We start from the raw sequence: 40486 nt of genomic DNA, 5'->3' as shown, positions 1-40486 counted from the left end.
GGCGGAGGGTCAGGCGGGGGTGAGTGCCGTGAGGCAGACCACGGCGGCAGCAGCCGACCACGCCTGCGGGCGGCACGCCGCCGGATACGGGGTGGGCACCGAGGATGCCGAGCGGGGGTCGCCCGAATGCAGCTCGGGCACCCGGTACGCGAAGCCCTCGGCGGCGTCGAGCAGCTCACCCACGACCGCCCGCGCGTCATCCACGAGGCCGGACCGCTGCATCCCATGGACGGCGATCGCGGTGTCGTGGACCCACACGCTCCCGCCGTGGTACGACAGCGGCCAGTACCCGGCGGCGCCGGTCGACATCGTGCGGATGCCGTACCCGCTCGACATCGACTCGTGGCGCAGCAGGCTCGCGACGTGCGCCTCGTCGTCGGCATCCAGGATCCCGGTTCCCAGGAGATGTCCGATGTTGCTGGTGAGCGTGTCGACGGGACGCTTGTCGCGATCCAGTGCGACGGCGGGGTAGCGGCCCTCGGGGGTCTCGATCCAGTACGCGTCGGCGAACCGGGCCTTGAGGTCGGAGGCCCAGGCGCGCCAGAACACCGCGTCCGCGGCATCCGTCTCGTCGCCGAACTCCTCCAGCAGCGCCGCGCCCGCGAGAGCGGCCTCGTACGCGTACGCCTGCACCTCGCACAGCGCGATCGGACCCTCGGCGAGGCTGCCGTCGCGCCACTGGATCGAGTCGCCCGAGTCCTTCCACCCCTGGTTGGCCAGGCCCGTGCCCAGCCGGTCGATGTAGTCGAGGAACCCGTCGCCGTCGCTGTCACCGCTGTCGCGGATCCAGCCGAGCGCCGCGCGCAGTGCGGGCATCAGGGCGCGCACCTCGTCCGCGGGCAGGCCGGCGCGGTGCGCGTCGGCGAGAAGACACACCCATAGCGGCGTCGAGTCGACACTGCCGTAGTAGCGCGGCGGCAACGAGATCCCCTCGCTGGGGATCTCGAGGTCGGACGAGCGCAGCTCGTGCAGGATCTTGCCCGGCTCCTGAGCGGTGCGCGGGTCGTCGTCGGTGCCCTGCAGGCGCGCCAGCACGCGCAGCGTGGATGCCGCGATGTCACGGTCGAGGGGGAGGGCCAGGCGGGCCGCCCAGATCGAGTCCCGCCCGAAGAGGGTGAAGAACCACGGCGCGCCCGCGGCGAAGAACTCGTCCTCCGGCGCGTCGGGCAGGACCAACCGGAGGGCGTCCAGGTCGCCGAGCGCCGTGGTCAGCCACCGCGCCAGACGCGGATCCGCCGCCCCGGACGCGACGGCGGCGACATCCCATCGCGCCGGCGCATCGGCGCCGCCCACGACGAGGGAGTCGTCCCGCAGCGCGAGCTCCCAGGTCACCGCGGACTCGCCGAACGCCGGCACATCGACGTCCCACGACACCTCGACGCCGTCGGTTCCGGATGCCACCTCGCCCGTCGCTGCGGTGAGCGAAAGCCCCTGAGGCCCGGCCGAGACGCGCGCCGAACCGGCGCCGATCTCGACGTCGACCTGCCGCGGGCGGGCGTGGCCGGACTTGACCTCGTGCAACAGCGCGAACTCCGGCTGGAAGCGCAGCCGCAGCGTCGTACGGACCGGGAAGTCCACGCGAGAGCGGAGCGTCCACGTTTCGGTCACCCGCCCGTCGGTGACGATGCGCTCGCGCAGCAGGCGCACCTTCGGGTCGGGGGTGGTGTCGTCGAGCCCGCGCAGGACTCCGCCGAACACGATCCGCGACGGTCCGTCGGGAGCCGTCGAGATCCACTCGATCGCGGAGTCGTCGCACGACATCGTCAGCGCACGGACATGACGCACGTCACCGTGGTAGATGCCGTGCACGGGAGCCGTGCCCACCGTGCCGGAGCGGTCGGACCACACCTGGGTCGGGGCCCGGAGCACGATGACGGCGTCGCTGAGCAGGGGCTGCAGCGGCGCGGCGTCGTCGGCGGAGGGCGCGGCGGCGGAGAGCGCCTCGGTCGAGGCGGCTGCGGTGGTCATTCTTTGACGGCTCCTTCACTGGCGTTCATGATGCGGCGCTGGAACACGAAGAACACCACGGCGACCGGAATCGTCATGATGGCCGCGGCCGCGAGTTTGAGGGGGAACTGGCTGCCCTGACTGAGCTGTCCGCTCGCGAGGGAGGCGACGCCCTTGGTCAGGGTGGTCAGTTCGGGGGACTGGGTGGAGATGACGAAGTGGCTCAGCTCGTTCCACGATCCCTGGAACGACAGGATCACGATCGTGATGAGCGCCGGGCGCGCCATCGGCAGGACGACCGACCAGAAGATGCGGAACGTGCTCGCGCCGTCGATCCGCGCCTGCTCCTCGACGGACGGGGGGATCGACTCGAAGAAGTTCTTCATGATGAACACGCCCGCGGCATCCACCAGCAGCGGCAGGATCATGCCCGCGTACGAGTCGTAGATGCCGAGCTGGTTGATCACGAGGAACTTCGGGATCAGCAGCACCACGGCCGGAACGGCCATGACCGCCACGAGCGCCGCGAACACGATGCCGCGCCCCCGGAACTGCAGCCGGGCGAGGGCATAGCCCGCGAGGGAGTTGAAGAACACTCGGCCCAGGGTCACGAACACGGTGACGACGGCGGAGTTGGCGAACCAGACGGGGAAGTCCGAACGGAGGAAGAGGCGTTCGTACGCGGCCCACGTGAAGGGCTGGGGAACGAGCGAGATCGGATCGGCGGCGGCCGAGGCATCCGTCTTGAACGAGGTCGCGACCTGCACCAGGAACGGATAGATGTAGATCAGCGCCAGCACCGCCAGCAGCACGTACAGCCCGATCTGCCAGCGCAGGGTCTTGGCCGACATGCGGTGCTTCTGCTTCGGCCGGCGAGGGCCGTCGACGACCTGCTCGGCCAGAACGATGGTCTGCGGGGATGCCGTGGCGGTCATCGCGCGTCTCCTCTCGGTGCGCGCACTTCGTACTGCCGTGCGCGACGGCGCGACACGGGGCGCTCGCGCAGCACCCAGCGCTGGAGAATCGTCAAGACGACGATGATCACGAACAGCACGAACGCGATCGCCGCGCCCTGACCCCACTCCTGCGACAGGAACGCCGACGAGTAGCTGAGGTAGGCGGGGGTCAGCGTCGTCTTGCCGGGACCGCCCTGCGTGCCGGTGTAGATCTGGTCGAACACCTGCCAGGTGCCGATGAGCCCGAGCGTCAGCACCGTGAACAGCACGGGACGCAGCTGCGGGAGGGTGACACGCCAGAAGCGCTGCCAGCCGTTGGCGCCGTCCATCATGGCCGCTTCCTGAACGTCGCCACCGATGTTCTGCAGGCCCGCGATGAACAGGAGCATGAAGGTGCCGGAGGTCGTGAACACGGCCATCAGGATGAAGGCCGACATCGCCACCGAGGGGCCGGCGAGCCAGTCCCACCAGGTGACCCCGAGGAACGTGCCGCCGGTGAGAGCGGCCGGTCCGCTCGTGATACCGACCGCGGCGAGGGCGTTGTGGACGATCCCGGAGGGATCGCTGAACCAGTTGGGCCCGTTGACGCCGAGCCACGACAGCACCTCGTTGATCGCGCCGGAGGTCGAGAAGAGGAACAGCCACAGCACGGTGATCGCGACGGAGCTGGTGACCGAGGGGAAGTAGAACGCCGTCCGGAAGAATCCACGTCCGCGCAGCACCGCGCGGTTGACGAGCACGGCGAGGAACAGCGAGAGCGCCGTCTGCAGCGGCACGACCAGGAGCACGTACCAGGCGTTGTTGCGCAAGGCGGTGCCGAAGTCCCGCTCGGCGAGGCCGCCGCCCGTTGTGACGGCGGCGTAGTTGTCGAGGCCGACGAAGCTCACGCTCGACGAGAACGGGCTGCCCCGCCCCGACCAGTCCGAGAAGCTCACCCACAGCGCCATGAGCACGGGGACGAGGAGGAACACGCCGAGGATGATCAGCACCGGGGCGGTGAAGAGCCAGCCGGCGGCGGCCTCGCCGCGCCGAATCCCCGAGGTGGAGGAGCCGGCGCGGCGAGGCGCGGTGGTGAGAGCGGTCATGAGGTTCGCGCCTACTCGGCGATGGCCTCGAGGTTGCTCTGCACCGTGGCGAGGATGGCCTGCGGGTCACCGGTCTTGAGCGACTCCAGCTGAGCGTTGAAGTCGGTGATGACGTCCGCGGCACCGGCGATGTTCGGCGGGAACTGCGCGTACTCGGCACCGGCGAGGAACGCCGTCAGGTCGGGGTTGGCGCTGGACCACGCGTCGGCGGCCGACTCGATCGACGGCATGGGGCCGAACGCCTCCGAGAAGGCCAGCTGCTGGTCGGTGCCGGTGAGGAACTCGGCCAGGGCGCGGGCGTTCTCCTGGTTCGGGCTGTCGGCGGCCATGCCCCAGCAGTTGGTGAACTGCAGCGTGCCCTTGCCGCCGGGACCCGCGGGCAGCTCGGCGACCGTGTAGTTCACGTCGGGGTAGTCGGCGCTGAGGGCGCCGGTGATCCAGTTGCCCTCGATGGTCATGGCGGCCTTCTGCGTGCCGAAGGCCTCACCGCCCCACCCGGCGCCGATGTCGGCGGCGAAGGCGAAGCTGCCGTCTTCGAGATGCGTCTTGACGTACTGCAGCGCCTCGACGTTGGCGGGGCTGTCGGCCGTGGCCGCGCCGTCGGTGAGAAGCCCGCCGCCGGCCTGTGCCATGAAGGCACCCAGGCGCTGGTACTCGGCCCCGAAGGCGAGCCCGACACGACCGTCCGCGGTGAGCGTCTGGGCGACGGATGCCAGCTCGTCCCACGTCTGCGGGATATCGGCATCCGTGAGTCCGGCCGCCGACCACACGTCGGTGTTGATCACGAGTGCGAGCGTCGAGAAGTCCTTGGGGGCGCAGTAGAACGAGCCGTCGACGGTGAAGTTCTCGACGAGCGACGGGTAGAAGTCGTCCTTGTTGGCCAGGTCGTCGCCGTAGGCGGCGATCGATCCGTTCGCGGCGTAGCCTGCCAGCGCCTCGGGGGCGAGGTAGAACAAGTCGGCCGGCGATCCCGCCGCGAAGCCCTGCGACAGCTGCTGCGGGAGGTCGTTGGCGACCTGCACCTGCGCCTCGACGCCCGATTCCTCGGACCACGCGGCGACGGCGTCTTCGACGGCCTGCGTCTCGGCGTCGCCCGACGAGCCGATCAAGACCGTCAGGGATCCGCCGGAGGTCTGCTCCGCGTCGCCGGAGTCGTCGAAGCCGGATCCGCATGCGGTGAGGGTCAGGGCTCCGGTGGCCAGGAGCGCTCCGGCTCCGAGCCAGGTGCGGGGGTAGTGCCGTGTCATGTGTCTCTCTCCTTCGATGAGGCATGCGACCCCTCCGCGGTGCCCGGAGGGCCAGAGTTTTGAACGTTCAAACTCCGGTGGGACTAAGGTACGGAGCGGCGGGCCGCGCTGTCAAGCCACGGGGCTCGCCCTACGATGACCGTCTGCCTATCGAGAGGGATGCGATGACGAAAGCCCCCACCGTCGAAGACGTCGCCCGTGTGGCAGGAGTGTCTCGACAGACCGTGTCGAACGTCGTGAACACCCCCTCGATCGTGCGCGAGGCGACACGCCTCCGCGTCGAAGCGGCCATCGCCGAGCTGGGCTACCGCCCGCACGCGGCGGCGCGGCGCCTTCGCACCCGGCGCAGCTCGACTATCGGCATCCATCTCGATCCGTACGCGGGGGGCATCGCGGGAGTCGTCCTCGACCGCTTCGTGCACGCGTTGACCGAACGGGCGAGCGAAAGGGACATGCGTGTTCTCCTCTACGCCGCCCGCACGGCGGAGGAGGAGATCGAACGCCTGGGGGATCTGCTCGAAGGGGGAGAGGTGGATGCCGTCGTGGTCACCGGCACCTTCCACGGTGACCCGCGCACGGGGTGGCTCAACGAGCGGGGGCTGCCGTTCGTGTCGTTCGGGCGCCCGTGGGGCGAGGACGACGTCGCCGCGCCCGCCCACCTGTGGGTCGACGTCGATGGCGCGGCCGGAACCCGCGCGGCCACCGCGCACCTTCGCGCGGCCGGAGCGGACCGCATCGCCTTCCTCGGGTGGCCCACCGGCTCAGGGACGGGCGACGAACGCGAGCGCGGGTGGCGGGAGGACGTCGGCGCCGCGGCGGGACCCCGGTGGGTCGTGGAAGACAGCGTCGGTCTCGCGCGTGATGTCGTCGCCGACGGCCTTGCCGCAGACCCGCGCGTGAGCGGGATCGTCTGTGCGAGTGATTCGCTCGCGATCGGCGCTCATCTCGCCACGACGCTCGCGGGGCGCGCCGACATCCCCGTCGTGGGCTTCGACAACACCCCCGCCGCCGAGGCGCTCGGGCTCTCCAGCGTCGAGCAGTTGCCCGAGCGTGTGGCATCCGGGGCTCTGGACCTCCTGATGGGGGAGGGTGGAACGGTCGTCGCTCCGCGGCCCGCCACCGCCGGCGCGGCCCACGTGCTCGTGGAGCCGCGGCTCGTGGTGCGCTGACCCCGGCTTTCCCTCCGTCGTCCATCCGGTGTCCAGGACACGCCGATGCGCGAGGCGCCGAACGGCGTGTCTTGGACACTCAACCCGGGGCGGGGCCCGGGGGCCGGTGGGTCAGCGGCTGAGGCCGTACGTCACCCCCGGCGCCCGCTGCGGCGGGCGAGCTCTGCCGCGCACGCGCGAGCCGCGGCGGCCAGGGCTGCTTCGTCGCGCGGCGCATCGTCCGGCCACGTCACCGCCACCGCGGCGAGCGGCCACCCGGTGTGGTCGAGCACCGCCGCAGCGACGGAGCGGAACCCCGAGGTCACCTCCCCGTTCTCGCGAGCGAACCCCGTCGCGCGCACCGTGCGCAGTGCATCGCGCAGCTCCGCTCGCGTGCGCGGGCCCCGCCCGGTGCGCTGCGTGAGCGCGGTGGCATCCGGATAGAGGGCGCGCACCTGCGCCGCGGGGAGCGCCGCGAGCATCGCCTGACCGCTCGCGGCGAGGTGCGCCGGTAACCGGACCCCGACGTCGGTGACGAGCACCGGGCGGCGTGGCGCGCGCTCCTCGACGATGTACAGCACGTCGCGGCCGGCGAGCACCGCAAGATGCGTGCTCTCGCCCCATCGGTCGGTGAGCGCTGCCAAGAGGGGCCGGCCGAGGCGTGCCAGCGGCTGCTGTCGGGCGTACCCGCCGCCGAGCTCGAACGCGGCCGTTCCCAGTCCCCAGCGGCGCTCCTCCTCGAGGTGCACGACGTAGCCGTGCTGCGCGAGCGTTGCAAGCAGGTGATACGTGGTCGACCGGGGGAGCTGCAGGGTGTTCGCGATCACCTGCGCCGCCAGAGGTGCGGGCTGCCGGGCGAGCAGCGAGAGTATTCGCAGCGTCTGATCCGCGGCCGGCACCTGGGGTGCCGCGCCGTCTGTGATCACAGACACAGGATGCCAGAACGGCCCCGCCCGTGACGGTGCGAGGCGGTGCAATCGGGTCATGAGTACCGCCGTGATGGTCGGAGACGACCGCCTCACCCTCAACGATGTCGTCCGGGTCGCGCGCCACGGGGCCGTGGTTCGGATCGCCCCCGATGCCGTCGCCCGCGTCGCCGCAACCCGCGAACTCATCGACGGGCTCGCGGACGATCCGCAGCCGCACTACGGCATCTCCACCGGTTTCGGTGCCCTCGCCACGACGTTCATCGCGTCCGACCGGCGCGCGCAGCTGCAGGCGAGTCTCGTCCGCTCCCATGCCGCGGGCACGGGGGGCGAGGTCGAGAGGGAGGTGGTCCGTGCGCTCATGCTGCTGCGTCTGCAGACCCTCACCACGGCGCGGACGGGGGTGCGACCGGTCGTGGTGGAGACCTACGCGGCCCTGCTCAACGCGGGCATCACGCCGGTCCTGCGCGAATACGGTTCGCTCGGCTGCTCGGGTGACCTCGCCCCGCTCTCGCATGTCGCCCTGGCGGTGATGGGCGAGGGGGACGTGCGCGACCAGCACGGTCGTTCCGTGCCCGCCGCGGAGGCGCTCGCCGCTGCGGGGATCGCGCCTCTCGTGCTCCGTGAGAAGGAAGGCCTCGCGCTCATCAACGGCACCGACGGCATGCTCGGCATGTTGGTGCTGGCCCTGCACGACCTCGAGACGCTGTGGACGACCGCGGACGTCGCGGCCGCGATCTCGGTCGAGTCGCAAATGGGCAGCGACGCGGTGTTCGCCGCCGATCTCATGGCCCTCCGCCCGCAGGTCGGACAGGCCACCTCGGCCGCCCACCTGCGCGCGTTCCTCGCCGGCTCTCCGATCGTCGCGAGCCACCGTGGTCCGGAGTGCACCCGCGTGCAGGATGCGTACTCGTTGCGCTGTGCTCCGCAGGTGCACGGTGCCGCGCGGGACACCGCGACCCACGCCCGGATGGTCGCCGAGCGTGAACTCGCCGCTGCCGTGGACAATCCCGTGGTCACCCCCGACGGCCGGGTGGAATCCAACGGCAACTTCCACGGTGCGCCCGTGGCGTACGTGCTCGATTTCCTCGCCATCGCCGTCGCCGACGTGGCCTCCATGTCGGAACGACGCACCGACCGTGCACTGGACGTCGCGCGCAGCCACGGGCTGCCGCCTTTTCTCGCCGACGAGGCGGGCGTCGATTCGGGTCTCATGATCGCCCAGTACGCGGCCGCGGGAATCGTGTCGGAGATGAAAAGACTCGCCGCGCCCGCGTCGGTGGACTCCATCCCGTCGAGCGCGATGCAGGAGGATCACGTGTCGATGGGATGGGCTGCCGGTCGGAAGCTGCGTCGCGCCGTCGACGGCCTGGCCCGCGTACTGGCGATCGAGGTGCTGACCGGATGCCGAGCACTCGACCTGCGTGCGCCGCTTCTGCCCGCGGATCCCACCGCAGCCGTGCGGGATCTGGTGCGCACGCGCGTGGCGGGCCCGGGCCGTGATCGCTTCGTATCGCCGGAGATCGAGGCCGTGACCGATCTCGTGGTCTCCGGGGCGATCGCCCGTGCCGCCGTGGAGAGGGCGGCGCTCAGGGCGTGAGCAGCTCGAACTCGTCGGGAGGAGCGGATCCGACGGTGGCCCACTCATGGTCGTGCCAGGTGCAGATCGCCACGGCCGAGGTGACCATGCGTACATCGTGACCGGCGAGGCGCGAGACGAGGTCGCTCATACCCGGGTCGTGCGCCACGACCATGACCTCCGCGACCCCAGTGCTGTGCGCGGCATCCCACAGGGCGTCGGCATCCGCGAGGTAGAGCTCGGCCCGTTCGGTCACGTCGACCTCGAACTCGGCGGCGAACGCCTCCGCCGTGGCCTTCGCGCGCGCGGCGGTGCTCGACAGGAGCAGCTCGGGTCGCACACCACGACGCAGCACGGAACGCGCCATCGCGGGAGCGTCGCGACGACCCCGGTCGTTGAGCGGCCGCTCGTGATCGTCGAGACCTTCATCGGCCCAGTCGGATTTGGCGTGCCGGGCCAGGATCAGTTGGATCATCGTCTCTCCGCATCGTCGCCGCCGAGCAATCGGACGCGGAGCGCGCGGGGCGCGTCTCGATCCGGCATCCGAGACGAGGATATCGGCGCGGGGGAGCGTGCGGGGCGGCCGCTCGTGCGGCGTGTCCTCTGCCCGGACGAGGGCTGGGGCCGGCCGGGCGCGACGCTCACCGCCCGACGTACACCCACGCCTGCCGGCCGCTGGACAGCGACACCGAGACCCGGCGGTAGAGCGACACCTCGTACTCGTCGGCGGCGTCCAGCTCCTCCGCGGTGAGAAACAGGACCCGCCCGAAGACGCGGTCGCGAGGATCGCCCGTGAATCGCACGATGGGATGCGCGTCCATGCCGGACAGGTTCGTCACGCGGTCGTCGTCGATCGGCGTCCATTCCCGTCGATAGCCGGGCAGGACGTCTTCGTCACCTTCGACGACGCGGCCGAAGGTGTCGAGTTGGACCTGCGGAAGCTGCAGCGTCCCGTAGGTGAAGAGGGGTTCCACCCCCGAACCGGAGCTCACGGGTTCAGGCTACCCATCGCCGCGCCCGGCGTCTCGGGATCACGACCCCCAGGCGAGGTGTGCGACGGTGAAGATGGCCAGCCCCGCGAGAGCGCCGACGATCGTGCCGTTCAAGCGGATGTACTGCAGGTCGCGCCCCACCATGAGTTCGATCTTCTCGGTCGTCTCATCGGCATCCCATCGCTCGACGGTGTCGGTGATGATCGAGGCGATGTCGTGCCGATACCGCTCCACGAGGAAGACGGCGGCGTCGATGACCCACCCGTCGACGCGGCGTTGCAGCGATTCGTCGGTCTGCAGGCGGCGCCCGATGTCTGCCAGGGCGGCCGACGCGCGGCGGCGCAACGCGCTGTCGGGATCGGCGAGCGAAGTCAGCAGGCCCGCCTTGGCGGTGTTCCACGCCTCGGCGGCGAGCCCGCGCACGCGCGGGCTGTCGAAGACGGATGCCTTCGCCTCTTCCAGCCGCATCCGGGTGGCGGGGTCGTGCTGCAGGTTGTCGGACAGGCGGGTGAGGTACTGGTCGATGGCGGCGCGTGCCTGATGGCGGGGATCGGCGCGGACCGCATCGACGAATCCCATCGCCTCGCGGTAGACCGTGTCGTCCACGAGACGCTGGGCGATGCCCGGCACCCACGAGGGGAGCCGTCGCGACACCAGGCCCTGGAACATCTCGCGGTTGTTGCCCAGCCACACCGCGATGTTGTCCAGCGCGAGGTCAACCGCGCCGTGGTGCGCGCCCGCGTCGACGACGCGCTCCAGCCACCCGCCCACCGACGGCCCCCAGTCGGGCTCGAGCAGGTGTTCGCGGGCGAGGTCTTCGATCAGGCCTTGCACGTCGTCGTCGCTGAGCGCGCGCAGAACGCTCGACGCGAGCGTCGCCCCCTCGGCGGCGATCCGATCCGCGTGCGCGGGCTCGGCCAGCCACGCCCCGGCCCGCGCCGACAGCGGGGTCGCCTCGAGCTTGGTGCGCACGACGTGTCCCTCGAGGAAGTTCGTCTCGACGAACTCCCCGAGCTGCTGCCCGATCTCGTCTTTCCGGCGCGGGATGATCGCCGTGTGCGGGATGGGGAGCCCCAGGGGGTGCCGGAAGAGCGCCGTCACGGCGAACCAGTCGGCGAGAGCGCCGACCATTCCGCCTTCTGCGGCGGCTCGCACATACTGCAGCCACTCCACCTCGCGCTGTAGCGCGAAGGCGACCGCGAACACGACCGCCATCCCGAGCAGGGCGCCCAGGGCCACGCCCTTCATGCGGCGGAGCGCGCGGCGGCGCTCCTGGTCGGCGGGGCTCAGGAGAGCGATCGGTGTGCGGGCCATCAGGCGTCGACCGGTCCGAGCCAGGCCCCGGCGACGGCGGAGTGGGCGGACTCGGGGTCGGAGGGGTGGAACTGCCCCGCCAGCACGTCGCGATACAGGCGGCTCAGCTCGGTGTGCGCGAAGTAGGACGACCCGCCGCCGACGAGCGTAGCCTCGTCGACGATCGCCTTGGCGGCGGTGACCGCGCGATGCTTCAGCCCCGCGAGCAGCGAGAACCACCGTCCGCCGTGGTCGACCTGGCCGTCGACGTCGGCGCTGAGGGCGGCGATCTGCGGGGGAAGGGCGTCGTAGGCCAGGGCCATGTCGGCGATGCGCCAGCGGATGTCGGGGTCGGCCGCGTAGCTCGCTCCCGTCTTCTTCGAGCGCCGCGACTTCGCGGCATCGACGGCGAGGTCGAGGGCACGCCGGGCGATCCCGGTGTACACGGAGGCCAGCAGGATCTCGAACACGGCGAAGATGCCGAACACGAGCGGGTCGGGCTGCGGACCGGGGTCGAGCCGCCGGACGACGCGTGTCGCGGGGGCGTGCGCACCCCGCAGTTCGGTCGTGCGGCTCTGCGTGCCCCGCATGCCGAGCGTGTCCCAGTCGTCGCGGGCGACGATGTCGTCGCTGCGATCGAGGAAGGCGAACACCATCTTGGGGGCGTCCGGCGACGTGGTGTCGAGGCCGTGAACGCCCAGGTGATCCCACACCGGGGAGAGGGAGGTGAAGATTTTCGTCCCGGTGAATCGGTAGCCGCCATCCCCGTCCGGAGTGGCCGCGGTGTCGCTGCCGAAGAGCACGAGGTCGTTGCCGGCCTCGCTGATGCCGAAGGCGAAGACCTCCCCGGCCGCGGCGCCGCGCAGCACGGAGTCGAGGTCGTCGAGGCCACGGTCGTGCAGCACCTTCGCCACACCCGTCCACACCAGATGCATGTTGATCGCCAGCGCGGTCGCCGGTGCCGCGCCGGCAAGGCGCTGCTGCAGTTCGGCCGCCTGGGCGAGCGTGAGGCCCGCGCCCCCGAACGCGGTCGGCACCAGGATGCCGAGATACCCCGCCGCGCGGAGATCATCGAGGTCGTCGTTAGGGAACGTGTTCTCGCGGTCGTGCACGGGCGCGCGCTCCCGCAGCCGCGCGAGCAGATCGTCGGGGAGGAACCGAGCGGTATCGAACACGGGGGCCATGGCATCCATTCTGGTCCTCCGCTCGGACATCCTGGCCGTCGGCGGCCCCGCTTCTTAGTCCAGGGCGGACAGCAGGGCGGCGACGGTGTCGTGGGGGCGGTCGCGGTGCGGCGAGTGCCCCGCGCCGGAGACCACCGACATCGTGATCGCGGGGTTCGTCAGCACCTCCGCGGCCAGCGCGCCCGAGAAGATCGAGTGCACCGCGGGGTCGGCGCCGATGACGTGCGTCGGTACCCGCAGCGCGGCGGCGTCGGCGCGGACGTCCCACACCGCGTTCTGCAGGCTGGTCTGCTCGATGGCCCAGCGGCTCGCCCGCTGGGTGGCACGCGCCTTCAGCTCGACGTCGACGGGATGCCAGTCGGGGTGCGCGGACCGCACGGCGGCGACGGTCGGATCGGCGAACGCCTGCTCCTGGCTCTGTCGGACGATCTCCCGGTCGCCGTCCGCAAGGTGGATCGCGGGGTCGACGAGCACGAGACGCCGGGTCCACGTGGGATCGCCGGCGGCGGCGACGGTCGCCGCCGCGCCCCCGAGCGAGTGGCCGACGACCGCATCCCATGCTCCGCCGGACTCCGGGTGCGTGTGCGCGACATCGGCCGCGTACGCGGCGAGGGAGTAGTCGAGGGCTCGAGGGGCGTCTCCGTGTCCGCGGAGGTCGACGGCGACCGCGTGCCAGCCGGCGTCGGCGAGTGCGGCGCCGAAGCGCCACATGAGCGCCCCGTCCGAACCGAGGCCGTGCACCAGGAGCACGGACGGACGGCCGGCATCGCCCCAGGTGAGGCGGGGGAGTGTCACGGGAGCGCGCATGCCCCCATTCTGTCGGGTGCACGCGGGCGGCCCCGCGTCGTTCGCTCGCCCCCAGAATGGATGCCATGATCTCGACCGAGATGGCTCTCGCCCTTCGTGAGGCGGGGCTGGTGTGGCATCCGCGCTCGGGCGACCGGTTCCAGTTGAACGAACCGGAGTTCGAAGCCGACGTCTTCACCGTCAGCGAAATGACCGTCGAGCCGCGCGAGTACCCGACCGGACGGATCCTCGCCTTCAACGGAACGACCGAGTGGGCGCTGGATTCCGTCGCCACCGAGGACGCGCTGTGGCTGCCGTCCGAGGCGCAGTTGCGCGAGATGCTGCGGTCCGCGTTCCGGTCGCTGCGCCGACTCTCCGACACGCACGAGGTCGAGATCTCGGTCGGCGGCACGACGCTCGTCTTCGATCACCCCGAGCCCGCCGACGCGTACGCGCTCGCCGTGCTGGAGCTGCTGCGTCGCCTGCGCTGAGACTCGGCTCCGACCTGCTCGGCGAATCAGGTGATGGTGTGCACCGGTTCGGTGTCGGGGATCGGGCTCGCGTCGCGGTGACGCAGGTCGGGGAACCCGCGCACGAACAGCACCGAGACGACCAGGCCCGCGGCGGCGAACGCGGCGGCGGCGATGTAGGCGCCCTGCGGGCCCACGCCGTCGACGAGGAAGCCGGCGACAGCGGAACCCGCGGCGGCGCCGATGAGCTGACCCGTGCCGATCCAGCCGTACGCCTCGGCGGTCTCGCTGAAGCGCACGCTCGCGGAGGTCATGGCGAACATGACGGCGAGCGCAGGCGCAATACCGGCGCCGGCCACCAGCAGCGTCGCCCCGAGCCACCACGCGTTGAGCGAGACGATCGTGAGGCTGAGGCCGACCGTGACGATCGCGAAGCGGCGCGCCATGGCCCACGGGCCGATCGGGATGTGACCGAAGGCCAGGCCTCCTGCGAGGCTGCCGACGGCGAACACCGCCAGGACCAGGCCCGCCTCGAGGCCGCCGTGGTCGAAGGTCGCCACGACACCGGCCTCGACGGCCGCGCACGCGCCGATCAGGAGGAAGCCCGTGGCGGTGGCCAGGATCACCGGCGGCTTGCGCAGCACGGTGCCCAGGGCCCGTCGACTCCGGGGGATGCGGACCCGACCCACCTCGGGGCTGAGGATGAACCACGCGCCCCCGCCGAGAAGGATGACCACGATCAGGAGGAGCGCCGGGACCGTGCCCGCTTGGGTGCCGACCAGGGTGATGATCACCGGCGCGAGCACCCAGATAATCTCCTGCAGTGAGGCGTCCAGAGAGTACAGCGGCGTCAGCTGCGACGAGTTGACCATCTTGGGGTAGATGGTGCGGACGGCCGACTGCACCGGGGGAGTCGAGAGGCCGCCGATGAGTCCCAGCGCCATGTAGACCGGGAGCGGCACCTCGAGCAGGGCGATCGCGGTAATCGCGGCGGCACAGATGAGGAGCGTGGTCGTGAGGACGCGCCGCATGCCCCATCGGCCCATCCACCGGCTGGTCACGGGGCCCGCGACGGCCTGCCCCACGCTCGTGGCCGCCAGCACCAGACCGGCCGCGCCATACGACCCGGTGACGTGCTCGATGTGCAGCAGCACGGCGAGGCTGATCATGCCGTTGGGGAAGCGTGCCGTCAGCTGAGCGGCGATGATGCGCCCTACGCCCGGGGTTCTGAGGAGTACGCGGTAGCCGGCCACCGCACCACGCTACCCGGTGCCCTGGGCGCTCGGCTGCCCCTCCGCCGTCCACCAGCGAGCGACACGCCGCGACACGCCGGAGGGCGTTATCCACCCCCTGTGCGATGTCGGAACCCCCGTCTAGCGTCCGAGCTGTGGACGGATGCCGGGAGGAGGCGCAAGATCCGCGGAACGGCGGGCCTCGACGAGGTCGGAAAAGGTCTGCCGCCTGTGGATGAAATCGTGGACAACCTGTGTTGTACATGGGGAGAGTGGTGGAAAATCACACTCATGTAACTACTACCCCTTGTGGTTCCCCCCGATGTCCGTCCCCATATGTAGTATTGAGCTCCCGGCCCGCCCCGAGCGACCGGATGACGATCTTCCAGGGGAGAGAGAGAACGAAATGGCGATCACGGTCTACACCAAGCCGTCCTGCGTCCAGTGCACCGCGACGTACCGCGCACTCGACTCGAAGGGCATCGAGTACCAGGTGCTCGACCTCACGGAGGACCCGTCGGCTCTCGAGCAGGTCAAGTCGCTCGGTTATCTCCAGGCCCCCGTCGTCATCACCGACGAGGACCACTGGTCGGGTTTCCGTCCCGACAAGATCGACGAGCTGGCCTCGCGCCTGGCGTGATCCCCGGCGGGCTCAGAGGGTTCTCGTGAGCGCTGTCATGTCGGAGACGGAAGCTCCGCTGCTGGTCTACTTCTCGAGCGTGTCCGGAAACACCGCACGTTTCATCGAGAAGCTCGGCAAGCGGGCTGTGCGCATCCCCCTGCGACCGACCGATCCGCCGCTCCACGTCGACGAACCCTTCGTGCTGGTCACCCCCACATACGGCGGAGGTGTCGGCCGAGGCGTCGAGAAGGGCGCCGTCCCCAAGCAAGTCATCCGCTTCCTCAACGAGGAGCGCAACCGACGCCACATCCGTGGGGTCATCTCCGCGGGAAACACCAACTTCGGCGACGCTTTCTGCCTCGCCGGAGACATCATCAGCCGCAAGTGCTCCGTGCCGCACTTGTATCGCATCGAAGTATTCGGCACACCAGAAGACGTCGAGCACGTCACCGAAGGATTGGAACAGTGGTGGAAGTAGGGCTGAGTGACGTGGACTTCAAGACCGAGGCGCGTTTCGAGGGGCTGGATTATCACGCCCTGAACGCGATGCTGAACCTGTACGACGCCGACGGCAAGATCCAGTTCGACGCCGACAAGCGGGCCGCGCGGGAGTACTTCCTGCAGCACGTCAACCAGAACACCGTGTTCTTCCACTCCCTCAAGGAGCGTCTCGACTACCTCGTCGAGAAGGAGTACTACGAGCCCAAGGTGCTCGAGAAGTACTCGCTGGAGTTCATCCAGGAGCTCAACGATCGGGCCTACGGCAAGAAGTTCCGCTTCGAGACCTTCCTCGGCGCCTTCAAGTACTACACGAGCTACACGCTGAAGACGTTCGACGGCAAGCGCTATCTCGAGCGCTTCGAAGACCGCGTGGTCATGACCGCCCTCGCCCTCGCCGACGGCGACCAGCGCCTGGCCGTCCAGCTGGTCGACGAGATCATCTCGGGCCGCTTCCAGCCCGCGACCCCGACGTTCCTCAACGCCGGCAAGGCGCAGCGCGGCGAGCTCGTCTCGTGCTTCCTCCTCCGCATCGAAGACAACATGGAGTCGATCGCCCGCGGCATCAACTCGGCCCTCCAGCTGTCCAAGCGCGGCGGTGGCGTGGCCCTCCTGCTGTCGAACATCCGCGAGTCGGGTGCTCCGATCAAGCAGATCGAGAACCAGTCTTCGGGCATCATCCCCGTGATGAAGCTCCTCGAAGACAGCTTCAGCTACGCCAACCAGCTCGGAGCCCGTCAGGGCGCGGGTGCCGTGTACCTCAACGCGCACCACCCCGACATCCTGCGCTTCCTCGACACCAAGCGCGAGAACGCCGACGAGAAGATCCGCATCAAGACGCTGTCGCTCGGTGTCGTCATCCCCGACGTCACGTTCGAGCTGGCCAAGAACGGCGAAGACATGTACCTCTTCTCGCCGTACGACGTCGAGCGCGTCTACGGCAAGCCGTTCGGCGACATCTCGGTCACCGAGAAGTACCGCGAGATGGTGGACGACCCGCGCATCAAGAAGACGAAGATCAATGCGCGCGAATTCTTCCAGACCCTCGCCGAGATCCAGTTCGAGTCGGGCTACCCGTACATCATGTTCGAGGACACGGTGAACAAGGCCAACCCGATCAAGGGTCGGATCAACATGTCCAACCTGTGCTCGGAGATCCTGCAGGTCAACACCCCGACGACGTACAACGAAGACCTCTCGTACGCCGAGATCGGCAAGGACATCTCCTGCAACCTCGGGTCGATGAACATCGCGCTGGCGATGGACGGCCGCGACCTGGGCCTCACGGTCGAGACCGCGATCCGCGCCCTCACCGCCGTGAGCGACCAGAGCCACATCGCTTCGGTCCGCTCGATCGAGGACGGCAACGACCGCTCGCACGCGATCGGCCTCGGCCAGATGAACCTGCACGGCTACCTCGCTCGCGAGCACGTGCACTACGGCTCCGAAGAGGGCATCGACTTCACGAACATCTACTTCTACACGGTGCTGTTCCACGCGCTTCGCGCGTCGAACCGTCTCTCGATCGAGCGCGGCACGTCCTTCGACGGCTTCGCTGACTCGACCTACGCGTCGGGGGAGTTCTTCGACAAGTACACCGACCAGGTGTGGGAGCCGCAGACCGCCAAGGTGAAGGAGCTGTTCGCCGGCATCCCGATCCCCACGCAGGACGACTGGCGCGAGCTGAAGGCATCCGTCCAGCAGTACGGCATCTACAACCAGAACCTGCAGGCCGTCCCGCCGACCGGGTCGATCTCGTACATCAACAACTCGACGAGCTCGATCCACCCGATCGCGTCGAAGATCGAGATCCGCAAGGAAGGCAAGCTCGGTCGCGTCTACTACCCGGCGCCGTTCATGACGAACGACAACCTGGAGTACTACCAGGACGCGTACGAGATCGGCTACGAGAAGGTCATCGACACGTACGCCGCCGCCACGCAGCACGTGGACCAGGGTCTGTCGCTCACGCTGTTCTTCAAGGACACCGTCACCACCCGCGACATCAACAAGGCCCAGATCTACGCGTGGAAGAAGGGCATCAAGACGATCTACTACATCCGCCTGCGTCAGCTGGCACTCGAGGGTACCGACATGACCGAGTGCGTCTCGTGCATGCTCTGATCCGCTGATCACGATTTGTTATTGAGGACACCATGGCTGAGAAGCTGCAGCTGCTGAACCACGTTCAGGCCATCAACTGGAACCGCATCCAGGACGACAAAGACCTCGAGGTCTGGAACCGTCTCGTCAACAACTTCTGGCTGCCCGAGAAGGTGCCGCTGTCCAACGACATCCAGTCGTGGAACACGCTGACCCCCGAAGAGCAGACGCTGACGATGCGTGTGTTCACGGGTCTGACGCTGCTCGACACGATCCAGGGCACCGTGGGCGCGGTCTCGCTCATCCCCGACGCGATCACCCCGCACGAGGAGGCGGTGTACACCAACATCGCGTTCATGGAGTCGGTGCACGCCAAGAGCTACTCGTCGATCTTCTCGACGCTGTGCTCGACGAAGGAGATCGACGAGGCGTTCCGCTGGTCGACCGAGAACGAGTTCCTTCAGAAGAAGGCGCACATCGTCATGGACTACTACCGTGGCGACGACCCGCTCAAGCGCAAGGTCGCCTCGACCCTGCTGGAGTCGTTCCTGTTCTACTCGGGCTTCTACCTGCCGATGCACTGGTCGAGCCGGGCCAAGCTCACCAACACCGCCGACCTGATCCGCCTCATCATCCGTGACGAGGCCGTGCACGGCTACTACATCGGCTACAAGTTCCAGCGCGGTCTGGAGCAGGTCGACCAGGCCCGCCGCGACGAGATCAAGGACTACACGTTCTCGCTGCTGTACGAGCTGTACGACAACGAGACGCACTACACGCAGAGCCTCTACGACTCGGTGGGTCTCAGCGAGGACGTGAAGAAGTTCCTGCACTACAACGCTAACAAGGCACTGATGAACCTCGGCTACGAGGCGATGTTCCCGGCATCAGTGACGAACGTGAACCCGGCGATCCTGTCGGCGCTGTCGCCCAACGCCGACGAGAACCATGACTTCTTCTCGGGGTCGGGTTCGTCGTACGTCATCGGCAAGGCCGAGGCGACGGAAGACGACGACTGGGACTTCTGATCCGGTAACGACGAGGGCCCCGCGCGAGTGATCGCACGGGGCCCTCGTTCTTTTGCGATGCGGCGACTGCACCGGTGGGTCGACACAACCCGGATATCTCCACCTCGTAGGCGGTCGTCAGCCACCGCTAAGCCGGAAGCCGTCCTGCGAGAGTCCCGACGGGTGCGACGTCAGGCCGCGTCCACCCGCTTCAGCAGTGCGGCTAGCTGGGTGAGCTCTCCGTCGGAGAGCGCGTCGAACCACGGTGCGGTGCGGTCGATCGTCGCGGCCTCGAACGCGGCGACCTGCGCGGACGCGGAGGCGGTCAGCCGCCACACGCGGGCCCGTCCGTCGCTGTCTGAGGAGAACTGCTCCACCAGTGCGTGCGTGCGGAGCTGATCCATCGCCTGGGTGATCGCGCCCGGGGTGACCTTCAGCGTCCGCGCGAGACGACCAGGAGTCATCGGCTCCGCGTCGTGAGCGAGAAGAAAGAGGATGTCCCACTGTGTGCGCGTGAGCACGAGATCCCCGAACGGGGTGGATCGGGGGCCGGCGAGCCCCCGCGACAGGGTCACGACCGCTTCGAGCACATCACCGATCGCGGTCGTCCGCTCCACGCGCTGTGTCATCGCCCGGGGTCACGCACTCACGAACGGCAACTGGCCGACGAAGGTGCGGTCGTCCACCTGGGTCAGGAGGAAGTCGCTCAGATCATCCCTGCTGATCTGCGTGCTGGCGTTCACCCCGACCCAGCCGACCCGGTACGTGCCGGTTCCCGGCTTCTCGGTCAGCCGCGGTCCCCGTACGACCGTCCAGTCGAGCCCCGAGCCCTGCAACACGGTCAGGTGGCCTCGCGCGTCGGCCAGGACGTGCCCCGACAGCGTCTTCAGGAGAAAGCGGATGATCTTGTCGGCGACCTTGGGGCGGTCCGGCTCTGCGGGAAGGCCCCCTCCGGACAGCGTCACGATCCGCCGAACACCGTGCTTCTTCATGGCCTGGACGATCAACGCGGTCCCGTCGGTCTGCAGGCTCGCCGGTGAGCCCTTCACCTGGCCGAACACGCTCAGCACGACATCCGCCGCCGCCACTGTCTCGGACACCTTCGCCGCGTCGAGGACGTCGCCCTCGATCACCGTGAGCCGAGGGGAGGACATCGTGAGTTTTTCGCGATCCCGGACGAGCACGCGTACATCGTCTCCGCGATCGATCGCGCGCCGGAGCACGCGTCGCCCGGTCTTGCCCGTCGCACCGAAAAGAGCAATCGTCACCATGCCGTTTACTTTAGCCGCTAAACGATATGCGAGGTCCGTTTTCGGCGGGGCGGAGGTTCTACGGCGGAAAGCGCTGCGTGCGAAGCCTCTCGGACATCGTGAGTTTGGGCCCGAGCGATCGCCGGATCACACCCCGTACGTGTCGAGCGGCCCGAGCGCGGGTTGAGACGCGTCGTCCGCGACGGCCGCGGCCCCCACGGCGCACGCGCGCGCGAGCGCGTCGGTCTCGGCGTCGCCGCGCAGCAGACCGACGACCAGCGCCGCGCAGAACGCGTCGCCCGCGCCCACGGTGTTGCGGACCGTCGTGGGCACGCCGGGGGCGGAGGCGACGAGCTCGCCGTGCCGATACAACCGTGCGCCCTCCCCGCCGAGCGTCACGCACAGCAGGGGCGCGTCATGAACCTCGGGGAGCTGCGCGTACTCGGTCTCGTTCACGATGACGAGGTCGGCGCGCTCGAGCACCCCCGCGGGGAGCGGACGCGCGGGCGCGGCGTTGAGGGCGAAGAACCCCGCGGCTTCCGCGGCGGCTGAGATCACGGCATCCGACACCTCCAGCTGCGCGAGCACGGCCGACCGGGGCGCGATTCCGAGCGCGTCGGCGTCGATCGCGGCGTTCGCGCCCGCACACACGACGATGGAGTTCTCTCCGGTCGCGTCGACCACGATGAGGGCGGTGCCGGTAGCCGCATCGGCGGTTTGGACGCCCGACGCGTCGACACCGACGGATGCCAGCTGCTCGCGCATGCCTCTTCCGTCGAGGTCGTCGCCCACGGCGCCGACCAGGCGCACCCGGCCCCCCAGGCGGGCGGCGGCGACGGCCTGGTTCGCGCCCTTGCCGCCGGGACCGCGCTGCAGGACACCGTCGGCGACGGTCTCGCCGGGGCCGGGCGCGCGCTCGACGCGCGCCGTGAGGTCGACGTTGATCGCGCCGACGACGGTCAGGGCGACGGGGGTCGGGTTCGGCATCCGGGTCTCCCTCGATTCAGGCGGTGGGACGACGCCGCAACGTCGCGGACACGATCGCCACGGCGGTTCCCACGGCCACACCGATCACGGTCTCGAGCACGCGGTCGCGCAGCAGCAGCTCCGGGGTCGCGGGGGAGGCGAGGGAGACCATGAGCAGCGCGAGCGGGGTGATGAACACCATCGCGATGCCGTAGTTCCGGCCGACGAACAGCTCCGCTCCGGCCTGCAGTGCCACCGCGATGACAAGCACCGCCCACGGCGGCAGCGCGAGCGCCAGCAGTCCCGCGGCGATCAGCACCCCGACGAGCGTTCCGACCAGGCGCTGCACGCCGCGGACGAGACGCGCCGTGACGTGCGCCCCGCCGACGGCCGCGACCGCTCCCACCATGGCCCAGTACCAGTGGGTGCCGACGAGGAGGACGCCGGCGACTCCGGCGAGGAGCGCGGCGACCCCGACCGTCGCGGTCATCTCCCACGCGACCGTTCCGATCTGCGGTCGATTCCGCGGGGGCAGGTGCCATGAACCGCGGCGGGCCAGCGCGAACAGCGTCGTGACGGTGAGGCTCCACAGCACGCTGCTGACACCGACGAACAGCACCAGACCGAAGGTCGCGGGGGTCGCGGGGAAGCTCGCGCAGGCCCCCGCGGCGAACACCGTGAACAGCGCGCCGGGCGGATGCCACTGCGTCCGGTAAGCGAACAGCGTCACCGCCGCGGCGAGGGCCGCCACGACGACGACGGTGACGACGGGAGGGGTCGCCGCCGCGGAGAGCGCGGTGCCCAGAAGCATCGACAGCACCAGGATCCCACCCGCCGTGGCCTGCATCCGTACACGCGTGCGCGGCGGGTCGAGGCGTCCGTAGAGCGCGGCGAACGCGCCGAACGACGCGTAGACGCTGAGGTCCAACCGGTCGATGAGCAGCAGCACGAGGAGGGGCACACCCACGCTGAGGGCGGCTCGAGCCGCGACGCGGTGGTCTCCGCGATGGGGGCCGATGCGGATGATCCCGGTCCACACGCGCCCCCGGGAATCCGCCACCGGTCCAGCCTACGCCGGGGGTCGACGCGCGCCGCCGTGCCGGGGGACGGAGGCGTCAGCGGTGGCCCGTGTGATGGAGTGGAGTCATGGATGCCGACCGCGAGAAGCCGCCCATCGACCCCGGCCCCGAGCCGGACACGTCCACCGCAGCGGAGGGAGAGCTCTCCGACCCGACGCTCGACCGCGAGGACGATCCGGTCGAGTGAGTGAAGGGCTCCCTCGATGTCGAAGGACGCAGCGCGCAACGACGAGGCCGCTTCCGTAGGGTGGGAAGCCCTGCACCGAGGAGGAGAGACGTGTTCCGCACGCCCCTGACCCTGTTCCGTACGCTCGCGATCGCCGAGGCGATCTCGTGGACCCTCCTCATCGCGGGTCTCATCCTCCGGGCCACGGCCGACCTGTCCATCGCCGTGACGATCGGCGGCGGCATCCACGGCTTCGTCTTCCTCGCCTACGGGGCGACCGCGGTGCTCGTGGCGTTAAATCAGCGCTGGGGCTTCGGGCCGGCCGCGGTCGCCATTGTCAGCGCGATCATCCCGTACGCGACCGTCCCGACGGAGCTGTGGCTGCATCGCACCGGCCGGCTGCGCGGCGCGTGGCGACTCGAAGCGGGCGACGACCCGCGCGACGCGCGGCCCCTCGACCGGCTGCTGCGGTTCTTCCTGCGTCGGCCGTGGGTGCTCGGCATCCTGATCGTGCTCGCCGTCGCGCTCATCTTCGTGGTGCTGCTCGTCGTCGGGCCGCCGGGCGGCAAGGACTGAGGCTCAGCGCCGGGTCGACGCGGTGACGGTGAACTTGCGGTCGCGCGCGACCTGACGCGTCGGGCCCACCAGGCGCTCGAGCGCGGGTCGGTACTGCAGCGCCGAGTTCCACACCGTCCACAGCTCGCCCCCGGGCCGCAGCACCCGCGCGGCGTCGGCGAACATGCGCGGCGCGATGCCCTCGGTGATCGCGCCCGCCGTGTGGAACGGCGGGTTCAGAGCGATCAGGGAGGCGCTGGCATCCGGGCGTGAGCCCAGCAGATCGTCGCGGAAGACCTCGACCCGATCGGCCACCCCGTTGGCCTCGACCGTCGCGCGGGCGGACGCCACCGCGACCGCGGACCGATCCGTCGCGACCACACGGACGGACGGATGCCGCGTCGCCCACGCCGCCGCCACGACCCCGGTGCCGCACGCGAAGTCGATCGCGCCGTCCGCGGGCTCGGGGAGGTGGGCGAGGAGCAGCCGCGTGCCGATGTCGATCGACGCACCCGCGAACACTCCGCCGAACGCGCGTACCTCCAGGCCGTCGACGGTCGCCGCCTCGGGTCGCGGGTCGGCGCCGTCGTGGGGACCGCGGGCGATGAGCACACGCGACTTCTGGCGGGCGTGGGTGACGTCGACGCGCGCGAAGCGTCCGCGGAGGACGTCGTTCATCGCGGGGGTCATGTGCTTGATCCGTCCACCGGCGTAGACCACGACGTCGGGGTGGGCGTACGCGGCGATGAGTCCGGCGATGTCGTCGAGGGCGCGCAGGGCGCGGGGGAGACGCAGCAGGATCACGCGCGCGTCGCGCACGAGGTCGGCATCCCGTTCGTGCGACGTGAACGTGGTGTCGAGGCCGGCCCGCAGGGCATTCGCGGTGAGCGCGCGTTCGCCGGACAGGGCGTCCTGGTGGACGCGGATGCCGCGCATGCCGGCCGCGGCCGAGCCGAGGGTGAGTGCGCCATAGGCGTCGTCGATGACCACGAGGGAGCCGTCCGCGAGCGCGGCGCGGGCGCCGGCGGATTCGTCTAGGAGCAACCGGTCTGCGGCATCCACCGCGACGAGGTCCGGGCCCTCGATGTCGGGCCACCGGCTCAGATCGTCGAGGGCGATGTTCACGCCATCACGCTCCCCAGGGGTCGGGGCCGTCGGTGAGGGGGATCAGCGTGTACCGAAGTGGAAGGGCAGCGCGAGCGAAGCCGCGACCAGCAGGATGCCGAGGGCGAAGAACAGCGCGGGCGCGGCGAGCGAGAACGACAGGCCGGTCAGCAGCATGCCGCCGACGAACAGGATGAGCGAGACGATGAACATGGGGATCCCTTCGGTCGCTTCAGGTTATCGTGCCGCATCGGTGGGCCGGTCCTCGGCCCGAGCCGTCTCGCGCAGGGCGGCGTGCGTCCACAGGGTGCTCCCGGCCACGGCGGCGGGCATCACGGCCACGGCCCCGAGCGGCACGAGGAAGCACAGCTGCGTCGCGACCCCGAACCCCAGCGCTCGGGCGCGATTGCCGCGCAGGACCGCGCGCCTCGCGCGACGATCCAGCCCGCGGGCGGAGAGGGAGCGCGAGGTGAGCTCGTCGGCCAGCAGCCATCCCGTGAGGACGAGCCCCACGAGGAAGCCCAGGATGCCGCCGACGAAGGGGATCAGCCCCACGAGCCACGCCGCGACCGCCGCCATTGCTCCGCGGGCGATGAGGCGGACGGCGTCTCCTGCCGCGCGCCAGAAGCCGTAATCGGCGTCGGGGACCCGACCGGTCGCGGTGCGCTCGGTCGCCCGCCAGATGCGGTCGTAGAACGGTTCCCCGACGGTGAGGGTGACCGCGGTGAACGACACGATCGCCAGGAAGGCCACCGCGCCGAACGAGGCCACGCCGATCGCCGTGCGTACGACGGTGGCCCAGAGGGGCGTCCAATCGTCGGCGAAGGGAGTCCAGTCGTCGACCACGTTCGTCAGCAACACCGCCCACCCGACGAGTGCCGCCGTGAAGACCAGACCCACGACGAAGCCGGGGATGAGGCCGAGGGCCATCGCGCCCGGGGAGCGACGCCACTGCCCGAGGCCGCGGAGCAGCATGCGGGCGCCCTGGAGAAACTCGTGCATTCGGGAATTCTCGCAGAGCGCCGCCCAGCCGCGTCGGGGGTCGCTGACAAGATGTGCGCATGCGCATCCGCACCACGTCTACGCAGCGCACCTACCGGTACGTGCGGGTGACGATCCTCGCCGCGACCCTGCTCCTCATCGTCGCGGTGGCCGTGCAGTCGGTCACCGGGGGAGTGCCGGCGTCACTGAGCGCGGCGTACTACACGCCGGCAGGGCCGATGTTCGTCTCGGCGCTGTTCGTGGTCGCAGCCGCGTTCCTCGCCCTGTCCGGCCGCAGCATCGAGCAAGGGCTGCTCGATGTCGCTGCGGTGCTGGCGCTCGCGGTGGCGGTGGTGCCCACCACCGTCGAGAGCGAGGTCTGCGGTCCGGCCGGGCGGTGCGTGCCGTCCGCGGTGGTCCCGACGGTGGTGAACAACGGGATCGCGGTGGCATCCGTCGTGTACGTCGGTGTGCTCGCGGCGCTCGTGCTCGCGCGGGTGCAGGGCACTGTGTCGCGCGGAGTCCTTCTGACCGCCGGCTCCGTCGGGGTGGTCGCGACGGGCTTCCTCCTGTGGGCTCTCGTCGCTCCCGATGCCTTCCTCGCTCTCGCGCACAACGCGGCGGCGGTGGCGTTCTTCCTGCTCATCGGGGCCGTCGCGGCGCTCGCCGCGTGGCGACCGCAGCGCGCGCCGCAGCGATTCCGCCCCGCCTACGCCGCGGTGGCCGTCGGCATCCTGTTCGCCCTGGCTGGGCTCGGGGCGACGCTGGTCGCCGCCGCGCTGGGAGCGGATACGACCGTCCCGGTGCCGTGGGTGTTCCTCGGTGAGGCGGTGGCGCTCGGGCTGTTCGCGGTGTTCTGGGTGCTGCAGACCGTGGAGCTGTGGGACGAGCCGGATCCGCGTCTTCGCGCTGGGACCTGATCGCCGGGAATATCCTCGGAGCCTCACCGTTGAACTTGATACGCAGCCACTCAAGTCGCAAACTTGAGTCGACTCCACTCACGTATCACAGGAGACGGAATTGCCTGAAGATGTCACCCCCGGCGCCGGGGACAACGGCGCCCAGTCGTTCGACGAGTTCCTCGCGCGCTACCTCGCGGGAGAGCGGGCACGCGCCGAGCGTTCGATCGACCTCAGCAGGTTCCTGAGCGCCCGCACGCAGGAAGCCCTGCAGGAGGCCGGCCGTTACGCCCTGGGCCGCGGCCAGCGCGAGCTCGACGCGCTGCACGTCCTGCACGTGCTCGTCGGTAAGGCGCCCGCGCGTGACGCCGTCGCGCGCCTGGGCGCCGACCCCGCCGCGATCGCCCGCGCCGCCGAGAGCCGTCTGCCGGCCGCCGGTCCCGCCGCCGACGTCGACGGTGCCGTCGTGGCGGGATCGGTCCAGCGCGCGCTGTTCCACGCTTTCCAGGTCGCCCGTGCAGCGGGATCCACCTACGTCGACCCCGACCACCTGTTCTTCGCCCTCGTCCTCGCGCAGGACGCCCCCGCGGGGCAGATCCTGGCCCAGGCCGGTGTCACCGCCGAGGCCCTGACGCAGGGTGTGCGCGAGACCGTCGTCGGCGCCGAGCAGACCGCGGCGCAGGAGGAGGCGGCATCCCCCACCCCGAACCTCGATCGTTTCGGCACCGACCTGACCGCTCTCGCCCGCGAGGGGCGCCTCGACCCGGTCATCGGTCGCGCCGACGAGATCGAGCAGACCATCGAGATCCTCAGCCGCCGCACGAAGAACAATCCCGTGCTCATCGGCGAGGCGGGCGTCGGCAAGACCGCCGTCGTCGAGGGCCTGGCCCGCGCGATCGTCGACGGCAGCGTGCCCGAGCAGCTGCGCGAGACGCGCGTCGTCTCGATCGACCTGGCCGCGATGCTCTCCGGAGCCCGCTACCGCGGCGACTTCGAGGAGCGCCTCACCCAGACGATGGACGAGATCGCCGCACAGTCCGGAAAGCTCGTCGTCTTCATCGACGAAGTCCACACGATCGTCGGCGCCGGAGCCGGAGGCGAAGGGGCGATGGATGCCGGGAACATCCTGAAGCCGCGCCTGGCCCGCGGTGAGCTGCACCTCATCGGTGCCACGACGCTCAAGGAGTACCGCACGATCGAGAAGGACCCCGCCCTCGAGCGGCGCCTGCAGCCCGTGCGCGTCGGCGAGCCGTCGATCACAGACGCCGTCGAGATCCTGCGGGGTCTGCGTTCGGCCTACGAGGAGCACCACGCCGTGACCTACACCGACGACGCGCTGCGCGCCGCGGTGGAGCTCGGCGACCGGTACCTGCCGGACCGCGTCCTGCCCGACAAGGCGATCGACCTCATCGACCAGGCGGGCGCCCGCTTGCGCCTGCGTCTGGGTGCCAAGGTCGACGTGTCCGCCCTCGTGGAGCGCCTGGCGACGCTCGAAGCCGACAAGAACGCGGCGGTCTCGGCCGAGCACTACGAGGAGGCCTCGCGCATCCGCGACGAGATCACGGCGGTGCAGGAGCAGCTGGCATCCGCGACGTCCGCCCCGCGCCCTGACGCGGTGGTCGACGAGCCCGAGATCGCCGCCGTGATCAGTCGAGCCACCGGCATCCCCGTGTCTCGGCTGACCGCTACCGAGCGCGGACGGCTGGCGCACCTCGAGGACGACCTGCACGCGCGGGTCATCGGACAGGATGCCGCGGTCACCGCGGTCGCGAAGGCCGTGCGCCGCAACCGCACCGGTCTCGGCGACGAGCACCGGCCGGTCGGGTCGTTCCTGTTCCCCGGCCCCACCGGTGTCGGCAAGACGGAGCTCGCCAAGGCCCTCGCGGGATCGCTGTTCGACGACGACGCCGCCGTGATCCGCTTCGACATGAGCGAGTTCGGCGAGCGGCACACCGTGTCGCGCCTCATCGGTGCCCCTCCGGGATACGTCGGCTACGACGAGGCCGGCCAGCTCACCGAGCGCGTGCGCCGGAACCCCTACTCGGTCGTACTGTTCGACGAGATCGAGAAGGCCCACCCGGATGTCTTCACGCTGCTGCTGCAGGTGCTCGACGACGGGCGCCTGACCGACGGTCAGGGGCGTACGGTCGACTTCCGCAACGCCGTCATCGTGATGACGTCGAACCTCGGCAGCGAGTACCTGGCATCCCGTTCCGGAGCCATCGGCTTCACCACGACCGGCCGGGAGTTCGACGACGCCGACCTGCGCGACCGCGTCATGGGCAAGCTCCGCGAGGCGATGCGACCCGAGTTCCTCAACCGCATCGACGACATCGTGATGTTCCGCAAGCTCGAGAAGGAGCAGCTGCGCGACATCGTCCGGCTGCTGCTGGAGCGGACGTCCCGGCGCCTCGCCGCGCGGGAGGTCACGCTCGAGGTGACGGATGCCGCCATCGACCGCCTCGCGGAGGTCGGGTACGAGCCCGAGTACGGCGCGCGCCCGCTGCGCCGTGTCATCCAGCGCGAGATCGACGATCGCATCGCCGACCTGTTCGTCGCCGGGGAGTTGACCGACGGGGGAGCGGTGACGGTGGATGCCACGGCATCCGGGTTCGTCGTCCGCGCCGCGGCGACCGCGCTCGCCGCGTAACGCTCGTGAGGCCCTCGGAACCTTCGGGTTCCGGGGGCCTTTGTCATGTGGGGCGTGCCCTCGGCCGCGCACAACTCCTGCGAGGGCCGCTACATCTGAAGCCGTTCGACGGGTCGGGCGCCGGGTCTGCAGGAGTTGTGATGGATGCCGTGTCTGTCTTGCCGCGATGTCGGTGGGGCACGGCAGAGTAGGGGCATGAGTCGTATCGGCACGATCTTCAGCCCCTACCCGCACCCGCCCGAGGAATTGCGCGAGGCCGCGCGGGTTGCAGAGGGCGAGGGGGTGCCCGAGCTGTGGCTGTGGGAGGACTGCTTCCGGTCGTCCGCGTGGGCGGCGGCGGCGGGTGCTCTCGCGGCGACCGACCACTTGCGCGTCGGCGTCGGCATCTCGCCCTTCCCGCTGCGCAACGTGGCTGCGTCGGCGATGGAGGTCGCCACGATCGAGCGGATGTTCCCGGGGCGGCTGCTCCCCGGCTTCGGGCACGGCGTGCAGGACTGGATGCGGCAGGTGGGGGCGAAGGCGGCTTCGCCGCTCACCCTGATGCGCGAGCAGGTGCCCGCGTTGCGCGCGCTTCTGGCGGGCGAGGCCGTGACCACCGAGGGGCGGTATGTGCGGCTGCGCGACGTGTCGCTCGACTGGCCCCCGGCGACCGCGCCGCGAGTGTACGCAGCCGCCGAAGGACCCCGCACGCTGCAGCTCGCGGGCGAGGTCGCCGACGGCGTCATTCTCGACAGCCGACACACCGTCAACGAGATCCGCGTCGCCGTCGACACCGTGCGCGCGGGCTGGGCCGAAGCCGCACGCGAGGGCCGCCCCGATGTCGTGGCCTACGTCCTCACCGCGTTCGGTCCGAGCGCCTCCGACCGGGTTGCCGCCGCGCTGAGCGACTACCCGGATGCGGCCGATCGCGCACTCGCGGGCTCCGTGGGAGAGGTCGCCGAGGGTGTCGCGCGCTTCCAGGCGGCCGGCGTCGACGACGTGGTGCTCCTACCCACCGACGACGTCGATCTCTCCGTGTTCTTCGCGGCGGTGGGCCAAGTCGCCGTCGCCCTGCCCGCTGCCGGAGGGGTGTCGTGAGCCGCGGAGTCGTCTCCATCGGTTTCGCCGGTTCGCTCGGTCCTGACGCCGTTGCCCGGATCGCCCCCTCCGTCGAAGCGGCGGGCTTCCACACGCTCTGGATCAACGACACCCCCGACGGCGATGCCCTCGCCGCGCTCGCGGCCGCGGCGCGCGTGACCACGACGCTGCGGCTGGCGACCGGTGTCGTTCCCGTCGACCGCCGTCCCCCTTCTCGGATCGCCGCCGAGGTGGCATCCCTCGCTCTCCCGCTCGACCGGCTGACCATCGGGATCGGTTCCGGCGTCGCGAAAGAGGGGGCGCTCGCGCGCGTGGGTGAGGCGATCGCGGTGCTGCACGACGCGGGCCTTCCGCGTGTCCTCGTCGGGGCGCTCGGGCCGAGAATGCGCCGGCTCGGAGCCGAGCGTGCCGAGGGCGTGCTGCTGAACTGGGTGCCGCCGGCCGAGGCGTCCGTGCAGGCTGAGGAGGCGCGGGCGCGCAGCGCGACGAGCCACGTCGCGGTCTACGTGCGCACGGCGATCGTCGATGCGGCGCGTGAGCGGCTCGACGCCGAGACCGCGCGGTACGCGTCGTTCCCGAATTACGCGGCCAACTTCGCCCGGATGGGGGTGGATGCCGCCGACACGACGATCCGCGACGTCACCGAGCTCGGAGGTGCGCTTGAGGCGTACACGGCTGCCGTCGACGAGGTCGTCCTGCGGGCCATCGTCCCGGACGACAGCGTCTCGGCGTACCTCGATTTCGTGCGACGGACGGGCCCGACCCCGCTGTGACGTCGCTCTAGCGAGGGGCGTGGGCGCGGGTCGGGCGGTTCACGAACGGGTGCCGACGGGCTCCGACCGTCGGTTCAGAGTTTGCCCCCACGCGCAGCGAGCGGAGCCAGAACGGCGCGGACGAGTCTCCTGCCGCGCTCGGCGGTCATCCGCGCGTCGCCCTCGGCTCCCCGGGCGACGGCGATCCCGTCGAGCGCAGCGAGCACGAGCGCGGCGTCGTCGGCGGAGATGTCCGCGCGGGGATACGCCTCCGTGAGAAGCGTCCGCAGGCCTTCCTCGGTTCGAGCCCATTCGCGCTGGTGCAGGAGTCTCACTTCGGGGTCTGTCGCCGCGCGGGAGGCGAACGCCGCCCACACCACCGCGTCCCGGCGTCCTTCGTCGCCGAGGGCGGCGAGCTCGTCGCAGAAGACCCGCACACGCTCCTCGGCCGTCGCCGCGCCGGTCAGCGCGGCGCGGAGCCGCGTGCGGAAGTGCATCGTCACGGTGTGCATGGCGGCGGTGATGAGGCTCGCACGCGTCGGGAAGTGGTGCTGAACGGCGCCGACGGACACTCCGGCGGCGGTGGCGATCTTGCGCACCGTCAGTGCGTCCGCGCCCCCGTTCACCAGCACCTCGAGCACGGCTTCGGCGATGGCCTCGCGCCCGCCGTGCGGGCCGGCCGGTGCTGCGGATGAGCGGGAGGTCACGGCCTTAGGCTACGGTCTTCGCATGACCAATACGAATGTATTGCCCGCAGATGCCGCTTCAACGCGGCTCGCGACGCTCGATGTCGTGCGGGGCGTGGCGATCATCGGGACCCTCGCCACCAACATCTGGGTGTTCTCGCACCCGTGGGGGCTCCTCGGGATGCTCACCGATCCGGTGCTGCCGGGAGAATCGCCGGCCGCTGCGACGACGCAGCTCGTTCTCATGTCGCTCGCGCAGGGGAAGTTCCTCGCCCTGCTGTCGCTCACTTTCGGTGTCGGCTTGGTGATCCAGCATCGAGCGGCGCAGCGCCGCGCCCGCCCGTGGCCCGGACGGTATCTGTGGCGCGCTGCCCTGCTCTTCCTCGACGGCGTGATCAACTACATCCTCATCGCCGAGTTCGATGTCCTCATGGGTTACGCCGTGACGGCCGCGGTGGTGTCGGTCCTCCTCCTCACGAGTCCCCGCGCGCAGCGAGCGATGATCGTGGTTTTCGCCGTCATCCACGTCACGGTCATGACGGCGGTCGTCGTCCTGCTGGTCGCCGTGCCCGGCGCGAACGCGCCGTCCGCCCTCCCGAGCGGTCCGAGCCCGTACGCGACCGAGTCCTTCCTCGGGCTGGCGGTCTTCCGCCTGCAGAACCTCGAGATCTTCCGCGCCGAGCCCGTGCTGATCGCCGTTCTGTCTCTGGCCATGTTCCTCGCGGGAGCGGCGCTCTGGCGCGCCGGGGTGTTCACCGCGCAGGGGAGCCGGCTGCGGGCACGGTTGATGATCGCGGGGGCGGTGGCCGCACCCATCGACCTCGTCCTCGCACTGATGGACTCTTCTGCCGCCGTGCTGGTGGAACGGTACGTCGTCGCACCCGTGGTCGCACTCGGCATCCTGGGGCTCGTCAGTCACCTGTGCCTGCAATGGGGAACCGGCGGGTGGGTCGCTCGACGTGCGAGTGAGATCGGTCGGGTCGCGCTGAGCGCCTACATCCTGCAGAACCTGCTGGGCGGAGCTCTGTTCTACGGGTGGGGGCTCGGGCTCGCCACCTCCGCCGCGGCGTGGCGCGTGCCGGTCACGGTCGGCGCGTTCATCGCGATCACGATCGTCGTCGCCGTGCTCGCGCACGTGTGGCTGAGGAAGTTCGCCCGCGGGCCGGTCGAGTGGCTGTGGCACGTGGCCGCGGGCGTCGGCTCCCGAGATCGGCGTGACACCGCCCCCGCGACGCCCGGCCCCGCGGGGCAGATGGCAGACTGACCGGATGCCACGCCGCCGAGGTCGCCCCATCCGTTCGCTCGCCCGCGGCGTCCTGGCGCTGCTGCTGGTCGCCGCCGGGGTCAGCCATCTGACGTGGGGTCGTCGCGGGTACCGCATCGTCGTCCCGGACTGGGCGACCGGTGTGCTGCGGACCGATAAGGACGCCATCGTCGTGGCATCCGGTGCCGTCGAAGTGGTGCTGGGGGTCGGGCTCGTCGCGTTCCCGCGGGAGCGCCGTCGGATCGGCGCCGCCATCACGGCGTTCTTCATCGCCGTCTTCCCCGGGAACGTGCACCAGTGGCGCACCGGCCGATCCGCGCCGGGGCTGAGCACAGACCGCGCGCGCTTGGTCCGGCTCTTTTTGCAGGCGCCGCTCGTGGCGTGGGCATGGTGGTCCACGCGCGAGTGACTGGCGAGGGCCGCGACCGGCGCCTTCGGCTCCTCGATGTCAGGCGGCGTCGGCGAGCTCGAGGATGCCGCGCTCGAACGCCGCGCGGGCCAGCACCTTGTAGCCGTGGTCGGGGAAGAAGACCGTGAGGCGATCGCTCTCGACGGCCATGACCGTTCCGGTGCCCCACTCGTGATGCTCGACGACGGCGTCGATCCGGATGCCTTCGCCCGCGGCGGTCGTGACGGCCGCGTCGGCGGTCACGGGTTCCGCCGCCGACGCGTCGCATCGATCGCAGCTGCCGCAATGTTCGGGCGCATCGACGCCGAAGTACTCCAGCAGCGCGCGACGTCGGCAGCGGACGGTTTCGGAGTAGCCGCGCATGATCTCGATGCGTGAGGCACGAATCCTTTCCTCGGCCTCGTCGCGCTCGCGCACCGCGGCCACCGCGTCTCCCGCCGACGCCTTCGATGCGGGTGAAACGCCGTCGGGGCCCGACACAGCGAGTCCGCACGTGACGAGCTGGGTCAGCACGCGCCCGATCGCTCGGGTCGATCGGCCGCTCGTTGCGGCGATGTCCTTGGCCCGCAGCGGGCCGTCGCCGCGCTGGAGCGCGTCCCACACTCCCGCGATGTCGGCCCGTTTGCTGCGTCCGCCCGCGAAGAACGAGCGGAGCGAGAAGTCTTCCGCACGGTAGTGCAGCACCGCCTGCGCGGGCTGCCCGTCGCGAGCGGCTCGGCCGATCTCCTGCGCGTACGCGTCGAGCGACTCGGTGACGTCGGCGTGCACCACCCGCCGGACGTCGGCTTTGTCGACTCCCATGCCGAACGCCGAGGTCGCCACGACGACATCGAGCTCGCCCGCGCTCCACGCGGCGTGCACCGCGTCGCGCTTCTTCTGCGCCATGCCCCCGTGGTACGCCGCGGCGCGACGGCCGCGCTCACCGAGTTCCGCGGCGTAGGCGTCGGTCTCTTTGCGCGTGGCGACGTACAGCAGCGTCGGGCCGTCGGCATCCGAGACGTCGTCGAGGACCGCGCGCTGCTTGTCCGCATCGTGCTCGTGTCGGCGGACGGCCAGGTGGATCTCGGGGCGGTCCATGCCGCGTACCTCGAGGTGGGGATCGCGCATGCCCAGGCTCGCGACGATCTCGTCGCGGACGGGGCCGGATGCGGTCGCCGTCAGGGCCAGGACCGGCGGGCGTCCGAGAGCGTCGACGGCGTCGCCGATCCGCGCGTACTCGGGACGGAAGTCGAAGCCCCAGGCCGACACGCAGTGGGCTTCGTCCACGACCACCAGTCGCACGTCGGCCGCGGAGAGCCGATCGAGGATCTCGGGGTTGGCCAACTGCTCGGGCGCGAGAAACGCGTACACCGGCTCGCCGCCCTCGATCGCGGCCCACGCGGCAGTGCGGCCGCGCGCGCCGGTCCGGGAGTTCAGCGCGACAGCCGCGGGCGCATCGGGCGCCGCGTCGATCGACGCGATCTGGTCTCGCTGCAGGGCCAGCAAGGGCGAGATCACCACCGTGACCCCACCCAGCTCGCACCCGGCGATCTGGTACACCGCGGACTTCCCCGCTCCCGTCGGGAACACCACGAGCGTGTCGCGCCCGGACACGATCGCGTCGATGGCCTCGGCCTGGCCGGGGAGCAACGCGTCCCATCCGAAGGCCTCGCGGGCGGTGCGGGCGGACTGTTCGGCGGTGGCGGGAGCGTTCACGGGACCTCATTCCGGGGAGAGGCATCCAGCACACTTCACGTGCGCCGCGCGCATTCGGGGGTTGCGAACAGCGGCGGCGTGTGATCAACGGCGACCGAGACGCCGCGCACCCGCGCGCGACATCGACCCGCCCTGCCTCGTTCGGGATCGTGCCGGCGGGCCGTGGCATCCCGAGCCGGGGAGCGCAAGCCGACGGGCGATGTCGGAGGGGGATGCCAGGATGCCGACATGCTGTTCGGTGATGTCCAGGTCGCGCTCGAGACGGTGGCTGCCACGCGCTCGCGTCTCGCCAAGGTCGACGCCCTCGCCGATGTCCTCGCTCGTCTGGCCCCCGACGAGATCGTGCCGGTGGTGGGGTTCCTCACGGCGGCGCCGCGCCAGGGGCGGCTCGGTGTCGGCTGGCGGACCCTGGCGGCGAGGGCCGCGGATCACGCCGCGGTCGCGACCCTCACGGTCGCCGAGGTCGACGCCGCCTTCGAGCGACTGTCGACGATCTCCGGGAGCGGGTCGACGGCGGTGCGGGAGGCGGTGCTGGACGAGCTGGCCGCCCGCGCCACCGCCGCCGAGTGGCATCTGCTCGTGCGCATCGTGACCGGCGAGCTGCGCACCGGCGCGCTCGAGGGGGTGCTTCTCGACGCCATCGCGCGGGCCGGGGATCGCGAAGGAACCCTCGTCCGCCGTGCCGCGATGCTGTCGGGCGACCTCCGGGAGACGGCCGCGATCGCGCTGACCGGCTCGGTCGACGATCTCGCCTCGGTCGGTCTCGTGGTGGGCCGCGGCGTGCAGCCCATGCTCGCATCGACCGCCACCTCGGTCGGCGAGGGGCTGACCATCGCGGGGCGCGCCTCCGTGGAGTACAAGCTCGACGGGGCGCGTGTGCAGGTGCACCGTCACGGTGACGACGTACGGGTGTTCACTCGCACGCTCGCCGACGTGACGCACCGCGTGCCCGAGATCGTCGAGGTGGCCCGGAAGCTGCCGGTCACCGACGTGATCCTCGACGGCGAGACATTGTCGCTGGACGACGACGGTGCGCCACGGCCGTTCCAAGAGACCATGGCCCGCTTCGGTGCCCAGACGGCGCGCGAGATCGCGCTGCACCCGTGGTTCTTCGATGTGCTCCACGTCGACGGGCGCGACCTCATCGACGAGCCCCTGTCCGTTCGCCGAGCCGAGCTCGAGCGGATCGCTCCCGCCCTGCGCATCCCCTCGATCGTGACCGACAACCCGGCCGAGGCGGACGAGTTCTCGCGGGCGGCGCTGCGCGCCGGTCACGAGGGAGTCATGGTCAAGGGCATCGATTCCCTCTACACGGCGGGCCGCCGCGGCAAGAGCTGGCTCAAGGTCAAGCCGGTCCACACGTTCGACCTCGTCGTGCTGGCCGTCGAACGCGGTTCGGGTCGCCGATCCGAGTGGCTGTCGAACCTCCATCTCGGGGCACGCGATGCTCGGGGGGCCTTCGGTGAGGCGGACCGGTTCGTGATGGTGGGCAAGACGTTCAAGGGCCTGACCGATGACCTCCTCCGGTGGCAGACGGCGCACTTCGCCGAGCGCGAGACGGGGGCCGTCGCCGGCGGCATCCGCGTCGTGCCCGACACCGTCGTCGAGATCGCCATCGACGGTGTTCAACGATCGTCGCGGTATCCCGGCGGCGTTGCGCTGCGCTTCGCTCGCGTCAAGGCCTATCGGCCCGACAAGTCGGCGGCCGAGGCTGACACCATCGACACCCTGCGCGCGCTGCTCCCCGGCGCGGGCGCGCACCCCGAGGAAGGATGACCCGATGAGTCGTGCGCCCTGGTTGGACGGAGAACTCGAGTACCGCAGCTTCGGAACTCCCGGGGCGCCGCGTGCGGTGGTCGTGCTCCGTACCGGCGACATCTCGACCATCGATCCGGACGTCCGTGTCACGTCGGGCTTCGACGTTCGTATCGTCGCGATCGGGTTGGACGCTCCCGAGCTGGAGAACCCCCCGGCCTTCGGCGGTCAGACACCCGCGGGTCTCACGGTCGGGGCGCTGGAAGACCTCCTGGCGCGCGAGGCCCCGGGCACGCGTGTCGGGCTGGTCGGCGAGAGGTCGGCGGGGCCCATCGCGATTCATCTGGCGGCGGCCATGGGCGGCACGGTCGACCGTCTCGCGATTGTCGGCGTCGAAAGCCCATCCGACCCGTTGAGTCGCGATCTGCACACGCCCCTGCTCGACGAGGTCACCGCTGACACGCTGATCGTCGTCGGCGGCGAGGGGCCAGCGACCGTGCGCGACGCGGAGTGGTACGCCGGACGCATCGCTCGCGCCCGTGTCGACGTCATCGATGCCGAAGGACTGGACACCATCAACGGGCAGGTGACGCTGACTGCCGTGTGGGGGAGCGTGCTCGCCCACGTCGCTCCGGGCGCCGAGCGCCGCTGAGCCCCCGCACACCGGTTGAGCGCTCATGGCGCCGCCGCGTCACCCCGCGCGGGGAACGGCGCGCACCTGGACGATGTGCGAGTTCTCGTCGACCTCGACCTGGTCGGTCTGGGCCTTCAGGAAGTCGGAGAAGCTGCGGAACCCGAGCGATTTCTCGCTGAACGAGGGATCCAATCGCTTCATCAGGTCTTTGACGGCCGAGGCGTGCAGCCATTCCCCGTCGGCGCGTTCTCCCTCGAGCTGCATCGCGCGTTCGAGCAGGTTCACCGACGGGTCCTGCGAGCGCTTGCGGGCGCGGGGCCGCGAGGGCGCGGCATCCTTCTTCGTGTCGGCGAGCTTCGGGATGCCGGGGAGCGCGTCGTAGTTGTCGAAACGGTCGCACGCCGAGGCGAGCGACTTCGCCGTCGAGCCGGCGACGCCGACGCCGACGACATAGCGGCCGAGCCGTTTGCAGCGCTGCGCGAGCGGCACGTAGTCGCTGTCACCCGCGACGATGACCACGTGCGAGAGGTCGGGGAGGCGGAACATGTCCTCGACGGCATCCACCGCGAGCCGGATGTCCGCACCGTTCTTGGCGTAGGCCGCCGCCGGGAACAGTTGCACGAGATCGACCGCTCGAGCCACCAGCTGCGATCGGTATTCCGCGTTGACGGGGGCCGACCAGTCCGCGTAGGCGCGGGTGAGCACGAGCGTGCCGAAGGACGCCGCGTAGTCGATGATCGCGCCCACGTCGATCGTCGCCTTCGTCAGCCGCTCCGTGATCTCGGGCTCGATGGGGTTCTCGGCGATCTTCTGCCGATCCCGCGAATAGGCGTTGCGGCCGTGGACCCGGTCGTACCAGGACATGACGATGTTGTCGAAGTCGAGGTAGACGGCGACGCGAGCGCTCTGGGAATCCGGCATGCCCCCAGTCTCCCCCGGAGACGGGTTCGGCGGATACCCCGCTCAGCGCTCCGAGGGGTAGACCACGCCGATCTGCCGGCGCACCTCGTCCAAGACGCCCATGATGGCGATGGTGTCGTCGATCGAGAGGATGTCGCTCGACGTGGCGCCGGCGGCCACGAGGCGTTCCGCGGCGAGGGCCTGGTACTGCATCCCGCGTCCCTCGACCGCGCCGTCGAACTCCTCGCGCACCGACCCGTCGGGAGTCACGACGCGGAACGTCGTGGGGGTGTACCAGACCCGATCGATCTCGAGGCGGGCTTCGGTGCCGACGATCTGCGCCACGTTGGCGCCCGCCCCGCGCGACGACGAGACCGTCGTCGACAGCGCGCCGCCGGGGTGGACGAACACCGTCGCGACCTCGGCGTCGCTGCCGGCGTCCGACAGTCGTGCGAACGCGGTGATCCGCTCGGGAAGCCCGAGCACGTCGACGGCGAACGAGATCGGGTAGATGCCCAGGTCCAGCAGCGCGCCACCGCCGAGCTCGAGCGCGTTCAAGCGGTGCCCGGGGTCGGTGGAGATCTTCTGGGTGTGATCGGCCGAGACGACCCGGATCTCGCCGAGCGTCCCCTCAGCGAGGATCTCGCGGATCCGCACCATGTGGGGGAGGTAGCGGGTCCACATCGCCTCCATCGCGAGCAGCCCCGTCTGTGCGGCGCGGTCACGGATGACGGCGGCTTCCGCGGCGTTGAGGGTGAACGGCTTCTCGACGAGCACGTGCTTGCCGTGGTCGAGGGCGAGCAGAGCGTTCTCGACGTGGCCCGGGTGCGGTGTCGCGATGTAGACGATGTCGACGTCGGGATCGGAGACGAGCTCTTCGTAGGACCCGTGGGCGTGCGGGATGCCGTACTGCTCGGCGAACGCGCGGGCGCTCTCGGTGGAGCGTGAGCCGACGGCGGTGACGTCGAGACCCGCGGTGCGAAGGTCGGAGGTGAAGGCGTGCGCGATGCCGCCGGTGGCGAGGATGCCCCAGTGCAGTCCGGTCATGGGTCCACCGTATCGGCGTGAGGGCGGTGTCGGACGCTCCGCGAACCACGGATGCCGTCCGCGTAGGCTCGCGTCATGACGCCCGTCGAGCGCTTCCGCGAGCTGCTGGCCATTCCGACCGTGTCCCACATCGACACGTCCCGCACCGACATGGCACGGTTCGAGGAGTTCCATGCCGCGCTGTCGCGGCTGTATCCCCTCGTGCACACGCATCTCGAGCGCGACGTCGTCGCTGGCCATTCGCTGCTCTACCGGTGGAAGGGCGCGTCACCGACGGATCCGCTCGTGCTCCTGGCCCACCAGGACGTGGTCGACACCGAGGGGCAGGTCTGGACGCGCGACCCGTTCGCCGCCGTCGTCGAGGGTGAGGGTGCCCAGGCGACGCTCTACGCCCGCGGCGCGATCGATGACAAGGGCGCTCTCGTGGCCATCCTGGAGGCCGTCGAGCAGGCGCTCGCCGAGGGCGTCGTCCCGTCCACGGACGTGTGGCTGGCGTTCGGGCACGACGAGGAGACCCTCGGAACGGGCGCGCGGGCGATGGCGCGCGTTCTCGCAGAGCGGGGGGTGCGTCCCGCCCTCGTTCTGGACGAGGGCGGCGCCGTCGTCGAAGGCGCACTGCCGGGGGTCGCGGCACCCACCGCCATGGTCGGCGTCGCCGAGCGGGGAACCGCGACGTTCGACCTGATCGCCCGCGAGGCCGGCGGTCACGCGTCCACCCCGCCGCGGTTCCCCGCGACGGCGCGCCTCGCGCGGGCGATCGACCGCCTCCGGCGGCGCCCGTTCCCGCGTCGACTCGCGGCACCGGTGCGGGCGATGCTGGCGTCGGCCGCCCCCCACGCCGCCGAGCCACTGCGAACGGTGTTTCGGCGCGCCAAGGTCACGGCCCCTGCGCTCACGGCGGCCTTCGCGGCCCTCGGGCCCGAGACGAACGCCCTCGTCCGGACGACCGCGGTCGTCACGCGTCTCGAAGGCTCCGCCGGCGACAACGTCCTGGCCACGACGGCGCGTGCCACGGTCAACGTGCGCCTGCTCACCGGTGACACCGTCTCGGATGCCGCGATCCACCTGCGCCGCGCGGTGGCGGATCCGCTGATCGACATCGAGCTGCGTCACGGGGGCGATCCTTCGCCGGTGTCGCCGTGGCAGGGACAGGCGTGGCGACGCCTGGCGACCGCGGTCGCGGAGACGCTCGGAGACGATGTGGTGACCCTGCCGTACCTGCAGCTCGGCGCGAGCGACAGCCGGTTCTACACCGATCTCACTCCCCACGTCTACCGCTTCACCCCGTTCCACCTCACGCGGGAAGAGCGTGACGCGCTGCACGCTCCCGATGAGCGGATCCGCGTCGAGGTGTGGCTGCGGGGCATCCGCTTCTACCGCGAGCTGCTGGCATCCTGAGCCCCCGTCCTTCCCGCGGGACGTCATCGCGCTGACGGGACATGCCCAGTGCGCGCCGCGGCGCAGCCCCGCGCCCCCCCGGGGCCCGCGGGCCGGCGCCCGCGGCGCGCACTGGGCCCGCCCCGTCAGCGCTCTGACGGCCCG

At 70.6% G+C, this 40486-nt stretch carries 39 protein-coding genes; 17 read left to right on the top strand and 22 right to left on the bottom strand.

The annotated features are described in order from the left end of the window. Positions 1-9: 9 nt before the first annotated feature. The 4 genes from MHY30_RS11730 to MHY30_RS11715 form a co-directional block, all read right to left on the bottom strand. Positions 10-1968: a glycogen debranching N-terminal domain-containing protein gene (locus MHY30_RS11730; RefSeq protein ID WP_239277099.1), complete on the bottom strand. Its 1959-nt coding sequence runs from the start codon at positions 1966-1968 to the stop codon at positions 10-12. Then, a complete protein-coding gene (locus MHY30_RS11725) occupies positions 1965-2798 on the bottom strand; it encodes a carbohydrate ABC transporter permease (RefSeq protein WP_239277104.1) in 834 nt (277 codons plus the stop codon). Before MHY30_RS11725 ends, MHY30_RS11730 begins: the two co-directional genes overlap by 4 nt. An 80-nt stretch (positions 2799-2878) precedes the next feature. After that, positions 2879-3988 (bottom strand): carbohydrate ABC transporter permease, encoded by a 1110-nt coding sequence (locus tag MHY30_RS11720; protein WP_239277098.1) that lies wholly within the window; start codon positions 3986-3988, stop codon positions 2879-2881. An 11-nt stretch (positions 3989-3999) separates the two neighbouring features. Beyond that, complete coding sequence (locus tag MHY30_RS11715) at positions 4000-5235, bottom strand: extracellular solute-binding protein (protein WP_239277097.1); 1236 nt, start codon at positions 5233-5235, stop codon at positions 4000-4002. A 164-nt stretch (positions 5236-5399) separates the two neighbouring features. Between MHY30_RS11715 and MHY30_RS11710 the strand changes: the two genes are divergently transcribed. Further along, complete coding sequence (locus MHY30_RS11710) at positions 5400-6404, top strand: LacI family DNA-binding transcriptional regulator (RefSeq protein WP_239277096.1); 1005 nt, start codon at positions 5400-5402, stop codon at positions 6402-6404. Between the two features lie 131 nt (positions 6405-6535). Here MHY30_RS11710 and MHY30_RS11705 read toward each other — a convergent pair whose 3' ends face one another. After that, entirely contained in the window at positions 6536-7282 is a 747-nt protein-coding gene (locus MHY30_RS11705; protein WP_374204607.1) for an IclR family transcriptional regulator, read from the bottom strand. An 85-nt stretch (positions 7283-7367) separates the two neighbouring features. Here MHY30_RS11705 and hutH point away from each other — a divergent pair, with 85 nt between their 5' ends. Then, entirely contained in the window at positions 7368-8909 is a 1542-nt protein-coding gene (gene hutH, locus MHY30_RS11700) for a histidine ammonia-lyase (protein ID WP_239277095.1), read from the top strand. On the opposite strand, the gene MHY30_RS11695 is transcribed toward hutH, so the two are convergent. From MHY30_RS11695 to MHY30_RS11675, 5 genes are all read right to left on the bottom strand, one after another. Further along, positions 8899-9363, bottom strand: coding sequence for a histidine phosphatase family protein (locus MHY30_RS11695; RefSeq protein ID WP_239277094.1), 465 nt, complete (start codon positions 9361-9363; stop codon positions 8899-8901). The genes hutH and MHY30_RS11695 overlap by 11 nt on opposite strands. A 166-nt stretch (positions 9364-9529) precedes the next feature. Continuing rightward, on the bottom strand, positions 9530-9880 hold the full coding sequence (locus MHY30_RS11690; RefSeq protein WP_239277093.1) for a gamma-glutamylcyclotransferase family protein: 351 nt from the start codon (positions 9878-9880) through the stop codon (positions 9530-9532). 39 nt (positions 9881-9919) lie between these two features. Then, positions 9920-11194, bottom strand: a complete 1275-nt coding sequence (locus tag MHY30_RS11685) for a DUF445 domain-containing protein (RefSeq protein ID WP_239277092.1) — start codon at positions 11192-11194, stop codon at positions 9920-9922. Next, entirely contained in the window at positions 11194-12357 is a 1164-nt protein-coding gene (locus MHY30_RS11680; protein ID WP_239277091.1) for an acyl-CoA dehydrogenase family protein, read from the bottom strand. The genes MHY30_RS11685 and MHY30_RS11680 overlap by 1 nt, the downstream gene beginning before the upstream one ends. A gap of 54 nt (positions 12358-12411) precedes the next feature. Then, the gene (locus tag MHY30_RS11675) at positions 12412-13164 is read right to left on the bottom strand and encodes an alpha/beta fold hydrolase (protein ID WP_239277090.1); all 753 of its coding nucleotides are present in this window, start codon (positions 13162-13164) and stop codon (positions 12412-12414) included. Between the two features lie 65 nt (positions 13165-13229). Between MHY30_RS11675 and MHY30_RS11670 the strand changes: the two genes are divergently transcribed. Next, on the top strand, positions 13230-13634 hold the full coding sequence (locus MHY30_RS11670) for a pilus assembly protein CpaE (protein WP_239277089.1): 405 nt from the start codon (positions 13230-13232) through the stop codon (positions 13632-13634). 26 nt (positions 13635-13660) lie between these two features. Here the strand turns inward: MHY30_RS11670 and MHY30_RS11665 are convergent, their stop codons facing one another. Then, on the bottom strand, positions 13661-14866 hold the full coding sequence (locus MHY30_RS11665; protein ID WP_239277088.1) for an MFS transporter: 1206 nt from the start codon (positions 14864-14866) through the stop codon (positions 13661-13663). 385 nt (positions 14867-15251) lie between these two features. On the opposite strand from MHY30_RS11665, the gene nrdH reads away from it, so the two are divergent. The 4 genes from nrdH to nrdF are packed head-to-tail and all read left to right on the top strand — an operon-like array spanning position 15252 to position 19096. Further along, the gene (gene nrdH, locus MHY30_RS11660; protein ID WP_239277087.1) at positions 15252-15485 is read left to right on the top strand and encodes a glutaredoxin-like protein NrdH; all 234 of its coding nucleotides are present in this window, start codon (positions 15252-15254) and stop codon (positions 15483-15485) included. A 37-nt stretch (positions 15486-15522) separates the two neighbouring features. Beyond that, a complete protein-coding gene (nrdI, locus tag MHY30_RS11655) occupies positions 15523-15945 on the top strand; it encodes a class Ib ribonucleoside-diphosphate reductase assembly flavoprotein NrdI (protein ID WP_239277102.1) in 423 nt (140 codons plus the stop codon). A gap of 11 nt (positions 15946-15956) precedes the next feature. Beyond that, entirely contained in the window at positions 15957-18089 is a 2133-nt protein-coding gene (nrdE, locus tag MHY30_RS11650; protein ID WP_374204606.1) for a class 1b ribonucleoside-diphosphate reductase subunit alpha, read from the top strand. A gap of 32 nt (positions 18090-18121) precedes the next feature. Next, positions 18122-19096 (top strand): class 1b ribonucleoside-diphosphate reductase subunit beta, encoded by a 975-nt coding sequence (gene nrdF, locus MHY30_RS11645; protein WP_239277086.1) that lies wholly within the window; start codon positions 18122-18124, stop codon positions 19094-19096. A 170-nt stretch (positions 19097-19266) separates the two neighbouring features. On the opposite strand, the gene MHY30_RS11640 is transcribed toward nrdF, so the two are convergent. The 4 genes from MHY30_RS11640 to MHY30_RS15390 all read right to left on the bottom strand — a co-directional run bounded on the left by MHY30_RS11640 (position 19267) and on the right by MHY30_RS15390 (position 22351). Next, positions 19267-19692 carry a MarR family winged helix-turn-helix transcriptional regulator gene (locus MHY30_RS11640; RefSeq protein ID WP_239277085.1) on the bottom strand — a complete coding sequence of 142 codons (426 nt, stop codon included), beginning with the start codon at positions 19690-19692 and terminating at the stop codon, positions 19267-19269. Between the two features lie 21 nt (positions 19693-19713). Further along, the gene (locus tag MHY30_RS11635; RefSeq protein WP_239277084.1) at positions 19714-20346 is read right to left on the bottom strand and encodes an NAD(P)-dependent oxidoreductase; all 633 of its coding nucleotides are present in this window, start codon (positions 20344-20346) and stop codon (positions 19714-19716) included. Between the two features lie 126 nt (positions 20347-20472). Further along, a complete protein-coding gene (locus tag MHY30_RS11630) occupies positions 20473-21312 on the bottom strand; it encodes a ribokinase (RefSeq protein ID WP_239277083.1) in 840 nt (279 codons plus the stop codon). 16 nt (positions 21313-21328) lie between these two features. Further along, a complete protein-coding gene (locus MHY30_RS15390) occupies positions 21329-22351 on the bottom strand; it encodes an FUSC family protein (RefSeq protein WP_239277082.1) in 1023 nt (340 codons plus the stop codon). Between the two features lie 296 nt (positions 22352-22647). On the opposite strand from MHY30_RS15390, the gene MHY30_RS11620 reads away from it, so the two are divergent. Continuing rightward, positions 22648-23112: a DUF3817 domain-containing protein gene (locus tag MHY30_RS11620; RefSeq protein ID WP_239277081.1), complete on the top strand. Its 465-nt coding sequence runs from the start codon at positions 22648-22650 to the stop codon at positions 23110-23112. 3 nt (positions 23113-23115) lie between these two features. Here the strand turns inward: MHY30_RS11620 and MHY30_RS11615 are convergent, their stop codons facing one another. The 3 genes from MHY30_RS11615 to MHY30_RS11605 are packed head-to-tail and all read right to left on the bottom strand — an operon-like array spanning position 23116 to position 25197. Beyond that, positions 23116-24216, bottom strand: coding sequence for a methyltransferase (locus tag MHY30_RS11615; RefSeq protein WP_239277080.1), 1101 nt, complete (start codon positions 24214-24216; stop codon positions 23116-23118). Between the two features lie 42 nt (positions 24217-24258). Further along, positions 24259-24408: a hypothetical protein gene (locus MHY30_RS11610; RefSeq protein ID WP_166671746.1), complete on the bottom strand. Its 150-nt coding sequence runs from the start codon at positions 24406-24408 to the stop codon at positions 24259-24261. A 24-nt stretch (positions 24409-24432) separates the two neighbouring features. Beyond that, the gene (locus MHY30_RS11605; protein ID WP_239277079.1) at positions 24433-25197 is read right to left on the bottom strand and encodes an EI24 domain-containing protein; all 765 of its coding nucleotides are present in this window, start codon (positions 25195-25197) and stop codon (positions 24433-24435) included. A 59-nt stretch (positions 25198-25256) separates the two neighbouring features. Here MHY30_RS11605 and MHY30_RS11600 point away from each other — a divergent pair, with 59 nt between their 5' ends. The 4 genes from MHY30_RS11600 (at position 25257) to MHY30_RS15385 (ending at position 30575) form a co-directional block, all read left to right on the top strand. Further along, positions 25257-26096 (top strand): hypothetical protein, encoded by an 840-nt coding sequence (locus tag MHY30_RS11600; RefSeq protein ID WP_239277078.1) that lies wholly within the window; start codon positions 25257-25259, stop codon positions 26094-26096. A gap of 100 nt (positions 26097-26196) precedes the next feature. Continuing rightward, positions 26197-28725, top strand: coding sequence for an ATP-dependent Clp protease ATP-binding subunit (locus tag MHY30_RS11595; RefSeq protein WP_239277077.1), 2529 nt, complete (start codon positions 26197-26199; stop codon positions 28723-28725). A 195-nt stretch (positions 28726-28920) separates the two neighbouring features. Beyond that, the gene (locus MHY30_RS11590; protein ID WP_239277076.1) at positions 28921-29802 is read left to right on the top strand and encodes an LLM class flavin-dependent oxidoreductase; all 882 of its coding nucleotides are present in this window, start codon (positions 28921-28923) and stop codon (positions 29800-29802) included. Continuing rightward, positions 29799-30575 (top strand): LLM class flavin-dependent oxidoreductase, encoded by a 777-nt coding sequence (locus MHY30_RS15385; protein WP_239277075.1) that lies wholly within the window; start codon positions 29799-29801, stop codon positions 30573-30575. The genes MHY30_RS11590 and MHY30_RS15385 overlap by 4 nt, the downstream gene beginning before the upstream one ends. Before the next feature lie 74 nt (positions 30576-30649). Here MHY30_RS15385 and MHY30_RS11580 read toward each other — a convergent pair whose 3' ends face one another. Further along, a complete protein-coding gene (locus MHY30_RS11580) occupies positions 30650-31261 on the bottom strand; it encodes a TetR/AcrR family transcriptional regulator (protein WP_239277074.1) in 612 nt (203 codons plus the stop codon). 22 nt (positions 31262-31283) lie between these two features. Between MHY30_RS11580 and MHY30_RS11575 the strand changes: the two genes are divergently transcribed. Both MHY30_RS11575 and MHY30_RS11570 read left to right on the top strand, forming a co-directional pair. Beyond that, positions 31284-32504 carry a DUF418 domain-containing protein gene (locus MHY30_RS11575; RefSeq protein ID WP_239277073.1) on the top strand — a complete coding sequence of 407 codons (1221 nt, stop codon included), beginning with the start codon at positions 31284-31286 and terminating at the stop codon, positions 32502-32504. A 4-nt stretch (positions 32505-32508) separates the two neighbouring features. After that, the gene (locus MHY30_RS11570) at positions 32509-32913 is read left to right on the top strand and encodes a hypothetical protein (RefSeq protein ID WP_239277072.1); all 405 of its coding nucleotides are present in this window, start codon (positions 32509-32511) and stop codon (positions 32911-32913) included. Positions 32914-32952: 39 nt separating this feature from the next. On the opposite strand, the gene MHY30_RS15380 is transcribed toward MHY30_RS11570, so the two are convergent. Next, a complete protein-coding gene (locus MHY30_RS15380; protein ID WP_239277071.1) occupies positions 32953-34608 on the bottom strand; it encodes an ATP-dependent DNA helicase RecQ in 1656 nt (551 codons plus the stop codon). A gap of 228 nt (positions 34609-34836) precedes the next feature. On the opposite strand from MHY30_RS15380, the gene MHY30_RS11560 reads away from it, so the two are divergent. Both MHY30_RS11560 and MHY30_RS11555 read left to right on the top strand, forming a co-directional pair. Next, positions 34837-36384, top strand: a complete 1548-nt coding sequence (locus MHY30_RS11560; protein WP_239277100.1) for an ATP-dependent DNA ligase — start codon at positions 34837-34839, stop codon at positions 36382-36384. A gap of 4 nt (positions 36385-36388) precedes the next feature. Continuing rightward, a complete protein-coding gene (locus MHY30_RS11555) occupies positions 36389-37015 on the top strand; it encodes a hypothetical protein (protein WP_239277070.1) in 627 nt (208 codons plus the stop codon). A gap of 39 nt (positions 37016-37054) precedes the next feature. Here MHY30_RS11555 and MHY30_RS11550 read toward each other — a convergent pair whose 3' ends face one another. Both MHY30_RS11550 and MHY30_RS11545 read right to left on the bottom strand, forming a co-directional pair. Next, positions 37055-37918, bottom strand: coding sequence for an NYN domain-containing protein (locus MHY30_RS11550; RefSeq protein WP_239277069.1), 864 nt, complete (start codon positions 37916-37918; stop codon positions 37055-37057). Between the two features lie 42 nt (positions 37919-37960). Further along, positions 37961-38944 (bottom strand): Gfo/Idh/MocA family protein, encoded by a 984-nt coding sequence (locus MHY30_RS11545; RefSeq protein ID WP_239277068.1) that lies wholly within the window; start codon positions 38942-38944, stop codon positions 37961-37963. A 75-nt stretch (positions 38945-39019) separates the two neighbouring features. On the opposite strand from MHY30_RS11545, the gene MHY30_RS11540 reads away from it, so the two are divergent. Continuing rightward, positions 39020-40342 carry a M20/M25/M40 family metallo-hydrolase gene (locus MHY30_RS11540; RefSeq protein ID WP_239277067.1) on the top strand — a complete coding sequence of 441 codons (1323 nt, stop codon included), beginning with the start codon at positions 39020-39022 and terminating at the stop codon, positions 40340-40342. Positions 40343-40486: the final 144 nt, after the last annotated feature.

Source organism: Microbacterium sp. ACRRU, from assembly GCF_022346945.1.
Classification (GTDB): domain Bacteria; phylum Actinomycetota; class Actinomycetes; order Actinomycetales; family Microbacteriaceae; genus Microbacterium; species Microbacterium mcarthurae.
Note: the sequence above shows the minus strand (reverse complement) of the source record. Positions and strands in the feature narration are given on the sequence as shown.

What these genes read in the sequence shown, in the direction of transcription:
- MHY30_RS11730 (WP_239277099.1), bottom strand. Translation starts at nt 1,968, where the DNA reads ATGACCACCGCAGCCGCCTCGACCGAGGCGCTCTCCGCCGCCGCGCCC.
- MHY30_RS11600 (WP_239277078.1), top strand. Translation starts at nt 25,257, where the DNA reads ATGCGCATCCGCACCACGTCTACGCAGCGCACCTACCGGTACGTGCGG.
- MHY30_RS11610 (WP_166671746.1), bottom strand. Translation starts at nt 24,408, where the DNA reads ATGTTCATCGTCTCGCTCATCCTGTTCGTCGGCGGCATGCTGCTGACC.
- MHY30_RS11545 (WP_239277068.1), bottom strand. Translation starts at nt 38,944, where the DNA reads ATGACCGGACTGCACTGGGGCATCCTCGCCACCGGCGGCATCGCGCAC.
- nrdI (WP_239277102.1), top strand. Translation starts at nt 15,523, where the DNA reads ATGTCGGAGACGGAAGCTCCGCTGCTGGTCTACTTCTCGAGCGTGTCC.
- MHY30_RS11605 (WP_239277079.1), bottom strand. Translation starts at nt 25,197, where the DNA reads ATGCACGAGTTTCTCCAGGGCGCCCGCATGCTGCTCCGCGGCCTCGGG.
- nrdF (WP_239277086.1), top strand. Translation starts at nt 18,122, where the DNA reads ATGGCTGAGAAGCTGCAGCTGCTGAACCACGTTCAGGCCATCAACTGG.
- MHY30_RS11635 (WP_239277084.1), bottom strand. Translation starts at nt 20,346, where the DNA reads ATGGTGACGATTGCTCTTTTCGGTGCGACGGGCAAGACCGGGCGACGC.
- MHY30_RS11540 (WP_239277067.1), top strand. Translation starts at nt 39,020, where the DNA reads ATGACGCCCGTCGAGCGCTTCCGCGAGCTGCTGGCCATTCCGACCGTG.
- MHY30_RS11685 (WP_239277092.1), bottom strand. Translation starts at nt 11,194, where the DNA reads ATGGCCCGCACACCGATCGCTCTCCTGAGCCCCGCCGACCAGGAGCGC.
- MHY30_RS11575 (WP_239277073.1), top strand. Translation starts at nt 31,284, where the DNA reads ATGACCAATACGAATGTATTGCCCGCAGATGCCGCTTCAACGCGGCTC.
- MHY30_RS11630 (WP_239277083.1), bottom strand. Translation starts at nt 21,312, where the DNA reads ATGCCGAACCCGACCCCCGTCGCCCTGACCGTCGTCGGCGCGATCAAC.
- hutH (WP_239277095.1), top strand. Translation starts at nt 7,368, where the DNA reads ATGAGTACCGCCGTGATGGTCGGAGACGACCGCCTCACCCTCAACGAT.
- MHY30_RS11720 (WP_239277098.1), bottom strand. Translation starts at nt 3,988, where the DNA reads ATGACCGCTCTCACCACCGCGCCTCGCCGCGCCGGCTCCTCCACCTCG.
- MHY30_RS11570 (WP_239277072.1), top strand. Translation starts at nt 32,509, where the DNA reads ATGCCACGCCGCCGAGGTCGCCCCATCCGTTCGCTCGCCCGCGGCGTC.
- nrdH (WP_239277087.1), top strand. Translation starts at nt 15,252, where the DNA reads ATGGCGATCACGGTCTACACCAAGCCGTCCTGCGTCCAGTGCACCGCG.
- MHY30_RS11560 (WP_239277100.1), top strand. Translation starts at nt 34,837, where the DNA reads ATGCTGTTCGGTGATGTCCAGGTCGCGCTCGAGACGGTGGCTGCCACG.
- MHY30_RS11715 (WP_239277097.1), bottom strand. Translation starts at nt 5,235, where the DNA reads ATGACACGGCACTACCCCCGCACCTGGCTCGGAGCCGGAGCGCTCCTG.
- MHY30_RS11555 (WP_239277070.1), top strand. Translation starts at nt 36,389, where the DNA reads ATGAGTCGTGCGCCCTGGTTGGACGGAGAACTCGAGTACCGCAGCTTC.
- MHY30_RS11725 (WP_239277104.1), bottom strand. Translation starts at nt 2,798, where the DNA reads ATGTCGGCCAAGACCCTGCGCTGGCAGATCGGGCTGTACGTGCTGCTG.
- MHY30_RS11550 (WP_239277069.1), bottom strand. Translation starts at nt 37,918, where the DNA reads ATGCCGGATTCCCAGAGCGCTCGCGTCGCCGTCTACCTCGACTTCGAC.
- MHY30_RS11695 (WP_239277094.1), bottom strand. Translation starts at nt 9,363, where the DNA reads ATGATCCAACTGATCCTGGCCCGGCACGCCAAATCCGACTGGGCCGAT.
- MHY30_RS11710 (WP_239277096.1), top strand. Translation starts at nt 5,400, where the DNA reads ATGACGAAAGCCCCCACCGTCGAAGACGTCGCCCGTGTGGCAGGAGTG.
- MHY30_RS11670 (WP_239277089.1), top strand. Translation starts at nt 13,230, where the DNA reads ATGATCTCGACCGAGATGGCTCTCGCCCTTCGTGAGGCGGGGCTGGTG.
- MHY30_RS11590 (WP_239277076.1), top strand. Translation starts at nt 28,921, where the DNA reads ATGAGTCGTATCGGCACGATCTTCAGCCCCTACCCGCACCCGCCCGAG.
- MHY30_RS11675 (WP_239277090.1), bottom strand. Translation starts at nt 13,164, where the DNA reads ATGCGCGCTCCCGTGACACTCCCCCGCCTCACCTGGGGCGATGCCGGC.
- MHY30_RS11680 (WP_239277091.1), bottom strand. Translation starts at nt 12,357, where the DNA reads ATGGCCCCCGTGTTCGATACCGCTCGGTTCCTCCCCGACGATCTGCTC.